Source organism: Acetobacteraceae bacterium (assembly GCA_039613835.1).
Lineage (GTDB): Bacteria > Pseudomonadota > Alphaproteobacteria > Acetobacterales > Acetobacteraceae > Sorlinia.
Genome location: CP154827.1, coordinates 171,635 through 227,424, shown reverse-complemented (window position 1 = coordinate 227,424; position 55,790 = coordinate 171,635). Strand labels below are relative to the sequence as shown.

General features: G+C 57.4%; 61 protein-coding genes and 8 pseudogenes (1 of these 69 cut by a window edge). 27 read left to right on the top strand and 42 right to left on the bottom strand.

Features of this window, described 5'->3' with window-relative positions:
- Positions 1–254: 254 nt before the first annotated feature.
- The 3 genes and pseudogenes from AAYR33_01350 to AAYR33_01340 form a co-directional block, all read right to left on the bottom strand.
- Positions 255–1,723, bottom strand: a pseudogene (locus tag AAYR33_01350) (DUF87 domain-containing protein).
- Positions 1,611–1,850, bottom strand: coding sequence for a hypothetical protein (locus tag AAYR33_01345; protein ID XAO71643.1), 240 nt, complete (start codon positions 1,848–1,850; stop codon positions 1,611–1,613). The pseudogene AAYR33_01350 and the gene AAYR33_01345 overlap by 113 nt, the downstream one beginning before the upstream one ends.
- A complete protein-coding gene (locus tag AAYR33_01340) occupies positions 1,739–2,434 on the bottom strand; it encodes an NAD(P)/FAD-dependent oxidoreductase (GenBank protein XAO72330.1) in 696 nt (231 codons plus the stop codon). The genes AAYR33_01345 and AAYR33_01340 overlap by 112 nt, the downstream gene beginning before the upstream one ends.
- Positions 2,435–2,725: 291 nt before the next feature.
- On the opposite strand from AAYR33_01340, the gene AAYR33_01335 reads away from it, so the two are divergent.
- Both AAYR33_01335 and AAYR33_01330 read left to right on the top strand, forming a co-directional pair.
- The gene (locus AAYR33_01335; protein ID XAO71642.1) at positions 2,726–3,223 is read left to right on the top strand and encodes a hypothetical protein; all 498 of its coding nucleotides are present in this window, start codon (positions 2,726–2,728) and stop codon (positions 3,221–3,223) included.
- Positions 3,210–4,112 carry a mannitol dehydrogenase family protein gene (locus tag AAYR33_01330; GenBank protein XAO71641.1) on the top strand — a complete coding sequence of 301 codons (903 nt, stop codon included), beginning with the start codon at positions 3,210–3,212 and terminating at the stop codon, positions 4,110–4,112. Before AAYR33_01335 ends, AAYR33_01330 begins: the two co-directional genes overlap by 14 nt.
- A gap of 27 nt (positions 4,113–4,139) precedes the next feature.
- Here AAYR33_01330 and nadC read toward each other — a convergent pair whose 3' ends face one another.
- The 5 genes from nadC to AAYR33_01305 all read right to left on the bottom strand — a co-directional run bounded on the left by nadC (position 4,140) and on the right by AAYR33_01305 (position 8,921).
- Positions 4,140–5,000 carry a carboxylating nicotinate-nucleotide diphosphorylase gene (gene nadC / locus AAYR33_01325; GenBank protein ID XAO71640.1) on the bottom strand — a complete coding sequence of 287 codons (861 nt, stop codon included), beginning with the start codon at positions 4,998–5,000 and terminating at the stop codon, positions 4,140–4,142.
- Positions 5,001–5,018: 18 nt separating this feature from the next.
- On the bottom strand, positions 5,019–6,488 hold the full coding sequence (locus tag AAYR33_01320; GenBank protein XAO71639.1) for an FAD-binding protein: 1,470 nt from the start codon (positions 6,486–6,488) through the stop codon (positions 5,019–5,021).
- Positions 6,489–6,494: 6 nt separating this feature from the next.
- A complete protein-coding gene (gene nadA, locus AAYR33_01315) occupies positions 6,495–7,481 on the bottom strand; it encodes a quinolinate synthase NadA (protein ID XAO71638.1) in 987 nt (328 codons plus the stop codon).
- 149 nt (positions 7,482–7,630) lie between these two features.
- The gene (locus AAYR33_01310; GenBank protein ID XAO71637.1) at positions 7,631–8,494 is read right to left on the bottom strand and encodes a hypothetical protein; all 864 of its coding nucleotides are present in this window, start codon (positions 8,492–8,494) and stop codon (positions 7,631–7,633) included.
- A complete protein-coding gene (locus AAYR33_01305) occupies positions 8,484–8,921 on the bottom strand; it encodes a hypothetical protein (GenBank protein XAO71636.1) in 438 nt (145 codons plus the stop codon). The genes AAYR33_01310 and AAYR33_01305 overlap by 11 nt, the downstream gene beginning before the upstream one ends.
- Positions 8,922–9,232: 311 nt before the next feature.
- Here AAYR33_01305 and AAYR33_01300 point away from each other — a divergent pair, with 311 nt between their 5' ends.
- From AAYR33_01300 to AAYR33_01290, 3 genes are read left to right on the top strand one after another with little or no spacing between them, the layout of a single operon-like run.
- Positions 9,233–10,033, top strand: a complete 801-nt coding sequence (locus tag AAYR33_01300) for a 3'(2'),5'-bisphosphate nucleotidase CysQ (GenBank protein XAO71635.1) — start codon at positions 9,233–9,235, stop codon at positions 10,031–10,033.
- The gene (locus AAYR33_01295) at positions 10,033–11,025 is read left to right on the top strand and encodes an L-threonylcarbamoyladenylate synthase (protein ID XAO71634.1); all 993 of its coding nucleotides are present in this window, start codon (positions 10,033–10,035) and stop codon (positions 11,023–11,025) included. Before AAYR33_01300 ends, AAYR33_01295 begins: the two co-directional genes overlap by 1 nt.
- 24 nt (positions 11,026–11,049) lie before the next feature.
- On the top strand, positions 11,050–11,607 hold the full coding sequence (locus AAYR33_01290) for a hypothetical protein (GenBank protein ID XAO71633.1): 558 nt from the start codon (positions 11,050–11,052) through the stop codon (positions 11,605–11,607).
- An 11-nt stretch (positions 11,608–11,618) separates the two neighbouring features.
- Here the strand turns inward: AAYR33_01290 and AAYR33_01285 are convergent, their stop codons facing one another.
- Positions 11,619–12,128 (bottom strand): hypothetical protein, encoded by a 510-nt coding sequence (locus AAYR33_01285; protein ID XAO71632.1) that lies wholly within the window; start codon positions 12,126–12,128, stop codon positions 11,619–11,621.
- A gap of 187 nt (positions 12,129–12,315) precedes the next feature.
- Here AAYR33_01285 and AAYR33_01280 point away from each other — a divergent pair, with 187 nt between their 5' ends.
- Positions 12,316–15,090: a pitrilysin family protein gene (locus tag AAYR33_01280; protein ID XAO71631.1), complete on the top strand. Its 2,775-nt coding sequence runs from the start codon at positions 12,316–12,318 to the stop codon at positions 15,088–15,090.
- Here AAYR33_01280 and msrB read toward each other — a convergent pair.
- The gene (gene msrB / locus AAYR33_01275) at positions 15,068–15,457 is read right to left on the bottom strand and encodes a peptide-methionine (R)-S-oxide reductase MsrB (protein XAO71630.1); all 390 of its coding nucleotides are present in this window, start codon (positions 15,455–15,457) and stop codon (positions 15,068–15,070) included. The genes AAYR33_01280 and msrB overlap by 23 nt on opposite strands.
- Before the next feature lie 166 nt (positions 15,458–15,623).
- On the opposite strand from msrB, the gene gpmI reads away from it, so the two are divergent.
- The 3 genes from gpmI (at position 15,624) to AAYR33_01260 (ending at position 19,453) form a co-directional block, all read left to right on the top strand.
- Positions 15,624–17,162, top strand: coding sequence for a 2,3-bisphosphoglycerate-independent phosphoglycerate mutase (gene gpmI, locus AAYR33_01270; protein XAO71629.1), 1,539 nt, complete (start codon positions 15,624–15,626; stop codon positions 17,160–17,162).
- A gap of 198 nt (positions 17,163–17,360) precedes the next feature.
- Positions 17,361–18,968: a S41 family peptidase gene (locus AAYR33_01265; GenBank protein ID XAO71628.1), complete on the top strand. Its 1,608-nt coding sequence runs from the start codon at positions 17,361–17,363 to the stop codon at positions 18,966–18,968.
- A gap of 5 nt (positions 18,969–18,973) precedes the next feature.
- On the top strand, positions 18,974–19,453 hold the full coding sequence (locus AAYR33_01260) for an RNA pyrophosphohydrolase (GenBank protein ID XAO71627.1): 480 nt from the start codon (positions 18,974–18,976) through the stop codon (positions 19,451–19,453).
- Positions 19,454–19,468: 15 nt separating this feature from the next.
- Here the strand turns inward: AAYR33_01260 and AAYR33_01255 are convergent, their stop codons facing one another.
- The 3 genes from AAYR33_01255 to AAYR33_01245 are packed head-to-tail and all read right to left on the bottom strand — an operon-like array spanning position 19,469 to position 23,078.
- On the bottom strand, positions 19,469–21,250 hold the full coding sequence (locus AAYR33_01255; GenBank protein ID XAO72329.1) for an ABC transporter ATP-binding protein: 1,782 nt from the start codon (positions 21,248–21,250) through the stop codon (positions 19,469–19,471).
- A 25-nt stretch (positions 21,251–21,275) separates the two neighbouring features.
- The gene (locus tag AAYR33_01250; protein XAO71626.1) at positions 21,276–22,478 is read right to left on the bottom strand and encodes a CCA tRNA nucleotidyltransferase; all 1,203 of its coding nucleotides are present in this window, start codon (positions 22,476–22,478) and stop codon (positions 21,276–21,278) included.
- 9 nt (positions 22,479–22,487) lie between these two features.
- Positions 22,488–23,078 carry a DUF1285 domain-containing protein gene (locus AAYR33_01245; GenBank protein ID XAO71625.1) on the bottom strand — a complete coding sequence of 197 codons (591 nt, stop codon included), beginning with the start codon at positions 23,076–23,078 and terminating at the stop codon, positions 22,488–22,490.
- A 92-nt stretch (positions 23,079–23,170) separates the two neighbouring features.
- Between AAYR33_01245 and AAYR33_01240 the strand changes: the two are divergent.
- The 10 genes and pseudogenes from AAYR33_01240 to AAYR33_01195 all read left to right on the top strand — a co-directional run bounded on the left by AAYR33_01240 (position 23,171) and on the right by AAYR33_01195 (position 30,536).
- A pseudogene (locus AAYR33_01240) lies at positions 23,171–24,182 on the top strand (MoxR family ATPase).
- A 1-nt stretch (position 24,183) separates the two neighbouring features.
- Positions 24,184–25,110 (top strand): DUF58 domain-containing protein, encoded by a 927-nt coding sequence (locus AAYR33_01235; protein ID XAO72328.1) that lies wholly within the window; start codon positions 24,184–24,186, stop codon positions 25,108–25,110.
- Complete coding sequence (locus AAYR33_01230; GenBank protein ID XAO71624.1) at positions 25,107–26,018, top strand: BatA domain-containing protein; 912 nt, start codon at positions 25,107–25,109, stop codon at positions 26,016–26,018. The genes AAYR33_01235 and AAYR33_01230 overlap by 4 nt, the downstream gene beginning before the upstream one ends.
- Positions 25,952–26,872 (top strand): hypothetical protein, encoded by a 921-nt coding sequence (locus tag AAYR33_01225; protein XAO71623.1) that lies wholly within the window; start codon positions 25,952–25,954, stop codon positions 26,870–26,872. The genes AAYR33_01230 and AAYR33_01225 overlap by 67 nt, the downstream gene beginning before the upstream one ends.
- Before the next feature lie 104 nt (positions 26,873–26,976).
- Positions 26,977–27,792, top strand: coding sequence for a DUF4159 domain-containing protein (locus AAYR33_01220; GenBank protein ID XAO71622.1), 816 nt, complete (start codon positions 26,977–26,979; stop codon positions 27,790–27,792).
- Entirely contained in the window at positions 27,789–28,061 is a 273-nt protein-coding gene (locus AAYR33_01215; protein ID XAO71621.1) for a hypothetical protein, read from the top strand. The genes AAYR33_01220 and AAYR33_01215 overlap by 4 nt, the downstream gene beginning before the upstream one ends.
- The gene (locus AAYR33_01210; GenBank protein ID XAO71620.1) at positions 28,006–28,317 is read left to right on the top strand and encodes a hypothetical protein; all 312 of its coding nucleotides are present in this window, start codon (positions 28,006–28,008) and stop codon (positions 28,315–28,317) included. The genes AAYR33_01215 and AAYR33_01210 overlap by 56 nt, the downstream gene beginning before the upstream one ends.
- Before the next feature lie 214 nt (positions 28,318–28,531).
- The gene (locus tag AAYR33_01205) at positions 28,532–29,299 is read left to right on the top strand and encodes a glutamine amidotransferase (protein ID XAO71619.1); all 768 of its coding nucleotides are present in this window, start codon (positions 28,532–28,534) and stop codon (positions 29,297–29,299) included.
- An 11-nt stretch (positions 29,300–29,310) separates the two neighbouring features.
- Positions 29,311–29,847, top strand: a complete 537-nt coding sequence (locus AAYR33_01200) for a hypothetical protein (protein XAO71618.1) — start codon at positions 29,311–29,313, stop codon at positions 29,845–29,847.
- Between the two features lie 83 nt (positions 29,848–29,930).
- Positions 29,931–30,536: an ankyrin repeat domain-containing protein gene (locus AAYR33_01195; protein XAO71617.1), complete on the top strand. Its 606-nt coding sequence runs from the start codon at positions 29,931–29,933 to the stop codon at positions 30,534–30,536.
- Positions 30,537–30,573: 37 nt separating this feature from the next.
- Here the strand turns inward: AAYR33_01195 and AAYR33_01190 are convergent, their stop codons facing one another.
- From AAYR33_01190 to AAYR33_01180, 3 genes are all read right to left on the bottom strand, one after another.
- A complete protein-coding gene (locus AAYR33_01190) occupies positions 30,574–31,668 on the bottom strand; it encodes a DNA methyltransferase (protein XAO71616.1) in 1,095 nt (364 codons plus the stop codon).
- A gap of 70 nt (positions 31,669–31,738) precedes the next feature.
- Positions 31,739–32,371: a ribonuclease HII gene (locus AAYR33_01185; protein ID XAO71615.1), complete on the bottom strand. Its 633-nt coding sequence runs from the start codon at positions 32,369–32,371 to the stop codon at positions 31,739–31,741.
- A 263-nt stretch (positions 32,372–32,634) separates the two neighbouring features.
- Entirely contained in the window at positions 32,635–32,928 is a 294-nt protein-coding gene (locus AAYR33_01180) for a CsbD family protein (protein XAO71614.1), read from the bottom strand.
- Positions 32,929–33,374: 446 nt separating this feature from the next.
- Here AAYR33_01180 and AAYR33_01175 point away from each other — a divergent pair.
- The 8 genes and pseudogenes from AAYR33_01175 to AAYR33_01140 all read left to right on the top strand — a co-directional run bounded on the left by AAYR33_01175 (position 33,375) and on the right by AAYR33_01140 (position 42,157).
- Positions 33,375–34,487, top strand: a pseudogene (locus AAYR33_01175) (efflux RND transporter periplasmic adaptor subunit).
- A pseudogene (locus AAYR33_01170) lies at positions 34,462–37,530 on the top strand (efflux RND transporter permease subunit). Before AAYR33_01175 ends, AAYR33_01170 begins: the two co-directional pseudogenes overlap by 26 nt.
- Positions 37,527–37,946, top strand: coding sequence for an efflux RND transporter permease subunit (locus tag AAYR33_01165; protein ID XAO71613.1), 420 nt, complete (start codon positions 37,527–37,529; stop codon positions 37,944–37,946). The pseudogene AAYR33_01170 and the gene AAYR33_01165 overlap by 4 nt, the downstream one beginning before the upstream one ends.
- Positions 37,919–38,293: an efflux RND transporter permease subunit gene (locus tag AAYR33_01160; GenBank protein XAO72327.1), complete on the top strand. Its 375-nt coding sequence runs from the start codon at positions 37,919–37,921 to the stop codon at positions 38,291–38,293. Before AAYR33_01165 ends, AAYR33_01160 begins: the two co-directional genes overlap by 28 nt.
- A pseudogene (locus tag AAYR33_01155) lies at positions 38,200–39,375 on the top strand (efflux RND transporter permease subunit). Before AAYR33_01160 ends, AAYR33_01155 begins: the two are co-directional and overlap by 94 nt.
- 44 nt (positions 39,376–39,419) lie before the next feature.
- On the top strand, positions 39,420–39,890 hold the full coding sequence (locus AAYR33_01150; protein ID XAO71612.1) for an efflux RND transporter permease subunit: 471 nt from the start codon (positions 39,420–39,422) through the stop codon (positions 39,888–39,890).
- A gap of 60 nt (positions 39,891–39,950) precedes the next feature.
- Positions 39,951–41,324: pseudogene (locus AAYR33_01145) on the top strand (efflux RND transporter permease subunit).
- Positions 41,246–42,157: pseudogene (locus AAYR33_01140) on the top strand (efflux transporter outer membrane subunit). Before AAYR33_01145 ends, AAYR33_01140 begins: the two co-directional pseudogenes overlap by 79 nt.
- Positions 42,158–42,364: 207 nt before the next feature.
- Here AAYR33_01140 and AAYR33_01135 read toward each other — a convergent pair.
- From AAYR33_01135 to rplD, 26 genes and pseudogenes are all read right to left on the bottom strand, one after another.
- Positions 42,365–42,539: pseudogene (locus tag AAYR33_01135) on the bottom strand (DUF1328 domain-containing protein).
- Between the two features lie 364 nt (positions 42,540–42,903).
- On the bottom strand, positions 42,904–43,323 hold the full coding sequence (rplQ, locus tag AAYR33_01130; protein ID XAO71611.1) for a 50S ribosomal protein L17: 420 nt from the start codon (positions 43,321–43,323) through the stop codon (positions 42,904–42,906).
- 41 nt (positions 43,324–43,364) lie between these two features.
- Positions 43,365–44,384 carry a DNA-directed RNA polymerase subunit alpha gene (locus AAYR33_01125; protein ID XAO71610.1) on the bottom strand — a complete coding sequence of 340 codons (1,020 nt, stop codon included), beginning with the start codon at positions 44,382–44,384 and terminating at the stop codon, positions 43,365–43,367.
- Between the two features lie 143 nt (positions 44,385–44,527).
- Positions 44,528–44,920: a 30S ribosomal protein S11 gene (gene rpsK / locus AAYR33_01120; GenBank protein XAO71609.1), complete on the bottom strand. Its 393-nt coding sequence runs from the start codon at positions 44,918–44,920 to the stop codon at positions 44,528–44,530.
- Positions 44,921–45,006: 86 nt separating this feature from the next.
- Positions 45,007–45,384: a 30S ribosomal protein S13 gene (gene rpsM, locus AAYR33_01115; protein XAO71608.1), complete on the bottom strand. Its 378-nt coding sequence runs from the start codon at positions 45,382–45,384 to the stop codon at positions 45,007–45,009.
- Positions 45,385–45,580: 196 nt separating this feature from the next.
- Positions 45,581–46,186, bottom strand: a complete 606-nt coding sequence (locus AAYR33_01110; GenBank protein ID XAO71607.1) for an adenylate kinase — start codon at positions 46,184–46,186, stop codon at positions 45,581–45,583.
- The gene (secY, locus tag AAYR33_01105; protein XAO71606.1) at positions 46,186–47,547 is read right to left on the bottom strand and encodes a preprotein translocase subunit SecY; all 1,362 of its coding nucleotides are present in this window, start codon (positions 47,545–47,547) and stop codon (positions 46,186–46,188) included. The genes AAYR33_01110 and secY overlap by 1 nt, the downstream gene beginning before the upstream one ends.
- Positions 47,548–47,649: 102 nt before the next feature.
- Positions 47,650–48,135: a 50S ribosomal protein L15 gene (rplO, locus tag AAYR33_01100; GenBank protein ID XAO71605.1), complete on the bottom strand. Its 486-nt coding sequence runs from the start codon at positions 48,133–48,135 to the stop codon at positions 47,650–47,652.
- A 1-nt stretch (position 48,136) separates the two neighbouring features.
- Positions 48,137–48,325 carry a 50S ribosomal protein L30 gene (rpmD, locus tag AAYR33_01095; GenBank protein ID XAO71604.1) on the bottom strand — a complete coding sequence of 63 codons (189 nt, stop codon included), beginning with the start codon at positions 48,323–48,325 and terminating at the stop codon, positions 48,137–48,139.
- Positions 48,318–48,899: a 30S ribosomal protein S5 gene (gene rpsE, locus AAYR33_01090; GenBank protein ID XAO71603.1), complete on the bottom strand. Its 582-nt coding sequence runs from the start codon at positions 48,897–48,899 to the stop codon at positions 48,318–48,320. The genes rpmD and rpsE overlap by 8 nt, the downstream gene beginning before the upstream one ends.
- Before the next feature lie 13 nt (positions 48,900–48,912).
- Positions 48,913–49,275 (bottom strand): 50S ribosomal protein L18, encoded by a 363-nt coding sequence (gene rplR, locus AAYR33_01085; GenBank protein XAO71602.1) that lies wholly within the window; start codon positions 49,273–49,275, stop codon positions 48,913–48,915.
- Entirely contained in the window at positions 49,275–49,811 is a 537-nt protein-coding gene (rplF, locus tag AAYR33_01080) for a 50S ribosomal protein L6 (protein ID XAO71601.1), read from the bottom strand. Before rplF ends, rplR begins: the two co-directional genes overlap by 1 nt.
- 12 nt (positions 49,812–49,823) lie before the next feature.
- Entirely contained in the window at positions 49,824–50,222 is a 399-nt protein-coding gene (gene rpsH / locus AAYR33_01075) for a 30S ribosomal protein S8 (GenBank protein XAO71600.1), read from the bottom strand.
- Positions 50,223–50,237: 15 nt separating this feature from the next.
- Entirely contained in the window at positions 50,238–50,543 is a 306-nt protein-coding gene (gene rpsN / locus AAYR33_01070; protein ID XAO71599.1) for a 30S ribosomal protein S14, read from the bottom strand.
- Positions 50,544–50,658: 115 nt separating this feature from the next.
- Positions 50,659–51,225 carry a 50S ribosomal protein L5 gene (rplE, locus tag AAYR33_01065; GenBank protein ID XAO71598.1) on the bottom strand — a complete coding sequence of 189 codons (567 nt, stop codon included), beginning with the start codon at positions 51,223–51,225 and terminating at the stop codon, positions 50,659–50,661.
- A 9-nt stretch (positions 51,226–51,234) separates the two neighbouring features.
- Complete coding sequence (rplX, locus tag AAYR33_01060) at positions 51,235–51,555, bottom strand: 50S ribosomal protein L24 (GenBank protein ID XAO71597.1); 321 nt, start codon at positions 51,553–51,555, stop codon at positions 51,235–51,237.
- Positions 51,555–51,923, bottom strand: coding sequence for a 50S ribosomal protein L14 (gene rplN, locus AAYR33_01055; protein ID XAO71596.1), 369 nt, complete (start codon positions 51,921–51,923; stop codon positions 51,555–51,557). Before rplN ends, rplX begins: the two co-directional genes overlap by 1 nt.
- A 14-nt stretch (positions 51,924–51,937) precedes the next feature.
- Positions 51,938–52,219: a 30S ribosomal protein S17 gene (gene rpsQ / locus AAYR33_01050; protein XAO71595.1), complete on the bottom strand. Its 282-nt coding sequence runs from the start codon at positions 52,217–52,219 to the stop codon at positions 51,938–51,940.
- Between the two features lie 13 nt (positions 52,220–52,232).
- Positions 52,233–52,466, bottom strand: a complete 234-nt coding sequence (rpmC, locus tag AAYR33_01045) for a 50S ribosomal protein L29 (protein XAO72326.1) — start codon at positions 52,464–52,466, stop codon at positions 52,233–52,235.
- Position 52,467: 1 nt separating this feature from the next.
- A complete protein-coding gene (gene rplP, locus AAYR33_01040) occupies positions 52,468–52,884 on the bottom strand; it encodes a 50S ribosomal protein L16 (protein XAO71594.1) in 417 nt (138 codons plus the stop codon).
- A 47-nt stretch (positions 52,885–52,931) separates the two neighbouring features.
- Positions 52,932–53,609, bottom strand: a complete 678-nt coding sequence (rpsC, locus tag AAYR33_01035; protein XAO71593.1) for a 30S ribosomal protein S3 — start codon at positions 53,607–53,609, stop codon at positions 52,932–52,934.
- Between the two features lies 1 nt (position 53,610).
- On the bottom strand, positions 53,611–54,048 hold the full coding sequence (gene rplV, locus AAYR33_01030; GenBank protein XAO71592.1) for a 50S ribosomal protein L22: 438 nt from the start codon (positions 54,046–54,048) through the stop codon (positions 53,611–53,613).
- Position 54,049: 1 nt separating this feature from the next.
- On the bottom strand, positions 54,050–54,328 hold the full coding sequence (gene rpsS / locus AAYR33_01025; GenBank protein XAO71591.1) for a 30S ribosomal protein S19: 279 nt from the start codon (positions 54,326–54,328) through the stop codon (positions 54,050–54,052).
- Positions 54,329–54,346: 18 nt separating this feature from the next.
- A complete protein-coding gene (gene rplB / locus AAYR33_01020) occupies positions 54,347–55,177 on the bottom strand; it encodes a 50S ribosomal protein L2 (protein ID XAO71590.1) in 831 nt (276 codons plus the stop codon).
- Positions 55,178–55,193: 16 nt separating this feature from the next.
- Positions 55,194–55,490: a 50S ribosomal protein L23 gene (locus tag AAYR33_01015; protein ID XAO72325.1), complete on the bottom strand. Its 297-nt coding sequence runs from the start codon at positions 55,488–55,490 to the stop codon at positions 55,194–55,196.
- 41 nt (positions 55,491–55,531) lie between these two features.
- Positions 55,532–55,790: the final stretch of a 50S ribosomal protein L4 gene (gene rplD, locus AAYR33_01010; protein XAO71589.1), read on the bottom strand. It continues 359 nt past the right edge of the window; only the last 259 of its 618 coding nucleotides appear in the window; its start codon lies off the right edge, out of view; it ends in the stop codon at positions 55,532–55,534.

Sequence of the window (55,790 nt, the reverse complement as noted above, 5' to 3'; positions counted from 1 at the left end):
CCCAACCTCACGCGGCCTTCACCGTCATATCGATAATAAGCGCCGCGGAGAAGAAAATCTCCTTCATATGGTGCTTAACTGCGCATTGCGCCCCGTCCTGATGAATCTACACCGGCACGATTACGTCGTAACCGGAGAGATGGGCGTCATACACGGCCTCTTCACCATTGATCTGGCGGATCACGGCGAATTTATCATTTGTCATTGAGCGTATCCCCCAGCACACTCTCACATGCCTCCAATCAGCAGGGGGCTCAGGCGGGGGCCCAGTCTGTCTGCCATTCCGTGCCGATAAAAGCGACGCGGCGGCCCCGATTGCTCTCCTGCACCACGATAACGTGCTGCTCCTACAAATAGGTCAATTGCCGCCGGGCACGCCCGAGGGAAAATGTGCCGTAAGCGGCCGCAATCGCGGCGTCACGCGGGCAGGGCGCGGCTTGCTGCGCCGCAAAAGTGAGAAGAAGGCCGACCCCCTGCACATCCTTAGGCAGGCCCGCCGCAATCTGGACAGCCTCGGCCCAAATTGCGCCCTGCGCATAGGCGTAATCCACCCCGACGCGAATACCACCCAGGATGAGGCGAAAGCCCTCCAGCCCGATTGGCGTCACGTCAACCTGGCTGATGCGCGCCCGCAACTAAAAATCCTGAAATAAAGCGGGAAGTGGTCGCGTCGCCGCCTCACGCTCCAGATGGACGGCCTTGACCATCCTCCAAATATCCTCCGGACTGGCCTCCTCCATGAGGGCCGTCGCCTGACGGGGCGCATCCTCCGAGGGTTTCTGCCGCTCCGCCGTATAGGCTTCCAATTGTTTGAGGAGGTCCCGGCGGTGGCGGTCGGGACTCACGCGGTGGCGGGGTGGAGAAGCTGGCCACCGGCTCAAGGATGATATCGCGCAGATCCTCACCCCGCATCGCCTCGAACGGCAATAATTCCGGCCCGGCCGCCATGCTGCGCGTCTCAACCGCGCCGATCATCACCTTCAGAGGGCGGCGGCTCAAAGCAGGCCCCAACGCCATGAACTGCCCGCGCGCAAGGTCGCGAAACCCTTCCGCCAAACGTTTCTCCATCCCCAGCAAATCGGCCGCCCGCACCATATCAATATCCAGAAATGTGCGCCCCATAAGAAAATTTGAGGCTTCCGCCGCGACATTCTTGGCAAGTTTGGCAAGGCGCTGGGTCGCAATGACACCGGCCAGGCCGCGCTTGCGCCCACGGCACATAAGGTTCGTCATGGCATTGAGGGAAAGGTGTCGGGCTTCATCCGTCGTGTCGCCACCAGCGGCCGGGGCAAAAAAACTGCGCCTCATCGACAATGACCAGAACGGGGTACCAGTGACTGCACGCCACCTCGAACATCCCCGTCAGAAAAGTCGCGACAGCGCGAAACTGCCGCTCCGCATCAAGACTTTCCAGCGTCAGAATGACGGAGGCGCGATGGATGCGCGCCCGCTCACCCGCTGCGCGCAAGGTGGTGTCACTCTGATCCGCCGCGTCAACGATGAGGTGGCCATAGCACTCCGCCAAGGCGATAAAGTCACCTTCCGGGTCGATCACGACCTGTTGCGCGGTTGTGGCGGTTTGCTCCAGCAGGCGACGCAGAAGATGGGATTTACCTGAACCGGAATTGCCCTGCACCAGCAGTCGCGTCGCCAGAAGTTCCGGCAGGTTGAGCAGGACATCGCGTCCATCCTGGCCCTGCCCCAGGGAAATTGCCGCATTCATAAACGCATCGATACCTTAGCCCGCATGTCGAGTCATGCCATTTCTCAGCCGATAAAGCGGCGAGATAATCGGTGGAGAAGTAGGCCTGCAAGAGGTAACCCCCGGTGGGTGCCTCCCAATCCAGCATTTCCCCTGCGATGAAAACCCCCGGTCACTGCCGGAGCATAAAGCCGGAATCAACCGCCGCCTGGCGCACGCCCCCCGCCACAGAAATAGTGCGCGCCATGTCTGCCGGCCCTCTTGAAAATGACGCGTCCAATTCCCCGTCTGAGCCGGTGCGTGGCCATGATGCGCCCCCAGGGCGAGGAGGAGGACCGCATCCGATTTCTTCACCGCGATTGCGCCTTCATGCGCGAGTAAAATTGTGTCGCCATCGCCGAAACCGCACCAGCGCGTGCGATATTGCAATGTGACGCCCCGATCACTCAAGCGCTTCAACCAAGCGCGGAGAAGCTGGGTGGCTTTCAGCCCGACGGGAAATATTTTCCCGCTCGTCCCGGTAAAGCACTCCTGACCCAGATTTTCCGCGAAATGAATGACGTCATCGGGCGTGAAACTTTCGAGCGCCGGACGCAACCACGCCGCGCCGTCACCGTATTGCTTCAGGAAGTGGTCAAGCCCCCCTGCATGGGTCAAATTAAGGCCACTCCGACTCGCAAGTAGAAATTTCCGTCCCGCATTGGGCTTCTGCTCATAGACCGTGACATGAATGTTTTTTTTGGGAGAGAACGTCGGCCGCCATTAATCCCGCAGGCCCCGCACCGATGATGGCGATCTCCGGGATGTAACCTTCTGTCATCGGGTTCTGCGCATTGGTAAACTTTCCTGGATCGTCTGAAGTTTCGCTTGCATCCCCCTCACAGGACTGCTCCGATTCAACGGACCGAAAGAAGTGCAGGACAACACATCTGCATGCAAGGACATCGTTCATGATCCCGCTCAATCCGCGCGCTCACGGCGCTTCCTGCCGGTAAAAACCTCTTTAATTATGATCGCAGCCAGGTGCGGGCGGGCATTGTCCATCTCAGTATCGGGAATTTTCATTGCGCCCATCAGGCATGGTATATTGACCAACTCCTCAATCATTCCAGCAATACCCATTGGGGTATTTGCGGCGTCAGCCTGCTGGACGATGAAAATGAACGCCTCAAACGCGATGTTTTTGCGGCGCAGGATAATCTTTACACGCTGACGCGCTATAAAAATGATGGCTCCGAGACGCATCAAATCATCGGGTCCATCGTGTCCTATCTCTTCGCACCCGATGACAGGCGCGCGGTGCTTAAGAGAATGGCCGCGCCGGAAATCAGGATCGTCTCCATGACGATCACGGAAGGCGGTTATAATCAGGAGCCAGGCACGGGCCGTTACCGACTTGATCATCCCGCGACACAGGCCGAACTGGCAGATCCGGACCTCCGCATTCGGCTTTATCGTCGCGGCGCTCAAATTACGCCGTACCCGCGGCATTGCGCCTTTCACGATCATGTCATGCGATAATCTCCGCCATAATGGCCGCATCACCCACCAGGCCGTCGTGGCCCATGCTGAAGCGCTGGACCCGGAACTGGCCGCATGGATTGAGGAAAACGTGACATTCCCCAATGCGATGGTTGACCGCATTACCCCCGCTGTTCTCAAGGAAGATGCTTTGCCGATTGATGAAGCAAGCGGCATCCAGGACGCCCTGCCTGTCATATCAGAGGATTTCGCGCAATGGGTCATTGAAGACCGGTTCGTGAATGGCCGCCCCTATCTGGAGGAGGTCGGCGTGCAATTCGTTGAGGATGTAGGCCCGTTCGAACTCATGAAAGTGCGTATGCTCAATGCCACGCATTCCGTCCTTACCTATCCGGGCCAACTTGCGGGTTTCAATAATGTTCGGGACGCCATAACTAACCCGTTGATCCGGAAGTTGGTCGATATTTTTCTCCGTCGGGACGTCGCGCCCACGCTTCCTGTGCCGAAGGGCATGGATCTCGATATTTATCGGGCCACTATCATCAAGCGTTTCAGCAACCCCCACATTATCGACCGCCTGCCACGCATTACGGGTGATGGGTGGAACAAACTCGCCACTTTTCTCGACCCGACATTTAATCATGTTGTGGAAGAAGATGGTGATGTGACGCGGATGGTCTTCGTCCCGGCATGTTTCACCAGATATCTGCGCGGCGTCACGGATGATGGGCAGGAATTTAAGCCATTTGAGCCGCAAATGCCTGCCGCGGAGCGCGAAGCCAGCCGCCATGACGCCTTGTCACTCTCCGTTTTTCAACATTTCAATCTACATCAGCGCCTTTCCATCATGTCGGAGATCCGCCGATGGGAGGAGCGTATTGAGCGCCACGGCACGTTGAAAGCGCTGGAACGCCTTCTGGATGGCTGAAAGCGGTGAGATATGATCCGCCACTTCTTAAACTGCGCTGCTGATATCGAGACCGATATCGAGCACCGACACGCTATGCGTCAGCCATCCGAGTGAAATCACGTCCACACCTGTTTCCGCCACGGAAGCGGCGGTCTCCGGCGTGATACCGCCAGAAGCTTCCGTGACGGCCTTGCCCGCAACGCGTTCCACCGCGCGGCGCAGCAACTCCGGCGACATATTATCGAGAAGATAAATATTCGCCCCGCCCGCCGTGATCGCCGCCTCTAACTGCGCCAGTGAATCCACCTCAAGAGAGATTTTCATCATATGGCCGATATGGCGACGCGCCATCGTCAGGGCTGGCGCAATACCACCCGCAATCGCGATGTGATTATCCTTGATCATCACCGCATCATCGAGACGGTAGCGATGATTATAGCCGCCCCCCATCAAAACCGCATATTTCTGGAGCGCGCGCAGGCCCGGCAATGTCTTGCGTGTGCAGGTGACGCGTGTCCCGAAGTTGGCGACTTCATCAACGATCTGACGCGTTACGGATGCGATCCCGCTCAGGTGGGAGAGCAGGTTGAGGGCCGTGCGCTCTGCCGCCAATATCGTGCGCGCATTGCCCGCGACCTCCGCAATGACGTCACCGGGGTGCAGCCTGTCCCCCTCCCGCTTCATCGCCATGAAATGTAATTGCGGTTCAAGGCAGGAAAAAGCGAGTCGCGCCGCGGGCAGCCCGGCCAGAATACCCGCTTTCCGGGCGCGGAAAACCGCACGTGCGGAGGCGGTGGGGTCGATCACCAGTTGCGAGGTCACGTCACCGCCAATGCCGAGATCCTCCCGCAACGCCGCCTCGATGATCGGCCTCCATTCCAGATCAGGTAAGTGACGTGGCCACATCGCGCATTCCCTCATTTGTCAGTCAGTTCGTTTCAGATCATCAATTGTCAGGACGCTATGTCGCGGGTCCGTCGCCCGCTGCGCATCGACCCGGTAATGGCTGCCGCGACTTTCCTTCCGGTTATAAGCAGCATGGGCCATGACCGCGCCGATCAAAGCGTGGTCATCATGCGCCATATTGGCTGAAAAAACCCGATAAGCCGTCTCGAGCCCGCAACCATCGCGCAGCAAACCAAGATGCTGCCCCATGACCGCCCTGACATCCGCCGCACATCGCCTGACGGGGGGCGGTTTCAGCGCGCAACGTTTCAACGGGGGCAGCGTCATGTCATGCAAAGCACGCCCGACCCGGGAGGCCATGACACAGGCTTCCAAAAGGGAATTGCTTGCCAGACGATTGGCCCCATGCAGCCCTGTCGCCGCAACTTCCCCGCAGGCCCAGAGTCCGCCAATATTCGTGCGTCCGGCCAGATCCGTCTGCACCCCACCCATGAGATAATGGGAGGCAGGGGTGACGGGAATGCGGCCCCGATCCGGGTCGATCTGATTTTGGCGACAAAGTTGATAAATCGTCGGGTAATGATGCTCGAACCCGTTCGGAAACAGGCCGCGTGCATCCAGATAAACTTTCTGGCCCGCGCCTTCCTGTGCCGCCACCGCCCGAGCCACAATATCTCGCGACTGCAAAGGGTCCGTGAAAGCCACACCTTTTTCATTGACCAGAACGGCCCCCGCACCGCGCACGGCCTCGCTGATAAGAAGGTGGCGGCCCTCAACCGCACCGATCGCAAGAGCTGTCGGGTGAAATTGCGTGAATTCCAGATCCATCACCCGTGCACCGATGCGTAGCGCCATCGCAATCGGCCCGCCATCATGGTCACGCGGATTTGTGGAAACCGGGAATAACCCGCTTGCGCCACCACTCGCCAAAATACATTGGGATGTCGCGATATACGCACCGTCTTCCAGCCACAGCCCCGCGACGTGCCCGTCATGGGTCGCGATATCGGTCAGGCGTAAGCCGTGCAGAAATGTGATATCCGGGCTTTTGGCCGCCGCCATAAGGCCCCCCATCATGGCCCGGCCTGACCCGTCCCCCTGCGCATGCAGGATACGCGCCCGGTTATGCGCGGCCTCCCGATGGAAATGATAGTCCCCGTCATGATGGCGGGTGAAGGACACACCAAAGCGCTCCAGCGCTGCGACGACCTCCTGCGTGTCAGAGAGGATCGCGCGCACGGCTTCCGGGCCACATAATCCGGCCCCGGCGGCGATCGTGTCGGCAATGTGCTGTTCCAGCGTGTCTCCCGGCCCGATCGCCGCGGCCATGCCGCCTTGCGCCAGATAACTGGATGTTGTCTCAGCAGGCGCGCCGGGGGAGAGGATGATGCAGGGCCGCCGCATCGTCAGCGCCGTCATGAGCCCGGCAATGCCACTGCCGATAATGACAGGCTGGCCGTCCAGTCGACTCTCCAGCTTTTTTAACATCAGCGTTTAGACGGCCAGCATCCGCGCCACAGCCTGACGCGCGCGCGCTGCCATCTCGGGCGGGATGGTGACTTCCGTCCCCATCGTCTCAAGAGACTTGCGGATCGACGCTAATGTGATGCGCTTCATATGCGAGCAAAGGTTGCAGGGGCGTACAAACTCGACTTCCGGGTGCATGACGGCGAGATTGTCGCTCATGGAGCATTCCGTCACCAGCAACACCTTGCCCGCGCCGGATCGCCCGACATAATCGATCATGCCCGCTGTTGAACCCGCATAATCCGCCTCAGCCACGACGTCTGGCGGGCATTCCGGGTGGGCCAGAACCGTCACGCCCGGATGCAGGCGGCGATATTGACGGATTTCACCCGGCGTGAAGCGCTCATGCACTTCACAATGTCCCGGCCATGTAACCATGCGGATACCGGTTTCATTCTGGATATTCTGCGCCAGAAATTCATCGGGAATCATGATGACTTCCGGCACGCCGAGACTTTCAACCACGCGCCGCGCATTGCCTGATGTGCAGCAAATATCCGTCTCTGCCTTCACGGCGACAGAACTGTTCACGTAAGTCACCACCGGCACACCGGGATGCGCCGCTTTAAGCGCGCACACATCTGCAGCGGTGATGGACTCAGCGAGAGAACAACCCGCCGCTTCGTCCGGGATCAGGACCGTTTTGTCCATATTCATGAGTTTGGCGGTTTCTGCCATGAAATGCACACCAGCCATGACGATGACGGCGGCATCTGTGCTTTCCGCTTCACGCGCCAAAGCGAGACTGTCGCCCCGAATATCGGAGATGCAATGGAAGATCTCCGGCGTCTGGTAATTATGCGCCAATATCACGGCATTCCGCTCTTTTTTAAGCGCGAGGATGGCCTCAATATCGTCTGCGAAGCGGGCTTCCCAGGTATCGCGCGTCATCAGGCGCGCCACCGGCGCGTAAAGCGCGTCACGCGAGACCGACATTTCCCCACTTATCGCCATCAGCAACATCCCTCGATTTATGCTCGATTTGAGCATAAAGATTGCCAAAAAAAGAAGATGGTCAAAAATATCGGTCGCGCTGCCTGAAAGTCAAGGCAAGTCTCTATGGGTCACGCAACGCGTGCTGTGACACATGCAATTGACGCCCGTCAGGATGATTTAACCAATGGCAGCTTCGACCCCATAAAATGCCGGGATCCAACAAGCTCCCGCCTGAAGCGGAAGAGCTGCGCCGGACGGCCTTTACTTGCTGCGGAAAGTCTGCTCGTTTTCTCGACAAGATTTTGGTGCAGGATCAAACGTCGGAAATTCTGCTTATGCACGGCCCGCCCTGCAATCGCCTCCACCGTGCGTTGAAGCTCCCATAACGTAAAAATTTCGGGCAGAAGCTCAAAAACAAGCGGGCGATATTTAATTTTGGCGCGCACCCGTGCAATGGCGGTGGCGAGGATACGGCGGGAATTACTCGTCATACTTCGCCCGAAATTGATCCCACCCACAAAGTGAGGTGCTTCCGGGACCAGACCCCCCTCCCACATCAGTTCATATCGCTGCAAGACAAGTTCATCGTCCCAGGCCATCCCATTCAGACCAAAATTAAAGGCGCAGCGCTGCTGACGCAGATGATTATTCCCCGCCCAACCCAGCAGCTTTTCCTCCAGCACAGCGACCATTGGCGATGATACTGTGGATTTCCGATCCTCCCAGGGAAGGTAATCGTACCAGCTTTTCCACCTTTCCGTGTCCGCGCCGACGCGTGTCAGCGCCATGTAGGAGATACGCGTCACGCGCGTGCCATCCGTGCAGGGCGGATCAACGAACGTATAAAGCTGTTCAACATGGCCGAGATGGAAGCCCGTCTTTTGCTCAACCCAGTCGCGCACACCTTTTTGCAGGGAGGCATGGATGGTCCTTAACGGACCGGAAGGCAGGCTTCGACCCTCCTCCAATGTGCGCACCATCGGGGTGTCGTCATGCACAGCGAGGACAACCGCAATCAGCTCAGCATTCATGGCGCGGCTTCAGCGGGACGGGCCTGGCGGGGGCCGCATCGCGACACATGTCAGTTAATCCGTCAGCAATCTGATTTAGGGAGGGGGGACAGCCTTTGATGAAACTGCTGAGTTTGACAGGCTGCTTCAGGTGGGGTGCCATGCCGCCTCGGATCACCGCATACAGCCCCGCAAAATCGCTTTCACCCATGGCGCAGTTGCCGATGGAAATGACGCCTTTCGGCGCGGGCATAACCTGCCAGATATTCTGAATGTCTTCAAAGGCCACACGCGTCAGGGAGCCGGTCAGAATCATGATTTCCGCTTCATAAGGTGTCTGGACGAAGCGCAATCCATATGATAGATCCTCCCATGCGGCGGGTTGCAGGCGATTGAGACTGCCGGTGCAAAGGTCACAACCACTACCCTGCGCATGAAACAACGCCAAAGGCGGGACCTACCGCCGTGAGCGTGACCGATTCCGCAAAAAATGAGCCTCGATAATCGCGCGGAGGATTAGCATATGACATCCCTCTGATTGAGGCGGAAGATGAATCTGCCCAAAACGGCCACCACGCGACACGCATTCGGTCCACCCTGCCCGGTGCCATACGTGGCCCACCTGACGACGCGTTCACCTCGATCATTCGTGAACAGTTCCGCTCTCACTATCAATATGCCGCGAAACCGAAAAACATGTTAAGTTGGTGGCCTTTATGGTCCCAAAGACTATTTTTTCCTCAAAAAAGTGTTGATGACGTGCTGACACCCTGCCCCCAGAATAACGCGATTCTCAAGTCAGTGATCGAGATTTCCGCTGAAGCGGCGTTGGATATTATCCAATGTCGTCAGGACGGTTTTACTGTGCATAAAAAGCAGGATCGTTCAACCGTCACAACTGTTGACCGCCGCATTGAGCATTTTATCATTGAAAAGCTGCGCCATATCACGCCCGATATCCCCGTTATTGCGGAGGAAAGCGTTTCGGAGGGCCGTGCACCGTTATATGATAATACTTATTGGCTGGTCGACCCGATTGACGGCACGGACGAATTCGCGGCCGGGGGCGATGATTTCGCGATCCATGTCGGCCTGGTGCATCTCGGTCAGCCCGTTATCGGGGTGGTCACCTTGCCGGGGCATCAAACCCAATATTACGCAGAGCGCGGACACGGCGCCTGGCGGAAAGATGCTGACGGTGAAACACGCATCACCTGCGCCGCGCCCGCGCCGGAACGCCTGCGCGTCGTGACATCACGGCGCTGCATGAACCTCCCGCATTTCATCGCATGGCGTAAAAATTACGAGATCGACTCCACCGTCCCGGCAGGGTCATCCATCAAATTCATGCAGGTTGCGGAAGGCACAGCGGATATTTACCCGCGCTTCACCCCATCCATGGAATGGGACACCGCGGCCCCTCAGGCCATTATTGAAGAAGCGGGCGGCTCCATTCACGATATATCTGGGGACATATTGCGTTATGGCAAGGCGGAGTGGCTTAATTCGAGTTTCATCTGCTGTAGTGATCATGTGCTTGATCGGGTCATCTGGGCGTGATGACGCGGCTATTGCAGGCGCAAACGGCGGATATTTCCGAAGCCGCGCAAATGCTGCGTGACGGGCGCCTTGTGGCATTCGGGACGGAGACGGTTTACGGGCTGGGTGGCATTGCCACTTCCGCCGAAACAGTCGCCCGAATTTTCGCGGCAAAGAACCGGCCCGTCTTCAACCCGTTGATTTCTCACTTCCCCACGATTGAAGCGGCCTTACATGAAGTCATTGCAACGCCGATCTCACAGCGCCTCGCTGAAGCTTTCTGGCCGGGACCGTTGACGCTGATCCTCCCGCGCCACTCGGAAAGCCAAATCTGCGGCCTGGCCTGCGCGGGTCTCGCATCGGTGGCGGTCCGGGTTCCGGCGCATCCCGTCGCGCGTGAGCTTTTGCGGGCGGTCGGGCTGCCGGTTGCCGCCCCATCCGCCAACCCATCCGGCCGGATCAGCCCCACAAATGCCGCGCATGTCGTCGCCGGGTTGGAGGATCGTATTGACGCTGTTCTCGATATGGGCGACTGCCCCGTCGGGCTTGAAAGCACCGTGCTGGACCTGACCGGCGCGCGCCCCGTCATATTGCGCCCTGGCGCGATCACGATCGAGGCGCTTGCGCGTGTTATCGGTCCCTTCGTGCAAAGAGAAGCGGCGCCATCCCCCGGCAAAAATGACGCGGTTCTCCGCAGCCCGGGCATGATGACGTCGCATTACGCACCTACATTGCCCCTGAGACTCAATGCCCAAAATTGTCACGAAAATGAGGCGCTTCTGGCTTTCGGCACGCCCCTCCCTCATGCACCTCTCATTTGGAATTTAAGCGCATCAAGCGACATGGTGGAAGCCGCCGCGCGCCTTTATGCCGGGCTACACTTTCTCGATAAAGCTGGCTGCGCGCAGGGCCTGGAGGGCATTGCGGTCATAAGAATGCCGGATCACGGGCTTGGGCAGGCCATCACGGACCGCCTGCAGCGCGCCGCCGCCCCCCCGGATGACGCACCCTGACGAAACGGCATTCGAGGGCGGGGGATGAGCAATATCGACACGCGGGAGATCAAAATCCTCTCCGACATCCTCGCTTTGGTGTTGGAAGAAGAAGAGGGCCAATCCCATGCCGCTCTTTCCGCGCTGAAAGCACGCGCCCGAAAAAATGGCACGACAGGGGGCGCCCTGAAAAATCTTTTCGCCACGATCATTGTTGACCCACCCAAACCCACCCGCCGCCGCAGTACTGCCGGTAATAAAGCGGATCTTGGTGAGGAAAACGCCAATCTGCGTCGACATGTGCAGGTTCTGACCTCCAATCTACAGACGATGGGTGTGCACCTGCGCAGCGCTGAGGCGCAATCCCTCGCCCCTCAGCGGGAGATGTTTCAGGTCCGGCAATCTCATGCTGAAGTCGGCGCGCTTCTGGAAGTCGAGACTCAAGGGCGATCCCGCTCCATGATGATGGTTTATATCGCTCTTTTCGCGGGCATTGTGCTCGGCGTCGCGGCGGCGCAACTCTACCACGCTTTCAGCTTCGCGCCGGTTATTGACAGTGCATCCTACCTTAACGAACCCTTCAATAATGCAAGGCCGTCATAAAGCGCCGCTTATCAACGTGTAGGACGAAGCAGAACGATTTTTTCGCTGATTTTGACCTGGGGCGGGTTTTGCAGGCAGGAGATGAAGTAAAGCCCGACGGAAAATGCGACATCTGACAGGACTATGAAGCACCATGCGAGGTCAGAAATCTGACCCGGCCCGGCACCGCGCCAAAGCGAGAAAAGCGCAAATGCGATGGAGAGCGGCCGCAGCCCCTGTAACATAATGCGCAAAGGGTTGGCATGTCCCGGACGGACGAGCACGCGCATGCGCATGATCCCGACAAACAGCGCCAACCCCACCGCCCATGAAAGGACGTCAAAAAAAGCGGACGCCAATCCCAACCCATTAACCACCATGATCAGAATGACCGACGTTGCATAAAAAAGCAGCGCGCCGAGCTGAAAGCTCATCCCGACTTCAAATGGTGGCCATTTTTCCGGCAGGCGATCAGCGATCGGCTGGAAAACACGATCCAGAATCCAGAGATCCATCTGATTGACCCGAGAGACGAACGACATAAAGGCACCTTGCTGACTCGACAGGCTTTGACCATACCATCTTGTCGACATTAACAAAACCGAGCGACCCTGATGTAACGTCCTGGCACAGTTCCGTTTTTCAGATTCATAAATAGCGTGACCGTCAAATAGACATTTTCTGCCGCTGTGATAACGTCGCGTCATACTTGAAGGGCCAGCACCTCCCATGATGAATTTTTTCAGACTGATCCCTCACATTTTCCTGCCGGCATTTACCCTTGACGGGGTCTGGAGCACACAGGCTCTGGCAGTTGGACGTTTCGTGCCGGGTATGCAGGCAGGTGCGCAGGATAATGTGCTGCGTCGCACTTTACCAAACGGTTTGACGGTCGTCATCGTGCCCAATCATTTTGCCCCTGTCATCCGCACGCAGATGATCTACCGTGTCGGGTCGGCCATGACGACGGATGATTTCCCCGGCACTGCCCATGCGCTTGAGCATATGATGTTTAACGGCACATCTGAAGTCAGTCGCAGCCAACTCTCCGCCATCAGCGCGCATCTGGGAAATGTCAATAACGCCTCCACGACGGAGGATGTAACCCAATATTATTTCGAGGCACCGGCTGAAAATCTGAACCTCCTGCTGCGTCTCGAAGCTGATCGTATGCAGCACCTCTCTCTGACGAAATCTGACTGGCAGCGTGAGCGTGGCGCGATCGAGCAGGAAGTCTCCCTCAATCTTTCCAAGCCTATCGCGCGCTATCTCATTCAGCAGAACGCCTATCTCTTTGCGGGCACGCCATACGCGCATGACGCGCTGGGCACACGTGACTCATTTGATAAAACCGACACGGCGCGCCTGCGTCATTTTTACCAAACATGGTATCAGCCCAATAACGCCATCCTCCTGATTGTCGGGGATGTTGAGCCGAAAAAGGCTTTCCGACAGGTCGCGGCGCAATTTGGCAAAATACCGTCGCATCCCCTTCCCGCGCGGCCATCCTTCCAGCAATATGATGTAATGGCCCGGACCATCCAGATGCAGAGTGATTACGCCTCAGGCATGTTCGTCATGTCCTTCCCTGCGCCGGGCGCGGCAGATGCCGCCTACCCTGTGATGGGGGTACTGGAGGATACGCTCAACAGTGAAAGGGGTGATCTCGCTGCCCTGCGCGCATCGGGCGAGGTGCTTTACGCGGCGGCCTCATACGCGCCACGGCGTAAGAGCGGCGTGCTGACGGTTTATGTAGCGTTTCCCCAAGGTGGGGACCCGCAACCCCTCCTGAAAAAAGTCCGTCATATCCTTGAGGATGTCCGCCTGCACGGCGTCGCCCCCTCCCTCGTCGCCGCGGCGAAGCGCAAGTCATTGACGGAGTCCGCCGCTTCCGCCAACAGCATAGGCGGCCTGGCATCGAACTGGGCGGACGCCCTCGCCATTGACCCGAAAGCCACGCCCCAGATTTTGGCGGACACCGTGGCACGCGTAACGGATGCGGACGTCAATGCGCTTGCACGAGACGTGCTGAAGTCGGAAAGGGCCCTGACGGGGATCATCCTGCCCAGTCAACATGGTGACGCGCCGGAACCGTCAGGTAAAGTGTCGGAGCAGTTTCTCCCCACCCCCAAAAAAAGCACCTCCCTGCCTAATTGGGCCAGTGACGCGCTTTCACGCTTAAAGCTGCCCAAGCCGCTGCCTCAGCCGGAGGTGTTCCATCTGGATAATGGCTTGACGCTGATGGTCAAGTCCGAGCCGGAAAGCAGGACAATCCAGCTTGCTGGCGGGGTGAAAAATAATCCCTTCATACAGGACCCTCCCGGTAAGGAAGGTCTGCTTAATTTAACGGATCAGCTTTTCCTCTATGGCAGTCCGGCGCATGATCGCGTCAAATTTGCCGAAGCGCTTGATGATCTTGGCGCTGATGCGGATACGGGGCTGGCATTTTCCGTCACGGCACTGACCGATAAATTCGATGCCGCCTTTCACCTCATGGCTGAAGTCGAGCGCCATCCCGCTTTTCCGATGCATCACTTTCAAACAGTGAAGCAGCAAGCCATCGCGGCGCTTCCGGGCGTGATCAATTCGCCGGATTACCGCCTTGGCCGTGACATTTTGAAGAAACTCGATCCACCTAACGACCCCTCTCTGCGAGAAGCAACACCCAGTTCCGTACGCGCAATCACGCATGAGGATGTGATCGAAACCTATCGTAAAGTGTTTCGCCCTGACCGCACCACGATCATCGTCATCGGTAACATCACCTCGAAACACGCTCTCAATCTCGTCAAATCAGCTTTCGGGAACTGGAAGAACCCGGATTCACAAATGGCGCTAGATTACCCACCCCGACCGGAAAACAAGCCGAGCGAGATCTACGTCGCCGACCCCGGTAGAACGCAAAGCGACGTGACGCTGGTCGAGACGATCGACCAGGGCATCCACAACCCAGATCGTTATACGCTTGAATTTGGGAATGAGGTGCTAGGTGGGGGCTTCAATGCGCGACTCCTGCAGAAATTGCGCGTGGAGACCGGCCTCGTTTATTCCGTCGGAAGCAGTTTCACCTGGGCGCGGAATCGGGGTGCATTTTCGATCTCCTATGGTGCAGACCCGGATAAAGCCGACAAAGCGCGTGAACTGGCCGTGCAGGAGCTCAATCAACTCTGCGTAGCGCCCATTTCGGCAGATACATTGCGGACGGTCAAAGCCTCCATGCTGCGCGCGATCCCGATGAGCCGCGCCAGTTTCAGCAGCCTCGTTAACATTTATCTCAGCCTGCATATCATCGGGTTGCCATTGAACGAGCAGGATCGCGAGGCACAGGCTATTTTCGATATGACGCCGCAAAATATCCAAAATGCTTTCTGCGCGCATACATCAACATCGCGGCTTGTCACCGCCGTGCTCGGCCCGGAAAAAACCGTTGCCGCGTCGGTCTCCGAAGCAAAGAAACATCATCCCGACGTGAAAGGCGGATCTAAGGTTTCTCAACGAAATTAAGGGCCGCACCATTGACGCAGTAGCGCAGTCCGGTCGGTTGCGGACCATCCGGGAAGACATGCCCCAAATGCCCCTGACATTTGGCGCAATGGATTTCCGTCCGCTCCATGGCGTGTCGGTGATCCGCCGTTGTGCCGGCAGCGCCCTCCCTGGTGTCCCAGAATGACGGCCAACCGGACCCGCTTTCATATTTCGTCTCTGAGGAAAAGAGTGAGGCTCCACATTTAGCGCACCGATAATCGCCCCGGCGCTTCTCATAAAGGAGCGAGCTGGACCCTGGCGGTTCCGTGCCATGATTTTCGATGACATGGCGCTGTGCCGCCGTTAAATGAGGCTTTTCATCGCGTTGGCCGTCATGCGTGCTCACGTGACTTTCTCCCGACTGAAAATGCCGGTATCCAATTGACCGGCATATAGAGAGATCTTGGCGCTTGTTCTGGCGCTTCAAGGGCTTACATAAATTTTGAGAACGCATAAACTTCGCATTTACGTCAAATTGCGGCATGATGCTGACGGAGAACAGGAGATATTTAATGGTTGCTGACGTCTTCCCGCGACCGCGCCCGGTCATGCTCGTTATCCTGGATGGGTTCGGCTATAGTGAGGCGTATGAAAATAACGCTGTGCGCCAGGCGCGGACGCCGCATTTTGATGCGTTGATGCAGAAAAGCCCGCACGCCTTCCTGCGCACCAGCGGTGAAGATGTGGGTCTCCCCGAGGGGCAGATGGGCAATTCGGAAGTCGGCCATCTGACGATCGGTGCCGGACGCGTCGTCATGCAGGACCTGCCGCGCATCTCGCGCGCGGTCAAAGACGGGTCGCTGAAAGATAATGCGACGCTTCAGGACCTCATCAAAAAACTCAGAAGGTCCGGTGGGACCTGTCACTTCATGGGCCTCGTCTCTCCCGGCGGCGTGCATGGGCATCACCATCACATTGCCGCCCTCGCCCGCATCGTCTCGGAGGAAGGGGTTGATGTGACCCTGCACCTCTTTACCGATGGTCGGGACACGCCCCCGCGTTCCGGGGAGGGGTTCATGGCGGAGATGGTTGATCTTCTGCCGGATGAGGTAAGGCTTGCGACGGTCAGCGGCAGATATTACGCCATGGACCGCGATAAAAGATGGGACCGCGTCAAGCTTGCCTATGATGCTTTGGCTTTTGGTCAGGGCGCGAAGGCCGAGCGCGCGGAGGACGTGTTGCCCTCATCCTATCAGAATGGCGTGAATGATGAATTCGTGCTGCCCCATGTGATTGGCGGCTATCACGGCATGAAGGATGGCGACGCGCTGCTCGCGGCGAATTTCCGTGCCGATCGCATCCGTCAGATCCTCAATGCATTTTTACAGCCCCATTTTGATGGTTTTGATCGCGGGCCGCGCATCACCTTCGTCGCGGCCGCCGGGATGACACCTTATGGGGATGAGCTTGCCCCTCTCATGACAGCGCTTTTCCCGAAGGAAAATCTCTCAGACCTTCTCGGTGAAGTCGTTGCATCGGCCGGGTTGAAACAGTTGCGCATGGCGGAAACGGAGAAATATCCCCACGTCACTTATTTTCTGAATGGCGGCAAGGAGGGCGAATTGGAGGGCGAGGCGCGCATTCTGATCCCCTCCCCGAGAGTCGCGACATATGACCTCCAGCCCGAAATGTCCGCCGTCGAATTGACGAATCGCGCCGTTGAGGCGATCGAAAGCGCGCAATTCGATCTGATCGTGCTGAATTTCGCCAATCCGGATATGGTGGGGCATTCCGGCATTCTTTCCGCCGCCATTAAAGCCTGTGAGGCCGTGGATGAAAATCTCGGCCGCATCGATCAGGCATTGGAGAAAGTCGGGGGCGCTCTGCTTGTGACAGCGGATCATGGCAATTGTGAAACCATGAAAAATGATGAAACCGGTGGGGCCCATACGTCGCACACGCTTAACCATGTTCCGGTTATTCTCAAAGCCCCGGGTGTAACGAAAATCACCGATGGGCGGTTGGCCGATGTCGCCCCGACGCTTCTTGCGCTCCTCAAACTCAAGCAGCCTCTGGTGATGACGGGGACGTCGCTGATTGCGCCGCCGTAACCCTGAAAGCCGGGACGCTTATGGTGCCCGGCAGGGTGAAGCCGCTTGGGCCAAAAGAGATTTGACCCTCATGGCGCAGAATGTTTTAAATCGAAATCACCTGTCAGCGCGTCGCATGGCGTTGGGTGAAACTGTCCCATCATGGCGGCCTCACCGCCCGGTGGCGGGACAGACGTTATTTGTTGTAAGGATTTCGGGATGAAGCTCCGCACAGGTCTGATATTAGGATCAAACTTTTTAGCAGGTTTGGGCGTTGCGTCATTCATCGGCCTCAGTGACCCCTCCCGTTATCAATCTTTGATCGGCGCAAGCGCGCTCGCGCGTGACGCCTCCCAGAAAAGCGACTCTCCGGAAGAGACACTCAAACTCCTGAATCTTTTCGGCTCTGTCCTTGACCTCGTCAAAAATGATTATGTTGAGCCGGTCACGGATAAGAAACTGATTGAGAACGCCCTTGATGGCCTGGTCGGCAATCTCGACCCGCACAGCTCTTTCATGACCGAAAAACAATATAAGGAGATGATGACCCAGATCAGCGGCAAGTTCGGGGGGCTGGGGACAAAAGTCATTTACGAGAACGGACATGTCCGCGTCGTTTCGCCAATTGAGGGCACACCGGCTTTCCGCGTCGGAATGAAGCCCGGCGATTACATTACGGAAGTCGATGGCAAATCCCTCAATGGGGTATCACTTGACCAGGCCGTCATGAAAATGCGCGGTGATCCCGGCACGAAAGTGACATTGACAATCATCCGGCCGAAAGCACCGAAACCGATCAAACTGACCCTAACGCGTGAAATCATCCATATCCAGGTCGTGCGTTCCGCGGTTTACGGGCCGGTCGCCTATCTCCGTATCTCTGAATTTGACGATAATACGGATGCTGAGCTGCGCAAGACATGGAGCACGATTTTAAAGCAGCATAAAAAGAACATCAGAGCCGTCATCATCGACCTTCGCTTGAACCCGGGCGGCAAGCTGGATCAGGCTGTCGCGGTCAGTGGCGATTTTATCAATACGGGTGAGATTGTCTCGACACGGGGCCGTCACCCGGCGGATAATTATCGCTGGGACGCTTCGGGAAAGGACATGACACATGGATTGCCGATTGTCGTCCTGATTGACGGGGGCTCTGCTTCCGCAAGTGAAATCGTCGCCGGTGCCTTGCAGGATCATCGTCGCGCCGTGCTGGTTGGTCAGAAGTCCTTCGGTAAAGGCTCAGTGCAATCACTCTTTCCGCTGCCGGATGGCGGGGCTGTGCGGCTGACAACGGCGCGTTATTACACGCCCTCCGGGCGGTCGATCCAGGCGAAAGGTATTTTGCCGGATATCAGCGTCAAGCAGAGTGAGGATGATGACGGCTATGGTTATCATGAGGCTGACCTGAACCACGTTCTGAGCAACTCCGGCGGCGTCAGCAAGGAAGTTTCCAAACGCGCTGATCTCCCGGCCATAATGAAATCCATCCCGGACCAGCCGCCCAAAGACTGGCCCGCTTTTAAGCTTGAGAAACCGGCAACCGATTTCCAGCTCCAGGAGGGCGTGCGTGTCGCGCGGGCTTTGGCGGGATTGGCCGATGACGCCTATCCCCTCTCGAACCCCATTCCTCCGGCAGGACTGAAAAAATCTGGCGAGGATAAAAGCCAAGCTTTACCCCGTAAAAGCGATCATGATGGGAAAGGGAAATCTGCCCCCTCAGTAAAGCGAAATGACTTTCGCGGAGGGCCACGTCTCCGGCATTCTGTTCCGAGCAGTCATGCCGGTGGATGTTCGAACAAAGAAGGGCGCAGGGATGAGGGAGGGTGACTTACGTGACGCATAAATCTGACCTTCCCTACCGGCCCAATGTCGGGATCGCCCTTTTCAACCAGACGGGACAGATCTTCCTCGGGCGGCGCGCCGATATGCGGCGCGAGATCTGGCAGTGCCCTCAAGGCGGTATTGACGAGGATGAGTCGGTCAGAGATGCCGCCATGCGTGAGCTCAGTGAGGAGATCGGCACGCGCGCAGCGGTCATCGTCGGGGAACATCCGGATTGGCTATCCTATGATCTGCCATCCCATCTTATCGGCGTCGCCTTGGGCGGCGCCTTTCGTGGACAGACACAGAAATGGGTCGCGATGCGCTTTACCGGGCAGGATCACGACATCCGCCTCGATCGTCATCTTCCCGTCGAATTTAAGGATTGGCGCTGGGTCGATCTCGCCGAGGTGTTTTCTTACGAACTGGGCTTCAAGCGGCCTCTATACCGTAAGATCCTGCCCATGCTCGCGCGCATGGCGCAGAGCTGAGCTCACTGAAAAGCGTCAAGCTTCGGTGAGCACACCGAGAGACTGATTTTCAACGAAACGCGCATAAAGCCCGCCCCGGGCCAGCAACTCCTGATGCGTGCCGGATTCCACAGCCTGGCCATCGGCAAGGATGATAATCAGGTCAGCGCTCTGGATCGTCGCCAGACGGTGTGCCACGACGATTATTGTGCGTCCTTGACGCAATTTCGCCAGCGTCTCCTGCACCTTGGCCTCATTCTCCGCATCCAGCGCGCTGGTTGCCTCATCAAGAAGCAGAAGACGCGGGTCACGCAGCAAGGCCCGCGCCAGAGCAACGCGTTGCCGTTGCCCGCCGGAAAGCCGCCCCCCGCCCGGTCCGACAAGCGTGCGCAGGCCACGCGGCAATTCATGCGCGAAATCGACCGCAGCAGCTTCCGCGGCCGCGACAACCTCCGCTTCCGTCGCGTCGCGCCGACCGATATGGATGTTCTCAGCGACAGAAAGATCGAACAACGTCGTGTCCTGGCTGACATAGGCGATGGCGCTGCGCAGCATTTTCAAATCGAGATCACGCAAGTCAACGCCGTCAAGCGTGATGCCGCCTGAAGTGACATCATGCAAACGGGGGATCAAGCTCAACGCCGTTGATTTACCCGCGCCGGAAGGCCCCACCAGCGCCACAGTCTGGCCAGGCGCGGCACGGAAACTCAGGTCGCGCAGCCCCACGCGCCCATCCGGATAGGAGAATTGAACGTGGCTGAAAATCAGATCGCCCTGCCCTTCCGGTAAATTCCGTGCGTTTGGGCTTTGCGTGACAGCGGGCGGCTCATCAATGACGGTGAAAACACGTTCAACACCGCCCAGCCCCTCCTGAAGCGCCGCATTGAGGGAGCCGAGTGCACGGAGCGGGCGGGACGCTGCAAAAAGCGCTGCGATAAAGGCGGTGAAGCCCCCGAAATCGGACCCGCCCATCGTGGAGCGCCACCCTGCAAAGCCCAGCACAAGAGCAATCGCGGTGCCGCCGAGAACTTCAAGCACCGGGTCAACACGCGCCCGCCCGCGTGTGATCTTCATGAAAGCAGTGTGCAGAAGTTCAAGCGAGTGGTCGATGCGCCGGGTCTCGACAGGTTCCAGCCCGTAGACTCGCACCTGCCGGGCGAGGGCAAAACTTTCATTGAGGATGGAGGCAGTTTTACCGATCTGCTCCTGCATACTGCCGGACGCACGTCGCACGCGGCGGCCGAGCTTCTGGATCGGCACGGCGGCGGCGGGGTAAAGCAGCAGGGCGATCAGGCTGAGCTCCCAATCCGTGTAGATCATGGAAAGGGCGAGGCCGATCACGGTCACGACATCACCCAGTGCATTGACCGCACGCACCATGGCATCCCGGATCGAGACCGCATCGGTGGTAAAGCGACTGGCCCATTGCGCGGGCGCTTCACGCTCGATCCGCGCAATATCCACCGACAAAGCATGTCCGAACATTCTGAATTGAAGGTTGCGGATCACGAGAAGAACGAGCGCCTGAACGCTCAGTGACTGCCCATATTGACACAAGGCCTTCAACCCGGTCAGCATCACTACTAGCGCCGGCACCTGATAAAGGATGCGCGGGTCGCGCGCCGTAAACATATCGACCGCCCGCTTGATAACGAGCGGGTAAAGCGCTGTCAGCCCTGCCGTCAATAATGTCAGGATAATGACGGCCGTCACACGCCATTTATAATGGCAGATCTCATCACGCCAGATGCGCCAAAGGAGCGCCCTTCCCCGGGCGCCCTGGGGGTCAATTTTATTCGGCGGCGTGCGCGGCGCCATCATCGGCTTTGTCATGGCGTCTCGTTTACGTCGGCGAGGAACTGCGGGAGAAGCCCCGAAGCGTCAATGCGTATGACAGACATGCTGACAGCCCGTCAACGCATCCGCGTGCACGCCACCAATCTTCCGTCGCTTTCAGAACGGTGCCGAGCGACCTACCGGGTGACATGCCTTGATCCAGCAAGTCACGGCCCTGGAGGGGGAATAAGGGCGTTTCGATCGCATTGAAGCGCGTGCGGAATTTTTGCCAGCTCTCAGAGGATGTGCCGCTTCGGTCAGCAGCCTGGTCCATCCAGCTCCGCAAGGTCAGTTGATCCGGCGGTGCTTCCGAGAGTGCGCGACGCAAGGCAGCGTCGTCTGCGGCGGGGTCAAGCAATGGCGGGGGGGCGATGAGAAAATTGATGAGATCTGTATCTTCACGCGATAAGCGAAGACGCTGTACCTCTTCCCGCGATGGAGAAAGCGCGGCCAGGCGGAGACGCGGCTCAGCCGGGGCACCAAGCGAGAGAAGATGGCTGAAAAAACTCAGGTCGGGATGAGACACAATATGTGGCAGCACCCACACTTCCTGCATTAGGCTGAGCACGAAGGGCGCGCGATCAAGCACCATGATGCGCATGATTTCAGCCGCGATGCGCTCCCCTGAAAGCCGATCAATCAGCGCATGAAGATCACGAATGGCGGTAAGCGCCGCCTGATCCGGCTTCGCCACGTCAAATCGTGCCAGAAAACGAAAAAATCGCAGGATGCGCAGCGCATCTTCCCGGATCCGCGTCTCCGCATCCCCGACAAAGCGAAGTTGCCGGGCGGCAAGGTCGGCCTGGCCATTGAAATAATCATGCACCTGCCCCGCACGGTCGCAGGACATGGCATTGATGGTGAAATCGCGCCGCGCCGCGTCTTCCCGCCAGTCATCCGTCCAGGCGACAACAGCATGGCGACCATCCGTGGTGACATCTCGCCGCAATGTCGTGATTTCGAAAGCGCGTCCATCAATGACAGATGTCACAGTGCCATGGCGCAGCCCGGTTGCGTAAACCTTGAAGCCCGCCGCCTCAAGGATCTGTGCCACGACCTCCGGCGTCTGGGGGGTGGCGAGGTCAACATCATGGACGGGCAGGTTCATTAAAAGATCCCGGACGCACCCCCCGACGAGGCGCGCCTGCGGCAGGTGCTGCCAGAGCTTTTTCAGCGCTGTGTCGTGAGAGACAAGCTGTCCCAGAGACATTAAGAACCTTTAGTCAAGGTGGGGTGCAAGGGGGAAGAAGCAATTATCGCTCCAGACACCCATACATTTTTCGCAACCAACCTGACCGGGGACGGCAAGTGCTGCAAGTTCAAAATAAACCGCACGCGTCAGCCGCGCAAGGATCGGAAAGTCCCCGTCACCGGGGCGGACCTGAACATAAGGCACAGGCGCGGCATCCGGCGTGACTATCTGACGCCACCGCATGATCAAAGGATGCATCGCGTTGACGGAAATGATTTCATCAATGTTCGTGCGGAGGGAGAGCGTCTGATGGCGGCCGCAACTCCCCTCGAAATTGAGTTCAACCGCTGTAAAAGGCGCGTCCTCAACCTGTATCACCCCTTCTTCCCGCGGGGTTTTGAGCCAGAAATGTCCCTCCTCGTCGCGTCGCAACATTGGCGCGAACATGCAGACCATTTCTTTACGCTTGATGGGAGAGCCCTGATACAGCCATGTGCCCTGACGCTTTATCAGGAAAGGAAGCGAACGGCGCGCCGTCTTTTTCGGCGTGGTCGGCGGTTCTGCCACGACGTCCGACAGGACGCCTGCCCCATTTTGGGTTGTGCTACCATCTGACATCTGCGTCTCCAAACCTTTTATCCTCCTCCATCCCGCTTATGTGGTAACGGAAGTCTCGCGATAAAACCCCCTCAGCGATAAGAGTGATAACTATGACCGATCACAGCGTCGAAACACAATCCGGGAAAGGTGACGCCCTTCTCGCGCAGGCCGATCGGTTGGTGGCGCGCCTCTCTGACGCGCGGGGTGCGATCGGGCGCATTATCTTTGGGTAGGAAGCGGTGGTCGAGCATCTGCTCACGTCCGTCCTGTCAGGCGGACATGCGCTTTTGCTTGGCGCGCCGGAGCTGGAGAAGACATTGCTGGTTTCTACCGCCGCGCACGTTCTGGGACTTGATACGAAGCGCATCCAGTTCACGCCCGACCTCATGCCGTCCGGATATTACCGGCAGCGAGATATTGGAGGAGACGAAATCCGGACAACGTGGCTTTCGCTTCATCCTCGGGCCGATCTTTACCCAGATGCTCCTTGCCGACGAGATCAATCGCGCCAGCCCCCGCACGCAATCCGCGCTGCTTCAGGCGATGCAGGAATATCGGGTAACGCAATCCGGGGAGGAGCACGTATTGCCCCGACCTTTTCACGTCCTTGCCACTCAGAACCCGCTGGATATGGAAGGTGCTTATCCCCTTCCGGAAGCGCAGCTCGATCGCTTCATGCTGTGCATCAAGCTAACATATCCCCATGCCGATGCGGAAAAACGCATGCTTGTCGCCACGACGGGCGTAAAAAACCGAGATTGCACCGCTCTTCTCCGCCGAGACCCTCCTCGCCGCGCAACATCTTATCCGTAGCCTGCCTGTGGGAGAGAAAATCACGGATGCGATCATTCATCTGGTGCGTGACCTGAGACTGGAAACCTCCCACCTGCCTGATGCGCAACATCTCGCTTACGGTCCCGGGCCGCGCGCTGCCCAATCATTGATGCTCGCCTGTGTCGCGCGCGTGCCCTCCTGACGGGACGCCTCTCCCCCAATAACGCCGATATTGAAGCCCTGGCGCAGGTGACGCTGACCCACCGCATGGGGCTCAAATTCACCGCAGAATCGACAGGGATCACCATTGACGCCGTCATCGCCAGCGCTGTCCGACGACTTGCCTGACGTGTGGGATTTCTCAAGAATCTCATCATTTTTCGCTGGAGGCCGCAAGGCGGAAGAGTATTTATCAGCGCCTCCCGACGGGGCTGCGGATTTACCGGCCCTGCTTCTGCAGGCGCAGAATGTGGTCAGCCGCCTTGAGTCCGGCACGCATCGTCGCAGGCGCGCGGGGATGGGGCAGGATTTCTGGCAATTTCGGCTGGCGCAACCACATGAGCCGTCGCATCATATAGACTGGCGTCAGTCAGCGCGCTCTCGACAATTATGGGTACGGCAGAAGGAAGTTGAAACGCAGCGAAGCCTCACCTTATGGTGCGATGTTGGCGCCTCCATGCGATGGCGCTCCAGGGCACGTCTCCCGACAAAACGCGACGTGGCGTTTATCGCGGCACTTGCATTGGGCGGCGCGGCTTTGAAGGGCGGTGAAAATGTCGCCCTCATTGCACATGGCATAAAAGCGCATCCTTTCCGCACGGCACGCGCCCTCACCGCCCTTGGCAAGAGATTGATCGCCTGCCAGCAGGCGCAGATACCCGACGCAGGCGATGTGCCGCCTTCTTCTGAGATCGTGTTGATCAGCGATTTCTTCTGGTCGGTTGACCAGATTGAAGAGGCGCTTGCAGCTTTGAGCCCCCTGGCGCGGCATCTCCATTTGATCTGTGTGCTCGACCCCGCCGAAATCTCATTGCCTTTTCGAGGTTTTACGGCCCTTTCCGACAGCTCAAGCGCGATACGCCATCGCATGTCCATCGATGATGACGTCGCCCAAATTTATGAGAAATCTCTGCGCCATCATCTGGATGCGTTGCGCGATTTCGTCGTGAAGCGCGACGGGAGCTTCACGCTGATGCCGACAAACGATGATGTCGCGTCAATATTGCAGCCGCTCCACGCCAGATTATCAGCGCGGACGCATAGAGAGGCGCGATGACATTTTTACATCCGCTTCTGCTTCTGGCCCTGCTGGTTTTGCCGCTCGCTTTTTGGGTGACGCGGATGACGCCGCCACCTGCGAAACAATATATTTTTCCACCGCTGAAAATCCTGCAATCCATCCAGATCCGGCGTTCGACGCCAGCGCGGGCGTCGATCTGGCTTTTTATTTTGCGGTTCGCTGCACTCGCGTTGATCATTCTCGGCCTCGCCCACCCCATTTGGTCACCGAAAATGGTGCAGGACGGGTGGAGAAATAACGATATCACCATAATTATCGATAATGGCTGGGCGGCGTATCCCAATCGGTCGCTGATCCGGGAAACGATTTTGCGCCTGGGGAAGAACAGCTTCGCTCACGGCCATGCCGTGACGTTGGTCGCCACTGCGCGTCAGGATGATGGCAGCTTTACCGGCCCGATGGTCTCACATGATCTGAGCCTTTTGCGCGAGCATCTCCAACGCGTCCGGCCCCACCCCTGGACGACGGAGCGCGCCAAGGCGCTCAAGGATGTCGCGCTGGGTGGTCGCACATTATTGTTGCTTTCGGACGGTGTCGCGACGGATGAAGACGCATCCTTCCGCAAGCAGCTTCAGGCTGCGTCGCGACGCTTCACCTTGGCGCTTCCGGATCGCGACATTTTGACGCTCAACAAAGTCAGTGAGGGCAACAGTCCCGCGCGCTTCATGATCTCACGTCTGGGGACGGCGCCGACTGAATTTGAGATTGTGGCTGAGACGGCGGGCCTCTCACTTTCCGGCGTGATCATATTACCCTGGCCGCAAGCCAGAAAAGCCTCGAATGGCAGAGCAACCTCCCGGCGCCCGTACAGCGGAAAATGGCGCGCGTGTCGCTCCACTTTTCTGACGGGCATCAGGCTGGCCCCGCCAGTATCTTTCTGCTGAACGATTCTCGCCAGCTTCACCCTGTGGGGTTGCTCCTGACACCGATGCAGGGCGATGACATCAACACGCCCTCTTTTTATCTGCGTCACGCCCTGTCTCAAATTTCAGACATGCTGCGGCAGGGGCGGTTGGATAATCTCCTTGCGCAGAAATTATCCGTTATCATCCGGCCTTCCCAGACGGCGTTGCGTGCAGAGGAACAGCGCCGCCTGAAGGATTTCGTGACGCATGGGGGGGGGTGGCTGATCCGGTTCGTCAGCACGGCAGACGCTGCAACGGAGGAAAATCAAGACGGATCGCCCGAAAATATGCTCCTGCCCGTGTGCCTTGTCGGAAATCTACGGGATCTCGACAGCGTCATGTCGTGGGAAAAACCACAGACCCTTGCCACTTTTCCACCCTCCTCACCTTTTGCCGGACTTTTCCCGCCGGGCGATCTCGTCATTCGTAAGACGGTCATCGCCCAGCCGGACCCGGAATTGCCCGGCAGGATATGGGCCCGGTTGACGGACGGCACACCTCTCGTCACCGCCAGAAATCTCGGACGCGACGAAATTGTCCTGTTTCACGCGGATAGTGGCCCGGAATGGGGCAACCTGCCCCTGACCGGCCTTTTCCCCGATATGCTGGATCGCATCGTGCGGCGCTCAACAGGCGTGACGGCTGAATCCATAGCGGAAAAATTGCCGCCTCTTCAGCTTTTAGGTGATGCGGGAGATTTGCGAAAACCCATGGATGTCGTTAAACCTCTCACAGCGTTAACCCTTGCCGCAACGCAACCAGGCCCGACCCACCACCGGGCATGTATGGCGTTCAGGGCGCGGCGCACGCCTATAATCTTGGCCCTTTCGTGACGCCTTTGCAGCGTGAAACAGTGACTGGGAGCGTGATATCGGCAGGAAAATTCACACCGGCACATGATGCAAGCGCTGCGCTTGTTCTTATCGGCATGCTTTGCTTGCTTGCTAACATCGTTTTACGCGCGCGGCATTTGGGCCTGATGATTTTCGGGGTGGTCATTTTTCTCGGTTGCTCTCCACTCCCCACCGTAACCGTGGCGCACGCCACCTCAGTTGCGGAGGCGGCGTGCGCCACGCGCCTCGCCTATATATTGACCGGGCAGGAAACGCTGGACGCCGTGTCGCGCCAGGGCATGAAAGGAATTTTCGATTATGCATCTGACCGCACTTCCGCCAAACTAGCGGCACCGGATGGTGTGCGACCGGGGCAGGATGATCTCGCGCCCTATCCCCTCCTTTATTGGCCCATTGACGCGCAGACAACATTCGAGGCCAAACGCAATGCAGCGCTTGAGAACTTCATCGCCCATGGGGGCATGCTTCTGATCGACACGGTTGATGCGGGGGAAGATGATGATGACGCTTCAGCAGGGCAGCGCCACCTTGCTGAGGTCACGCGCGGCATTCACCTCCCCGCTTTGGCGAAACTGGATGAGCGGCATATTCTTGCCCACTGTTTCTACATTCTGCGCAGCTTTCCCGGACGTTATGCGGGGAGGGCCGTCTGGGTGGCGAGGAATGCCGACCCGAATAATGACAGTGTCAGCCCGGTCATCATCGGGCAGGCTGACTGGGCGCGAGCCTGGGCGGTAGATGATCAGGGCAATCACCCTTATGCCGTCATCCCCGGTCATGATCGCCAGCGCACCCTTGCGGAACGTTTTGGCGTCAACATCATCATCTACGCCCTGACCGGCAATTATAAGCAGGATCAGATGAAAGTCCCGGCTCTGCTTAAACGGCTTCAGCCATGACGACGCTTTCTTTCTCCCCGCTCCTACCATGGCTCGTCGTGATCCCGCTTCTGGTGATCTGCCTCGGGTTTTCCGCCTATGCCGTGTTTCACCACATGCGCGGTGCCGTACCGCGCTCATTGGCCTTCCTGATCGGCGGAATATGGCTTCTCGATCCCATTTCATACCGGATCGCCTATAAGCCGGCTGCGTCAGATGTGTATCTCGTGCTCGATGAATCGCCCTCCATGCAGACGGCGCGCCGCCAGACAGGAGCGCGCGGCCCTTGAGACAATAAGGATCGCGGCAGGACAGGAAAGCGGCCTCAACCTTAAAATCATCCATGCGACCGATTCAGGGATGGAAGGCACGACGCTTTTTACCGACCTACAAAATGCAGTGACCGACACACGACGTTTTGCCGGGGCCATTTTTATCACGGATGGCATGGTGCATGACGCGCCGGCCAGATTGCCGAAAATTTTCGCCTCCGATACGGGGCGCGGTCCGCGGCCTCTTGATGTCATCCTGACCGGAAAAAAATGAGGAGACGGACCGGCAGATTGAGGTTCTGGAAGCACCGACATACGGCATTGTCGGCAAAGACGCATCAATCGTCATCAAAGTTATTGATCACGGGAGCGCGAAGAAGCGCATAGCGCAGGTAAGTTTTCAGGCGGGCCGCGCCGCACCTCAGCATGTCACCGTTAAAACAGGGCGCGCTGAGACGCTTAAAGTGCCGGTGAGAGCTGCCGGGGATATGCCGGTCGCCATCCAGGTTTCGCCCCTGCAGGGTGAGGTGACCACCGCAAATAATCTTGAGACGCTTCATATTAACGGCATTCGGGAGCGGCTCAAGATGCTTCTCGTCTCCAGAGCTCCTAATCCGGGGGAGCGCGTGTGGCGGCGTCTCCTGCGATCCGACCCGGCAGTTGATCTTGTGCATTTCACGATCCTGCGTGCGCCGGAGCAGGATGATGGCACATCAACGGATGAAATGGCGCTGGTCGTCTTCCCCACGCAGGCGCTTTTTGAGAAGAAGATCGACCAGTTCGATCTCATTATTCTGGATGGCTTCAAGACCATGGGGCTGTTGCCGGACGCCTATGTGGAGAATATTGCGCGCTTCGTGCAGGGCGGCGGCGGACTATTATTGCTGACGGGACCGGAATTTCTTGAAGATGACTCCCTGAAAGACACGCCGCTCGCGCAGATCCTGCCGGCAACGGCGGAGGCTCATGGCGTTATGGACCGCAAATTTGTCCCGCAACTGACGCCATTGGGTCAGCGCCACCCTGTTGTCAATGGCTTACCCCCGATTCGGGGCCCCTGGTATCGCGCTTTGAAAGTCGCGCCCGCCTCCGTCAAGGGCGATGTTGTCATGAAAGGACCGGATGAGAACCCCCTTCTCGTCCTCGGCCAGGCGGGAGAGGGCCGTGTCGCCATGCTGTTTTCCGACCAGATCTGGCTCTGGTCCCGCGGGAAGGCGGGCGGCGGCCCTCAGGCGCAGCTCTCCTGCGCCGACTAGCGCATTGGTTGATGAAGGAGCCAGCCCTCGAAGCGGAACAACTTTCGGGCCGTATTTCCGGAAATCGGCTCGACATTACCCGTCACAGTCTGCAACCCCGAATGGACAGACACGTCGAGGTGATGCGGCCTGATTCAAGTCATTTCATGCTGCCTCTCAATCCTGTCGGCAAGGGCGCATTCACAAACCATGCTGTGATTCATCCGAGCCCTGGTATCTGGCGCCTCAAGCAAGGTGATCTCGAATCGTTCGTCCTGCCGGAACATACTGAAACGCTTGAAGGTCAGGATCTGCGCGCGACGTCATCGCGGCTGGGCCCTTTAGTGCAGCAATCATCCGGACATCTCGTCTGGTCAGACAGGTTTGACGCCGTGACAAGGCTTTCGCTTCGCCCCGCCCATCACGGGCGTCACGTCTGGGCCTTCCCGCCCGGGCGCGAGGTTGACCCGTCCCGCATGAAAACCCGTCAAATCCTGCCGGCCTGGTTGAGCGTGCTTTCCATCATTTTCTGCATCTTCTTCGCTTGGTGGCGGGAACGAAAAATCTGAACGGCATGTTTATAGGCTGTGCGTCACGCATTAAGTTGGTGATGGGTATCGATTTATATCCGCTTCAAGGCTAAGAGAGTAGAATGTCTGCCAATCCACCTGCATTTCCGTTGAGCCCCCTGCCGCGCTTGTTGCTCATCGCCATATTGGGACTTAGCGCCTGGGTAACACTGCCCGCCACCTCTGTCTTCGGGCAGACGGCGGATGAGGCGGAGGCGGAGCAGGAAGCGGCAGAAGCCCGTCGCGCCGCCAAAGCGGCGGCCCCGCCCTCCGCCCTCCCCGGCGCGGACACGCAAGAGCAGGATGCCGGTCACGCGAATCGCGACCTTAATCCGACCGACGCTTTATATGATGCGGTCAATCGTGGCAGCCTCAACGCCGCAAAAGAAGCGTTGGGACGCGGGGCCAATATTTACGCGCGCAATATCCTCGATCAGACACCGCTTGACCTGGCAATCGACCTTAATCGTAGAGATATTATCTTCCTGCTTCTGTCGATGCGCGGCTCCGATTCAACGGGTCGGCTCGCCAATTTCGATAATGATGTTTCCGACGCAAATACCGCCAAAGGCCATCGCCTTTCCGTCAAGGCTGAGATGCGGCAGAAGGCCAAGCCGGTGCATCAATATGACATTTCGGGCGGTCAGGCAGCGCCGGAAGTCGGCTTCCTGGGTTTTGGGTCAAAATAGTAGGGCAGCCCCTTGATGAGGCCGCTTGATTTTGCCGTCAGCCAGCATTCCGTAATTTGGTCAGCGATGATTCGGTGCGCAGGATATCCAGCGGAAGCAATTCGCCATTGCGCTCAAAATACCAGAACGTCCAGCCATTACAGGAAGGCGCGCCCGTCAATTGCGCCCCCATTTTATGGATGGAGCCGCGCTGGCCGTCACTGACAAGACTGCCGTCAGGACTGACGACCGCACGCAGACGCCGCTGTCGGTCGAATAATTCGGTCCCGGCGGGCAGCATTCCCTGTTCAACGAAAGTTCCGAACGGAATACGTGGCATTTCCCGCTTCGCAGGCGTCACGGCAGCATGTTCCTCCGAGAGAGGTTGCTCAGCTTCGACGCGAAGGCGGGAAGCCTCAACATAATCGGGGTGACGCTCAATCCCGACAAAATGCCGCCCCAAACGTTTGGCGACAGCGGCGGTCGTACCCGTCCCGGAAAATGGGTCGAGCACCACATCACCGGAGCGCGTTGAGGCAATCAGGACGCGATGCAGGAGGCTCTCCGGCTTTTGGGTGGGATGGAGCTTCAGGCCATGCACGTTTTTGACGCGTTCATTACCCGTGCAGAGCGGCAGATACCAGTCACTGCGCATCTGCACATCGTCATTCAGGGTCTTCATGGCCTGATAATTGAAACAATATTTGCTGTCCGGCCCGCGCGCAGCCCAGATCATGGTTTCATGCGCATTGGTGAACCGCCTGCCACGGAAATTCGGCATCGGGTTGGCTTTACGCCACACAATGTCATTGAGGATCCAGAAGCCGAGCTCCTGCATGATTGCACCGAGACGAAAGACGTTATGATAGGACCCGATGGCCCAGATCGTGCCATCATGCGTCAAGAGACGCCGGACTTCCGCAAGCCAATCCCGCGTGAAGCGGTCATAGGCGCTGTAATCCGTAAATTTGTCCCAATCATCATCCACGCCATCGACAATGGTTTCATCCGGTCGACGCAGTTCCCCACGTAACTGTAGGTTGTAAGGCGGGTCCGCGAAGATACAGTCGATGCTGGAAGAAGGCAGGCTCCGCATCGTCGACACGCATTCACCACAAAGAATCTGGTCGATCGGAAGGTCCTGATGAGTCATACGTAATATCCCCCTAAATCAGAGCGTGGAGCATTAATGGGATGAAGGCGACGTATTGCAGTCGGATATGTCACGCGCCGAGACGTTCAGCTTGCGCCAGCATGGCGCTTACCGGCGCAAAGTCACGCCGATGATGGCGACACACGCCGACAGATTTTAAAGCCTGTAAATGGGTTGCCGTACCGTAACCGGCATTTCTTTCCCAACCGTAAGCGTCATACCGGCGGGCGAGCTTCTCCATCAGCTGGTCACGCGTCACTTTGGCAATGATGGACGCCGTAGCGATGGACAGACTTAATTGGTCACCTTTTATGATCATCCTGACCTCACAAGGCAGATCGACCCGTGCTTTACCATCCACCAATGCGACATGCGGTAAAAAGGGGAGGCGTTTCAGGGCGCGGCGCATGGCGAGGTGACTGGCCTTGCCAACATTGAGGGTTTCAATCTCATTGACGGACGCAGCACCGACCCCGAAATGACACACGCCCCCCGTAAGGGCCTGAAAGGCGCTGAGGCGACGCATCGGCGATAATTTTTTGGAATCATCGATCATGGATTGCAGAGATAAGGGCAAGTCATGGGGAAAGACGACGCATGCTGCAACGACAGGTCCCGCGATCGGGCCGCGCCCGACCTCATCCAGCCCCGCAACGAAGCGTTCAGGGGCACCGTTTTCATATTCATATCTGAAATCCGGCATTACACGGTCGCTGACCTCTCCCCTTCCACACCCACTTCGAATCGGGTTTGAATCAGATGGCACACAAAAAGTAAAGCGCCGTTTTGTCCCGCACCTATCGGCACCGCCGATCACCATGAGATCCATGCGGCACGACACCCGACAGGAATATGAGACACCCCACCCCTTCTCGGTGCCCGCCCTCAAAGTGTGCGGCGGGTGACCGGGTGAGGTGGGGGCGTCATCAGGGCTTCACATTTGCGAAAGTGCCGTGTCGGAAAAGCTCATTTCGCCTTGCAGCAACTTTTCATCAACATGCCGACGAATAACCCGATGAGCATGGCCCCAATGACGGAGACAACCGGACGGTCCTGCACAAATACTGTCGCGCGCTCGAGCATTGTTTCCGCCTCATCGTAAAGATCAGCGAATTCCTGCTGCGCCATGCCGGACATCTGGTCAATTTTGCCACTGGCCTGCGTCTTGGCATCGCCCGTCAGGCCGCCAACGGCGTCCTTCACGCGGCCCTTCGCCTCATTCATCATACCTTCTGCCTTGTCTTCGATATTCTTTGTCATAAAAGTCTCCTTTAAGGATGGACCAGCATAAGCGACAATTCCTGCAGCGAACAGAGCCATCGCGGGAACAATTGTCATCCATTAACGAAATGCCGGCGCCAAACTGTTGCCTGCGGGACAAGTTTAACGCGGAAGCGTTACATATTGTTGCTTTCCTTTCCTGGCTTATGGGGCCGTTTTAACGGCATGGCAATAAAAGCAACGGTGATAAATTTTAAGGGCTTGTGTTACCAATTTCGTCACAAGCGATTAATAGGGAAAATCGCTGCATCGCGCAACGCGTCTCACCCGCACACGCGCCAGGATCAACGCATTCATGACCAGGAAAACCGCGTGACTAGCATGGACGCCACCTCCGCCCAGAAATGGATGAAAAATCCGCGCCGACGCCGTCAAATCATCGTGACCGCCATCGCCGCCGTGATCTGCCTCTTTTTCCTCCGCATGTGCCTGCATGGGGCAAAAAACTTGATTATACGGCGGAGGGCGCTTTTGCCCAACCCGTGACCGTTGCGACGGCCCTGAAGACGGATCTGCCCATCATCATGACGGAGTTGGGAACGGTCGTGCCCGTGACCAACGTCACGGTGCAGTCGCGTGTCAGCGGCTACATTATGGAGGTCGATTTCTCAGAAGGACAGCACGTCAAATTAGGTGATGAACTGGTTCTGATCGACCCTCGCCCCTATGAAATCGCGCTGCAACAGGCGCTGGGCACATTGCAGCAGGACGAGGCCCAGCTTGCGGATGCGCGCATTAATTCCGGCCGGTATGAGAAGCTCATCCGCCAGAAATCCATTGCCGCCATGACCGCGAAAGACGCGCAATATAAGGTTCAGCAATTAGAGGGGGCGGTTAAGCTTGACCGTGCCAATGTCGATAATGCGCGCCTCAACCTTAAATATTGCCACATCCGCGCCCCTGTCGATGGACGCATCGGCATACGCGCCGTTGATCGCGGCAATTATTTCACCGCCGGGCAATCGAGTGGCCTGGCGGTGCTGACGCAGATGCAGCCGATTTCCGTCATCATGACGGTCCCGCAAAATTAACTGACCGCCATGAATGCGAGCGGCGCGCTGACGGTGGAGGCGTGGGACAGCAACAACATGGTGAAGATCGCGGAAGGGTCTGTTCAGGCCGTGGATAGCCAGATCGACACGGCCACAGGCACCGTCAGAATGCGCGCTATTTTCCCCAATCTTGATGAGCGCCTCTTCCCCAATGAATTCGTCAATGCGCGGCTCAATATCAGGACGTTGCATGATGCTATCCTCCTCCCCGCCGATGCCGTCCAAACCGGGCCGGACGGCGCTTTCGTCTATCTTGTATAAAGGGATGATACCGTGACCCTTCGGGCCGTCTCGACGGGGCACAGCGATTCCGTCCGCACTGAAATTCTTCAAGGTATCGCGGTGGGCGACAGGGTTGTGCTTCAAGGCACAAATCACCTGAGAGAATGGTCAAAAATTCGCGTTGAAATTCAGGCAAGAGTCAGGCCACGCAACCAGATATGGCGGCGCCGAAAAAATGATGAATCCGTCTCGGATTTTTATTGAGAGGCTGGTCGCGACCAGCCTGCTGATGATCGCGATCTTCCTGACAGGGCTGCTCAGCTACCGTTTTCTGCCGGTGGCCGCCCTGCCGGATGTGGAATATCCGACGATCACCGTCACAACGATCTATCCCGGTGCCAATCCGGACGTGGTCGAGAGCAGCATTAGTGAGCCGCTTGAGATGCAATTGGGCGAGATGCCGGGCCTTGATCAGATGATTTCCCAATCATCCGGCGGCGCGTCCCTCATCACGTTGCGCTTCGGCCTCAATATGTCGATGGATGTTGCCGAGCAGCAGGTACAGGCCGCGATTAATGAAGCCGGGACCCTCCTGCCCTCCGACCTACCCGCGCCGCCCATTTATGCCAATGTCAATCCGGCCAACACACCGATATTATTGTTGGCCGTCACCTCCGACACGCTCAAACTGACCAGCGTGCAGGATTATGTGACGACACGTTTGTTGCAGCATATCAGCTAGGTGTCGGGGGGTTGGGGCTGGTCTCACTCGCGGGCGGCCAGCGCAAAGCCTATCGCATCCAGATCAACATCCCGAAATTAACGTCTTACGGTATCGCCCTGGACACGGTGCGGACGATCCTCGGCACAGTCAATGTGAATGCCCCCTCCGGCGCGTTTGAAGGGCCGCTCCGTGCCACGACATTGCATATTGACGGGCAGATTAAATCGCTTGAAGAGCTGATGAATCAAATTATCGGCTACCAGAATAATGGCGCCATACGCCTGCGCGACGTGGGGCAGGTCATTGAAGGCCCTGAAACACGCAACTCGCCGCATGGTCCGGCAAGGTCCCGGCGCTGATTCTGAGTGTGCAGCGTCAACCGGGGGCCAATGTTGTTGCTGTCGTTGATAAGATCAAATCCCTCCTGCCGCGCCTGCAATCAACCATGCCACCCGGCATCACCATCACGGAACTGACGGATTGCACAACCACCATTCGGGCTTCGTCGCTGATGTGGAGTTTGAGCTGGCCCTCGCCATCTTGCTGGTGGTCGGCGTCATCTTCGTGTTCCTGAGCAATGTCCCCGCGACACTAATCCCCAGCCTGAGCGTGCCGATTTCGATCGTTGGCAGTCTCGGCGTGGTGTATTTGCTGGGTTATTCGCTCGATACTCTCTCCCTGATGGCGATGACGATCGCAACCGGCTTCGTCGTGGATGATGCCATCGTCGTCATCGAAAATATTTCCCGCTATATTGAAAAGGGCGAGGGCCGTTACGCAGCCGCCATTAAAGGCTCGCAGGAGATCGGGTTTACGATCATCTTCCTCACCGTGTCCCTCATCGCTGTCCTTATTCCGCTTCTTTTCATGGGGGATCTGGTCGGACGGCTTTTCCATGAATTCGCGGTAACGCTGGCGGTGACAATCGCCCTCTCCGCCGTGGTCGCGGTGACGCTCATACCGTCAATGTGCGCCCGCCTCCTCACGGAAAGGCCCCACAGCTCCCGAAGTCCCGGACGGTGGGGGCAGATTGCACGCGGGATTGAAAGCGGGATCAATCGCCTTATCGCTTTCTATGCGTGGCTTCTGGACATCGTGCTGGCGCATCGGCGCCTCACCGCCCTGACGGCTCTCCTCACCCTTGTCTTGACCTTATGGTTGGCGGTGATCATCCTTAAAGGTTTCTTCCCCATGCAGGATACGGGGCTGATACAGGGCATCACGCAAATGCCGGATACAATCTCCTTCGAAGGGATGAAGGACCGGCAGAGCCAGGTGATCGCAGCGCTTATGAACGTGCCGGAGTCGAGAATATTTCCGGCTTTATCGGCGTCGATGGTGAAAATATGACGCTGAATACGGGTCGCCTGATGATCAGCCTGAAACCGCGGAAAGCCCGCACGGCGTCGCAATATAAATTCGTGCTTGAAAATGCGAATCGTGACGCGTTCAAACTCTGGGTGCCGCGTCTTATCAAGGCGCTTCAGCAGCAGCCCGCCCTTAAAGGCGTGACATCTGATCTGTAATCTAACGGCCTGATGGCCTATCTGACGCTGGATCGCGCGACGGCGGCGCGCTACGCTATCACCCCCCCAGACGGTTGATAACCTGCTTTATGACAGTTTCGGGCAGCGTCAGGTGTCCACAGTTTACACCCAATCCAATCAATATCGCCTGATTTTGGAGGCGGAACCCCGGTTTCAGGACTCTCTCGAACAGCTCAGGCAACTCTACCTTCCCGGCGCACCTGATAAAATGGGGGAAAGTGCGTCAGGCCCGCAGAGGCGGCCCAGTTCCGGCCTTGTGCCGCTCAGCCAGGTCACGACGCAGGAAGTGCGCCTAGCGCCTCTTCTCATCACGCATTACGGCCATTTCCCCGCCACGACCATCTCATTTAATATCGCTGACGGTTATTCCCTTAGCGATGCGACGTCCGCGATCTCCCGGGCTCAGGAGGAAGTTCATCTTCCTCCGAATTTTGAGACCCGCTTTCAGGGCACGGCGGCGGCGTTCCAGGCTTCGCTCGGCCATGAGTTTTTCCTCATTATCGCGGCCTTGGCGGCTGTCTACATCGTTCTCGGCATCTTATATGAAAGCTTCATCCATCCCCTCGCCATTCTCTCCACGCTGCCCTCAGCCGGGGTGGGCGCGTTGATCACGCTGATCATTTGCGGGAAAGATCTTGATGTGATGGGGATCATCGGCATCGTCCTGCTAATCGGGATCGTCAAGAAAAATGCGATCGTGATGATCGATTTCGCCCTTGAGGCGGAGCGACGCGGCGGGCAGAAACCCCTTGAGGCCATCAAAAATGGCGCCATCATGCGGTTCCGGCCTATTCTGATGACAACTCTGACGGCTTTTTTCGGCGCGCTGCCGCTCGCGATCAATACGGGCGTCGGCGCCGAACTCCGGCGTCCCCTCGGCATTGCGATTATTGGCGGGCTGGTTATCTCACAATTACTGACGCTTTTCACGACACCTGTCATTTATCTGTATCTCGACCACGTCGCCGCCACGATACGTCGGCGTTTCGGCATGAAGACCTATGCTGAACGCATCGCGGAGCATGGTGACGCGTGAATATCAGCCGCCCCTTCATCCTGCGGCCGGTCGCGACGATATTAATGTCTCTGGCCCTTTTGGTTGCCGGGACCATCGCTTACCGGCTTTTACCGGTTGCGGATTCCCCGAATATCGACCTGCCGGTCATCCTCGTCATGGCGCAGCAACCCGGCGGCTCCCCGTCGGAGGTCGCCGCCACCGTCGCGACACCGCTTGAGCGTCATTTAGGGGCGATTTCCGGCGTGACGGAAATGACATCCACGTCCACCAGTGGCCAGACGCGGATTATCCTGCAATTCGACCTATCACGTGACATTGACGGTGCAGCACGTGATGTCTCAGCGGCGATTCAGGCAGCGCGGCGTGATCTGCCGACGACAATGCGCGACAATCCGACCTACTTTAAATCCAATCCAACGGGTCTCCGGCCCTGATCCTCGCGCTGACGTCGGACAGCCGGGCACCCGCGCAGCTCTTCGACACCGCGACAAAAACACTCCAGCAGCAGCTCAGCCAGGTTGAAGGCGTGGGTGAGGTTGAGATCGGCGGAAGTGCCATGCCTGCCGTGCGGGTCGAGATCAACCCCCTCTCACTTTATAAATATGGCATTGGTTTTGAAGATGTGCGGCCGCCCTTGCCTCGGCAAATGCGCATACACCTAAAGGCTTCCTCGATGTTGGTGACAGGCGCTACATGCTTAACACGAACGATCAGGCGCGCAAAGCCGCCGATTACGACGATCTCGTCATTGCCTACCGGAATAATCGCCCGCTCCGGCTGAATAGCGTCACGTCGATCAAAGATGACAAAGAGAATCTCTATACTTACGGCAGTTTCGACAGGAAGCGTGCGGCCGTGGGGATCGTCTATGCTCAGGCCGGGGCAAACATCGTCAAGATGGTTGACGGGCTGAAAGCGCGCCTGCCTTTCATAAAATCCGCTCTGCCCGCTGATGTCGATGTTCATACGATGGCGGACAGCTCCCGAACCATTCGGTCATCTCTCGCAGATACGCGTCTGACACTTTTTATCGCCGTTATCCTGGTCATCGGAATTGTGCTCGTCTTTTTGCACAGTGTCGCGGCGGTCATGATCCCGGCCATTGTGGTGCCGGTCTCCATCATCGGCAGTTTTGCTGCTTTATATCTCTTCGACTATCAGCTCGATAATCTCTCCCTGATGGCCCTGACCATCTCCACCGGTTTCATCGTCGATGACGCTATCGTTGTGCTGGAAAACATTACCCGCCACCTTGAGCGCAGCCTGACGCCCATGCGCGCAGCGCTGGTTAGCGCCAGGGAAGTTGTTTTCACGGTCGTTTCAATGACGTCCTCCCTGATTGCCGTTTTCATCCCGATCATTCTTCTTGATGACCTTGTCGGCCGCTTCTTCCGCGAATTTGCGATGACGATTTCCATTTCCCTCGTCATCTCCATGGTCCTTTCTCTGACATTGACACGATGATCTGCGCGCTTCTTCTGCGCCCCTCCAATGGTCGGGAGAGCCCCCGTTCCGTCGCGCTCAAACTTCAAAATGGCTTTGCGCGGATAGAGCGGGTTTATGCGCGCATGCTCGATTTCTCGCTTCGCCATTAATGAATGGTGGATGATTTTGACCTTACCGGGGACGCTGATTCTTGCCGGTGTGCTTTTAATCAACATGCCGAAGGGATTTTTTCCCGATCAGGGTGTCGGTATGATTTTGGGGCGTGTGATGGGCGATGAATCCGCGTCCTTCGATTACATGCATGAGAAGACCATGCGCGTCGAGGAAGGGCTGAAAAAATTTCCTGAGATCGATCATTACATCGCTTTTTTTTGGCGGGAGGCAGGCCAATCAGACAAGCTTTGTCTCCCTCAATGAGAAATTGAAACGCAAGCGTTCAGCGGGCCAGCTTGTCGCCACGCTTGACCGTTCCTTCGCAGATTTGCCGGGCGCTGAAGTTTATTTCCTATCGATGGGCGGCGTGCGAACGGGCGCACGCCGGGGGGAACGGCGCTTATCAATATTCGCTTCTCAGCCCCGATGCCGAGGCTTTGGCAGCCTGGACACCACGTCTCGTCAAGGCACCCTCAACCCTGCCGGAAATTTCCGACCCGAATTCTGATCTCCAGCAAGGCGGGGCTTCGGCTGATATCGCCATCAAGCGCGACCTCGCTGCGCGTTATGGGCTGACGGCGCAACTCATCAGCAACACATTATTCGATGCCTACGGCCAGCGCGCAGCATCTGTCATCTACACATCGTCCAACCAGTATCGCGTGATTATGGAAGCGGATCCGCGATTTTCCAGAAGCCCCGGAAGCCTCTTGCAAAGCTGGGTCAGCACGACAGGCGGCACCCCAGTGGGAGCGTCGCCTCCAACAATATCCGTGTGAGGTCAGCAGACGCGTCGTCAGTCCCGCTCAACCCGGCTGAGGCCGCCTATCAAAACCAAAATGGCAAACAGCCTTGCGGGTGGGGCGAATACGTCAAGCGGCGCCGCTGTCACGACAGAAGTCGCGACGATGGTCCCCCTGACCATGACATCGGACATCGTCCCCACCACCAATCCCCTGGCGGTTAATCACGAGGCTCAGGCTGTTTCCTCCACCATCTCATTTAACTTACGCCCGGGAGACTCCCTGGGGCAGGCGATTGCCGCGATCAAGGCGGCGACCGTCAAGATCCACCTTCCGCCGGAAATTCGCGTTGATTTCGCCGGGAATGCGGCATTATTCCAGAAGACCATCCAAAAAGAACCTTATCTGATCCTCGCCGCGCTGGTCGCTGTCTATGTTGTTCTGGGCATTCTTTATGAAAGCCTTGTCCACCCCATCACCATCCTCTCCACGCTTCCTTCAGCAGGGGCCGACGCAATTATCGCTTTGTGACTTGCCGGGGAGGAATTTTCTCTCATGGCGATGATCGGGGTGATCCTCCTCATCGGCATCGTCAAGAAAAACGCCATCATCCTGATCGATTTTGCTATCAGGGAGGACCGCGCCGGACTATCGCCCGTTGCCTCCATCCGACGTGCAAGCCTGGCACGGTTCCGCCCGATCATCATGACCTCCCTGGCCGCAGCTTTCGACGCCATCCCGCTGATCATCACGGGCGGTTACGGGGAAGAACTCCGCCGCCCGCTCGGCATTTCCATTCTGAGCGGGCTGATTTTCAGTCAGGCCCTGACTCTCTTCACCGTGCCTGCCGTTTTCCTCATCCTTGATCGCCTCGGCGCGCATCCGGACGCTTTGTGCGCGCCACCTGCCTGTCACTTCAACGCCTTATCCACGGACCAGAAACCTGATGCGCCCTGTCCTGCCCCCTTCCCCTTTGCTATCAGCCCTTGTGCTGACGCCTTTCCTGTCAGGATGCTGGATGGTGGGACCGAATTACAAGCGTCCGCAAGCCATTATCTCACCCGTTTTCAAAGAGCCCCCAAGTCACCGCCGGGCTGGACCGTCGCACAGCCAGAGATGGCGGAAGCAAATAAGGGCCCATGGTGGCGCATTTACGGTGACCCCACGCTTGACGGACTGGAAGATCAGGTCAACATCACCAACCAGAACGTCAAGCAATATGAGGCGCAGTATCGTAAGGCCAGGGCCATGATTGACAGCGTGCGCGCGCAATTATTCCCGACGCTTAACGGCAATTTCTCCTTCAGCCGCAATGCGCAGGGTGGCAGTCGCGAAGTGCCTCTGCGAGGTCCTTCGTTAATTATAGCCACACGACCACGGTCAATACATGGTCCACCAGTCCCAGCGCCAGTTGGACGATCGATATCTGGGGTAAAATTCGCCGCCAGGTGGAGCAGCAGGTTGATGTGACCCAGGCCAGCGCCGCTGATCTCGCCAATGCGCAGCTTTCTTACCAGGCGCAACTCGCGACGAATTATTTCAATATGCGCTATCAGGACAGTCTCCGCCGCCTTTATGCGCGTAACGTATCCTACTTCCGCGAAGCGCTACGCATTGTACAGAATCAGGCGGAGACTGGAGTGGCTGAACCCTCCGCTCTCCTTCAGGCGCGCTATCAGTTGCAGCAGACGATCGCACAGGAGACACAGGCGGGTGTCGCGCGCGCCCAGTATGAGCACGCCATTGCCGTTTTGATGGGCAAGGCGCCAACCGAAGTGACCATCCCTGAGGCTGACCTTCCCCCCAAACTACCCGCCTTGCCCGTTGCGGTGCCATCCACGCTTCTGCAAAGGCGGCCGGATGTTGCCGCGGCGAAGCGCAGGCTGGCCGGATATAACGCGGCCATCGCCGCTTATTACCCGCAATTCACTTTATCGGCGCAATATGGCTATAGTGGTGACCCGCTTGATGAGCTGATCCGTGCCGCATCGCGCTTCTGGTCATTAGGGGCCGCGGCATCGGAGACGATTTTCTCTGGCGGCGCGCGGCGCGCGGCCGTGAGGGGCGCGAAGGCGGATTATGATGCGGCCGTCGCCAATTACCGCCAAACCGTGCTGACAGCCCTTCAGAATGTTGAAGATAATTTCTCCAACCTGCGCATTCTCGAAAAACAATATGCAGAGCAGGAAGCAGCTGTGACTTCCGCCAAAGAGGCTGTCCACGTTTCCATGAACGCCTTCATGGGCGGGCACGGAAATCTATACGACAGTCATCACAAGCCAGCAGAACGCTTTGAATTATGAGGTGCGGGCCTTGGGCGTGCGTTAATCACAATGGACCTCACATGTTGCGCTGATAACCGCGCTTGGGGGCGGGTGGGATGCCGTGTCACTTCCCGCACGAAAATCACTGACGTCAAATAATCCGTTTATTGACGGGTATTTCCGCAAAGCGAAGGAATAAGCCGGCGCGTGACCGGCTTTTCCCGAAATGCCGCTTTTATTGGGGCGTCAGGTGATGCTTTTACCGGCGAAGACCGCCATCGCGAGAAAAATAAGGAAAAGCACCACGAAGATGGTGAAGAGGATTTTTGGCGATCCCCGCTGATGCGGCCGAAATACCGGTAAACCCGAATAGTCCCGCAATCAGGGAAATGACGAGAAACGACAAGGCGAGCTTAAGCATGGAAATCTCCTGGAGGTCACGCCCTCATCAACGCGGGAGCTCTGATTTTATTCCACAACAGCGTACTCATTATATACTCAAAAAATATCGGTATTTCAGCAATAGACTTTTTGGCGATAAATATTTATACTTATTTTTGCGGCGGCGCGACAAATATCACTGGTATTATCTTTAGTCGAGCGATGAAACGCAAGCACGGAGCCGGCAGTTGAAGAGGGTGAATGCTGATTAAGGCCCCTCCTTTTAGGTTGTTTCCCTGCCTCTGCAGGCTATGTGTGGCGTGACGGTGATTGCCCGCGATCGCATAAAAAACCCGCCTGGTTTGACCAGACGAGTTTGATCGACGCTTATCCGTGGAGGCTTTTTATTCAGCCTCAAGCTCGGGCGCGGACTGAACGGGACCGCTATCTTTGCCCTTCGCCTCAATATCGCGCTCAACCAGCTCAACCACGGCTATATCCGCATTGTCGCCATAACGGACGCCTGCCTTAAGCACGCGGGTATAGCCGCCTGCGCGCGCCTTGTAACGCTCCGCAACAGTTGAGAAAAGCTTCGCGACAATAGCTTCATCACGCAGACGGGCAAAAGCCTGACGACGTGCATGCAACGTGCCCTGCTTGCCGAGTGTGATCAGCTTCTCCACAACAGGGCGGATTTCCTTCGCCTTGGGGAGCGTGGTGGTGATTTGCTCATGCTTGATGAGAGACACGGCCATGTTACGGAACATCGCCGCACGGTGGGATGAGGTGACGTTGAGTTTACGCCCGGCAACACCATGACGCATGATATGAATTCCTTACTCTATTAAAAGATGCCAGGATTGTCTCAGAAGACCTCGTCGAGACGTTTGGCGAGATCCTCAATGTTTTCCGGCGGCCAGGCGGGAACATTCATACCGAGAGACAGCCCCATTGAGGTCAAGACTTCCTTGATCTCATTGAGCGACTTACGGCCGAAATTCGGGGTGCGCAGCATCTCCTGCTCGGATTTCTGAACGAGGTCACCGATATAGACGATGTTATCGTTTTTCAGGCAGTTCGCACTGCGGACAGAAAGCTCAAGCTCATCCACCTTACGGAGGAGATTGCGGTTGAACGGCAGCTCATCACGTGGCTCTTCCTGACGGACGGGGCGCGGCTCCTCAAAATTGATGAAGAGCCGAAACTGGTCCTGAAGGATACGCGCCGCCAATGCGAGGCTATCCTCAGGCGTCAACGAACCATCCGTTTCCACCGTCAGAAGCAGCTTGTCATAATCCGTCACCTGTCCGACGCGGGTCTGCTCAACCTTGTAGGAAACCTGGCGGATCGGCGAATAGATCGCATCGACAGGGATTAGGCCGATCGGCGCATCTTCCGGCCGGTTGGCGGCGGCGGGGACGTAACCCTTACCGGAATTTACCGTGAATTCGATACCCAGCTTCACACCATGATCAAGCGTGCAGATCACAAGGTCGGGATTCATGATTTCAATGTCGTGACCGGCCTGGATCTGGCCCGCTGTCACTTCACCCGGGCCTGTGGCGGACAGAATCATGCGTTTGGGGCCATCCCCATGCATACGCAGCGCAAGCTGCTTCACATTGAGGACGATATCGGTCACATCCTCTCGCACACCCGGCACGGAGGAAAATTCATGGAGAACTCCGTCAATCTGAATGGCCGTCACCGCAGCTCCCTGCAGGGAGGAAAGCAGGACGCGCCGAATGGCGTTGCCCAGCGTCATGCCGAAGCCCCGCTCAAGCGGCTCGGCAACCACGGTCGCCTTATGAGACGGCATCACGCCGGGGGAAACTTCAAGTTTCTCCGGCTTAATAAGAGACTGCCAGTTCTTTTGGAGGACCAAGGTCGTGGCCTTTCAAAAAACTTTTTCGCTGCAACTCAGCGAAGTATCAACCTCGCAATGCGGGGTCAGGACAACGCGACACATAATAAGGGCCGCGCAAACTTGGCGAAACCGCACTTTTTGACGGGTGCGGCGCGCAACCATCAGACGCGGCGACGCTTCCGAGGACGGCAACCATTATGTGGCACCGGAGTCATATCACGAATTGAGGTGATGGAAAAACCGACACTCTGCAACGCACGCAGAGCACTCTCACGACCCGAACCCGGGCCGGAGACCTCAATCTCAAGCGTTTCCATGCCATGCTCACGCGCTTTGCGCCCTGCATCCTCAGCAGCGACCTGAGCCGCATATGGCGTCGATTTGCGAGAACCCTTAAAGCCCTGCGCGCCAGAAGATGACCAGGCAATCGCATTGCCCTGGGCGTCCGAAATCGTGATCAGTGTGTTGTTGAACGTGGAAAGCACGTGTGCAACACCCGAGATAATATTTTTGCGTTCCTTCTTGCGGATACGCGGAGCCGCCGCCTTCGCCATATTGGCCCTGTCCCAAAATCAGTTTTTACGCAAATCGGGCAGTGAATACGACACCCACCACCCGCTTCACCATTAAATGAACGCGATTAACGCGTGACTTTCTTTTTACCGGCAATCGCCACCGCCTTACCCTTGCGGGTACGTGCGTTGGTGTGGGTGCGCTGGCCCCGAACAGGAAGTCCGCGACGGTGACGCAGGCCACGATAACAGCCGAGATCCATCAGGCGTTTGATATTCATCGCTGTCTCACGACGAAGGTCACCCTCAACACGATACTCGGAATCAATCAACTCACGGACCTTGAGGATTTTATCATCACTCAGCTCATTGACGCGCTTTGCGTCAGCAATGCCGAGCCTGGAGCAGATCTTCCGCGCTGTCGACGGCCCGATGCCATAGACATAGCTGAGACCGATGACGACGCGTCTTGTCGTCGGAATATTTACGCCGGCAATACGTGCCACGCTTCACTCTCCCTGTCGGCCCGGAAGCCGCACTCTGTTTTTATGCCTCAGCCCTCATCGGGCTTGCTTGATTTCTACCGCGCTTCACCAAACGAGGAATCGCAGGTCCCTGAACGAGGAAAACGACAATCCTGGCAGCTCGTGTGATAAGGGGGCCGAATATAACGACCGGCCCCGCTGAGTCAAATGAATATTATCACTTTTGCGTGATACCGTCCATTTCGCGCGGCGCGGTCAGGCCAAGCGCCCGCAAAATGGCGCGATAAACAGCATCGACATCCTGCATCCCATCAACGCGTTTCAGGCATTTCGCATGCTCATAATAAGGTAGAATCACGGCTGTCTGCTGAGCATAAACCTCAAGACGCTTGCGCACCGTTTCCGGCGCATCATCCGCGCGCTTGGTGCCATCCGCGTTGGTGCGCTGGGCCAGGCGATCCACAATAACATCCGGCACAACTTCAAGAAGGACCACCGCGTCAATCCGTGCTTCACACGCGTGCAACATCTCATCCAGGGCGACAGCCTGGCTTTCCGTCCGGGGGAAGCCGTCAAGGATGAAGCCTGACTTGCAATCAGGCCGCACGATACACCCCTGGATCATCTCAATCATGATCGGATCAGGGATGTAGAGACCCCTTTCCATAAGCGATTGGGCCTGGATACCAAGCGGTGTTGCGGCCTTCACCTCGGCACGCAACATGTCGCCTGTCGAAATCTGCTTGAGGCCGAAATCACGCTCCAGACGCTGCGCCTGCGTGCCCTTCCCCGCGCCGGGCGGGCCGAGAAGAATGATATTCATCAACGCCGCACCCCAACCCGATTGGCGGATCGACCACGCTGCTTGCGTATCAGCCCCTGATAGCGATGGGCCACGAGATGCGACTGCACCTGCGTCATCGTATCGATGGTAACGGACACGATGATGATGAGGCTCGTCCCACCAAAATAGAAGGGCACACTATAACGACTGATGAGCACCTGTGGCAGTAAGCACACAGCGACAAGATAAATGCCGCCGATCGTCGTCAGACGCGTCAGGATACGGTCAAAATACCGCGTGGTGTTGCTTCCCGGCCGGATGCCCGGCACGAACCCGCCCTGCTTCCGCAGATTCTCCGCCGTTTCCTCCGGGTTGAAACTGACCGCGGCGTAGAAATAGGAAAAGAAGAGGATCATGGCGGCGTAAGTCACCATGTAAAGCGGCTGCCCCTGACTGAGCGCCTGCCCGATGGAAGCCAGCCACCCCTCCGACTTGCCGCCTGAGAAGCCGACAAGTGTCACGGGAATCAGCAGAACGGAGGAAGCGAAGATCGGTGGGATCACGCCCGCCGTATTGACCTTGAGCGGCATATGGGTGGAATCACCCCCATACATCCGGCTGCCGACCTGACGTTTAGGATATTGAATGACGACGCGGCGTTGCGCCTGCTCCATGAAAACAATGAAGGCAATCGTCACCGCCGCAAGGACGAGGAATAGAAGCACGAAAAACGGCGAGAGCGCGCCCGTGTAACCCAGCTGGAAGAGGCTTGCCAAAGCATGGGGCAGGTTCGCCACAATACCGGCGAAAATGATCAGGGAGATGCCATTACCGACACCACGCGCCGTGATCTGCTCACCAAGCCACATCAAAAACATCGTCCCGCCAACGAGAGTGAGAACGGCGGTGAAAATAAACGGGTAACCCGGATTGACGACGGCGCTGACACCGCCATTTCCTGTCATATGCTGCAACGTCATCGCAATGCCGTAGGCCTGGAAAAGCGCAATCAGCACAGTGAGGTAACGCGTATATTGGTTAAGTTTTTTCCGCCCCTGATCCCCTTCCTTTTTCAGAGCCTCCAGAGATGGGAGCGCCGTTGAAAGAAGCTGCACGATAATGGACGCGCTGATATAGGGCATAATATTGAGGGCAAAGACCGTCATACGGCCTAGTGCACCTCCCGAGAACATGTCAAACATGCCGAGAATGCCACGACTATGTCCGGCAAGTATCTGGCCGAGAATCGTTGCATCAACACCCGGGACCGGGATGTAACTTCCAAGGCGGTAAATAATAAGCGCACCAAGCGTAAACCAGATTCGCTTTTTAAGCTCCGTCGCTTTGGAAAAGGAGCTGAGGTTCAGATTGGCTGCGAGCTGATCTGCTGCAGAAGCCATTGTGCTAACCTTTCAACGAAAACAGCGCCGCCGCCACAGCGGGACGCTGTTCTGTTTATCCATGAAGACAGCATGCATTGCAATGCTATGGCTGAGCCGGGATCACGCCTCGGCCGTAACTTCCGCCTTTTGCATAACGGCGAGAGAACCGCCTGCCTTCTCGACAGCCTGAACAGCCGCCGCAGAGGCACCAGCGACTTCAAGCTTGATGGGTTTTGTGACTTCCCCACCCGCAAGTATGCGCACGCCTGCAATCTTCCCACCATTGACGAGCCCGGCACCCCGAAGCAACTCCTCAGTGATGAGGTTTGCTGCGTCCAGTTTGCCCGCATCAATCGCCTTCTGGATCCGGCCAAGATTGACCGCAACATATTCCTTGCGGAAAATATTGGTGAACCCACGTTTGGGCATACGACGATAGAGAGGGAGCTGACCACCCTCAAAACCATTCAGTGATACGCCCTCGCGCGCCTTCTGGCCTTTAACGCCGCGCCCGGAGGTTTTACCCTTACCGGAGCCGATGCCGCGACCAAGGCGCTTCTTGCGATAACGCGAGCCCTCATTGTCACGAAGTTCGTTGAGTTTCATTTTATCCCTCCACCTGCAGAAGGTGGGCAACTTTACGGATCATACCGCGAACGGCCGGCGTATCCTCAAGCTCACGCTGGCTGCCAATGCCGCGCAGACCGAGACCGACGAGGGTCTCTTTCTGGCCTGGCTTGCGGCCAATTGCAGAGGCAATCTGCCGGATGCGGACTGTCGCATTTTTTTTAGCCATTTGCAGCCTCCGCCGTACCCTCAGCGGCCTGGCCCCGCTTAGGGAAGAGATCCGAGGCTTTTTTGCCACGGCGCGCAGCGACAGCACGTGGGCTGCTGCAACGCTCAAGCGCGGCAAATGTCGCCTTGACCATGTTATGCGGGTTGCGGGTGCCAAGGGACTTGGCAACAACGTCATTAACGCCCAGCGATTCAAAGACAGCGCGCATCGGGCCACCGGCGATGATGCCCGTTCCCGCTTCAGCTGCGCGCACCACGACTTTACCCGCACCGAAATGCCCGTAACTGTCATGATGCAGCGTGCGACCTTCCTTCATCGGGACGCGGATCATGCCGCGCTTCGCACGTTCCGTCGCTTTACGGATCGCCTCAGGGACTTCACGTGCTTTACCGGCGCCGTAACCGACGCGCCCCTTCTGGTCACCAACGACCACGAGGGCGGCAAATGCAAAGCGACGTCCACCTTTGACAACCTTGGCGACACGGTTGATCATTACGAGCTTGTCAACAAGATCGTCGCCCTCACGCTCCCGCTCGCGACCACCGCGGCCGCCTTCTCTTGGCTCTCGTGCCATGTGTGATCCTTTCCTAGAACGAGAGTCCGCCCTCACGGGCAGCCTCAGCAAGGGCCCTGACACGGCCGTGATAGAGATAAGCGCCGCGATCGAAAACAACCGTGGAAACACCGGCGGCGACGCCACGCTCCGCGATGAGCTTACCGATCACACCGGCGGCCTCGACATTCGCACCGCTTTTGCCAGCATCGCGGACGGCTTTCTCAAGCGTGCTCGCACTGGCGAGCGTCCGACCTGCGGCGTCATCGATGATCTGCGCGTAAATATTTTTGCCAGAGCGGAAAACCGACAGACGCGGCCGGCCACCGCTCTTGCGGCGAAGCTGGAAACGCAACCGCTTGCGACGGCGCTCCTGCATACCATGCTGCGTAGCCATTATTTCTTCTTGCCTTCCTTGCGACGAAGAACTTCAGTTTCATAACGCACACCCTTGCCCTTATAAGGCTCCGGCTTGCGGAAACTACGAATATCCAGCGCGACCTGTCCGACACGCTGCTTGTCATTCCCCTCGACGGTAATCGCCGTCGGGCGCGGCGTCGTGATTTTGACGTCGGCCGGGATGGGATAGACCACATCATGCGAGAAACCGAGATTCATGACCAGTTTCGAGCCCTGGACACTGGCGCGAAAACCCGTCCCGGTGATTTCGAGCGTTTTGGAGAAACCCTCAGAGACACCCTTGACGATATTCGCGGCGATGGCGCGGGTTGTGCCCCACATCGTCCATGTCTCGCGCGAGCGGTTGCCGACAGGCTGAATGGCGATCTTGCCATCCTCGACCTTCGCCTCAACAAAGCGGGACAGAGGCATGCTGAGCTGGCCGCGTTTACCCTTTGCGGTAAGGATACCCCTGGCAATGGTGACATCCACGCCTGAAGGGATCGGAATCGGATATTTGCCAATACGTGACATTGCGTCCCTCCCTTAGAACACGCGGAAGAGGACCTCGCCGCCAACATTGGCAGCGCGGGCCTCAACGTCCGAAAGGACGCCGCGGGGTGTGGACAGGATGGAAACGCCGAGACCAGCATAGACGCGCTGCAATTCCTTGATTTTGGAATAGACGCGACGCCCCGGCTTGGAAACGCGGTGAATCTCTTTGATAACCGGCTGGCCATCAGCGTATTTCAGCTCGACCCGCAACTGGGAGACACCCTTGCGGAGTTCCTCAGTCGTGTAACCACGAATGTAACCTTCGCGGCGCAGGGCCTCAAGCACATTGGCACGCAGTTTGGACGCCGGCGCAACGCAGGATGCGTGACGTGCACGCTGCGCGTTACGTATACGGGTGATCATATCACCCAAAGGATCGGAGAGGGACATTGTCGTCTTAAACCCTTACCAGCTCGATTTAACCATACCGGGAATCTGGCCCGTTGATGCCAGATCGCGGAGCGCGATACGGCTGAGCTGGAATTTCCGATAATTGGCGCGCGGACGGCCAGAGACCTTGCACAGCAGGCGCACACGCGTGCGTGAGCCATTGCGCGGCATCTCAGCGAGTTTCAGCGACGCGTCGAACCGCTCTTCCACAGGAAGAGAACGATCCTTGATGATTTCCTTAAGCGCGGTCCGCTTCGCACGATCGCGCTGCGCCATTTGCGCGCGCTTCGCGTTGCGATTCACGGCGGAGACTTTTGCCATGCTAAACTTTCTCCCGGAACCTGTCGGGCCAATCCCGACGGTTTTCCAAACAGCGTGTCTATAAAGGCACCCTTCGCCTCTTTGCAATCAAAAAACAAAGGGCACCACGAAACTTTCAGGCCGCGAACGGTAGGTCAAAGGCTTTCAGCAATGCTTTGGCTTCATCATCGCTCCGTGCATTTGTCACGAAAATGATGTCCATGCCGCGCACTGAATCAACCTTGTCGTACTGGATTTCAGGGAACACAATCTGCTCCTTGATGCCCATCGCAAAGTTGCCGCGACCATCAAAGCCCTTATTCGCCGGAAGCCCACGGAAGTCACGAATGCGCGGCATCGCGATTGTCACAAGACGATCGAGAAACTCATACATACGTGCGCGACGCAGCGTGACTTTACAGCCGATCGGCAGGCCTTCACGGATCTTGAAACCGGCAATCGCCTTGCGTGCCAGCGTCTTGACGGGCTTCTGACCTGCGATCAGCGCCATCTCCGCAACGGCGGCATCCAGTTTTTTCTGATCGCCTGCCGCTTCACCGACGCCCATATTAAGGACGATCTTCTCAAGCTTCGGCACTTGCAGGATGTTTTTATAGCCAAACTGCTGACGAAGCTGCTCACGGATCTCCTGCTGGTAACGTTCCTGCAGACGCGGCAGAGCGTGTGCGTGTTTGTCGCTCATATCGCCCCCTTAGCCTCCGATAATCTCGCCGGTCGCCTTGGCGACGCGCGCTTTGCGGCCGTCATCAAGAACGCGGAAACCAACACGGGTCGGCTTGCCACTCTTCGGATCGATAAGTTTAAGATTTGAGAGATGCACAGGCATCTCCTTCGCAATGATGCCGCCCTCTTCATTCTGGCGGCTCGGCTTCGTGTGACGTTTCGCTATAGCAACGCCACGGACGACAGCCTTCTCAACCTTAGGAAGGATGGACATCGCCTCACCCCGCACGCCTTTGGACGCACCGGAAATGACCACAACCTGATCACCCTTTTTTATACGCGCGGCCATTACAGGACCTCCGGAGAAAGGGAGATGATTTTCATGAACTTGCGGGCACGCAGCTCACGCACGACGGGACCAAAGATACGCGTACCAATGGGCTCCATCGACTTGTTGATCAGCACTGCTGCGTTTTTGTCAAAACGAATGGCGCTGCCATCCGCCCGACGCACCGGGTAAGAGGTGCGGACGATGACAGCCTGATGGACATCACCTTTTTTGACTTTACCGCGCGGAATCGCCTCCTTGACGGAAACGACGATCACGTCGCCGACCGAAGCGGTTTTACGCTTGGAACCGCCCAGCACCTTGATGCACTGCACCCGACGCGCGCCGGAATTATCCGCAACGCCAAGGTTGGTCTCAGGATGGATCATTTTTAGCCCCCTATTTAAGCCGAAACAGGGCTGGCGTCAGCCGCGGGGGCACCAAGTGCCGCACCGTTGCGCGTAACAACCATCCACGTCTTGCGTTTTGAAATCGGCGCACATTCTTCGATACGGACGGTATCGCCGATTTTGCACTCATTCAGCTCATCATGCGCCGCGTATTTCTTGGAGCGGCGAATAAACTTTTTATAAAGCGGGTGCATAACGCGACGATGCACGAGGACGGTCACCGTCTTGTCCATCTTATCACTAGTCACTCGCCCAGTCAGGACACGCCTTGGCATTGTCCGTCTCCTCTCAGGACTTTACGGCGGACGTTTTTGCGCCCGCACTCTTCTTCGATTGATGCAAAACTGTCTTGATCCGCGCGACAGCACGACGCAGCAGCCGCACCCGGCCCGCACCTTCAGACTGCCCGGTCGCGGCCTGGAAACGCAGATTCAGCTGCTCTTTTTTCAGATTAAGCAGAAGAGCCTCAAGCTCATCAGACGTCTTGCCCCGCAGATCGGCGACTTTAAACGCGTCGGCCATCTCAGGCATCTCCAATGCGTGTAATGAACTTGGTCTTGATCGGCAGTTTCGCCGCGCCTAATTCGAGCGCGTGGCGCGCGACATCAGGCGGCACGCCTTCAATTTCGAAAAGGACGCGACCCGGCTTGACGCGTGCGACCCAATATTCAGGCGAGCCCTTACCCGAGCCCATCCGCACCTCAGCCGGCTTGGTGGAAACCGGAAGATCCGGGAAAATGCGGATCCAGACACGACCTGCGCGCTTCATCGCACGCGTAATCGCACGACGAGACGCCTCGATCTGGCGCGCCGTGATCCTCTCGGGCTCAAGCGCTTTCAGGCCGAACGCGCCGAAATTCAGCGTCGTTCCACCTTTTGCGAGGCCGTGAATACGGCCTTTATGGGCTTTGCGAAACTTCGTCCGCTTGGGGGAAAGCATGATCAGTTATCCTCACGCGCCTCACGACGCTTGTTTTGAACTTCGACTCAACGCTGCGGCGCTTGCTCAGCGGCACGACGGTCCTGAGCAAGGGAGTCATGCGCCATGACATCGCCTTTAAAGATCCAGACCTTCACACCACAAGTGCCATAGGTCGTCTTCGCCGTTGCCACGCCGTAATCAATATCCGCACGAAGCGTATGAAGCGGAACGCGACCTTCACGATACCATTCAATACGCGCGATCTCAGCACCGCCAAGCCGACCGGAGCAGTTGATCCGAATCCCCTCCGCCCCGAGGCGCATCGCGGATTGCACGGCACGCTTCATCGCCCGGCGGAATGCCACGCGGCGCTCTAGCTGCTGCGCGATATTTTCCGCGACAAGTGTCGAGTCAATTTCAGGCTTGCGGATTTCCACGATGTTGAGCGCGACGTCAGCCTTCGCCATACGGCTTAGATCTTTACGAAGCGCGTCAATATCCTGACCTTTTTTACCGATCACGACACCCGGACGGGCTGCATAGATCGTGACGCGGGGCTTTTTAGCCGGACGTTCGATCACAACGCGGGAAACACCAGCACCTGCGAGCTTGCGACGAAGATATGCCCGAAGCTTGAGGTCCTCATGAAGAAGATTCGCGTAATCCTGGCCCGCATACCAGCGGCTGTCCCAGGTGCGATTTACACCGAGCCGAAGCCCGATCGGATTGACTTTATGTCCCATATCAGGCCGCCTTCTGTTCTGCTACGTCTTTGCGCTTGCGAGTCTTCTTCGCAGGGGCATCTTCTGTCGCAGCCCGCTCAGCGACCACGATCTTGATGTGGCTGAAGAACTTTTCAATCCGGGCGGAGCGACCACGACCACGCGCATGAAAGCGCTTCATGACGATTGATTTACCGACCTCAGCCGACTTCACCACCAGCTGATCCACATCAAGCTGATGATTATTTTCAGCGTTTGCGATCGCGCTCTCAAGTGTCTTACGCACCTGCTGCGCAATGCGACGGCGGGAAAAAGTCAGCGCCGCAATGGCTTTGTCAGCCGGCAGATTGCGGATCATGGCCGCAACCAGGTCGAGCTTGCGCGGGCTGACACGGACATTGCGTGCAACGGCCTGCGTCTCATTATCGGCAAGTGCGCGAATATGCTTTGGCTTGCTCATCTCAGCCCCGCTTCGACTTTTTATCGGACGCATGACCCGTGAATGTGCGCGTCGGGGAAAACTCGCCGAACTTATGTCCGACCATATTTTCCGTCACTTGCACAGGCAGGAATTTGCGCCCGTTATACACACCAAATGTTAGGCCCACAAATTGTGGCAGGATCGTTGAACGACGTGACCAGATTTTGATCACCTCATTGCGACCCGACGCACGTAAAGCTTCTGCCTTACCAAACAAGTACCCGTCGACGAACGGGCCTTTCCAGACGGAACGTGCCATCTCTCTAATACCCCTCTCTTACTTACCGGTCTTGCGGCGGCGGATAATCAAGCTATCCGTGCGCTTGTTTCTACGCGTTTTGTAACCTTTTGTCGGCTTACCCCACGGCGTAACGGGATGACGCCCGCCAGAGGTACGGCCCTCACCACCACCATGCGGGTGATCAACAGGGTTCATGACGACACCACGATTATGTGGGCGGCGCCCGAGCCAACGATTGCGACCGGCCTTACCAATATGTTGGTTCATATTATCCGGGTTGGAGACAGCACCGACTGCCGCCATGCATTCCCCGCGGACAAGACGCAACTCACCGGATTGCAGCTTGATCTGAGCGTAACCGGCATCCTTGCCGACAAGCTGGGCGTAAGTCCCGGCTGAACGCGCGACCTTGCCACCCGCACCGATCTTGAGCTCAATATTATGGACGATCGTGCCCACCGGCATCGCCGCCAGCGGCATTGCATTGCCGGGCTTAACGTCAACCCGCGCACCAGCAACGACACGATCCCCTGATTTCACGCGTTGTGGCGCGAGGATGTAAGCAAGCTCACCATCATCATATTTGACCAGCGCGATGAAAGACGTGCGGTTCGGGTCATATTCCAGCCGCTCAATCGTGCCCGCAACATCGAATTTGCGACGCTTGAAATCGACATAACGGTAGGACTGCTTGTGCCCGCCGCCACGGAAGCGCGACGTTGTACGCCCATGATTATTGCGACCGCCGGATTTGTTCTTACCTTCCGTCAGCTGCTTGACGGGTTTCCACTTATGCAGCTCGCTCCGGTCGATAAGGACGGTGCCACGAAGGCTGGGCGTCGTCGGATTAAAGTGTTTTAGTGCCATGATTCCCTACCCCGCGTCAGCTCAGCTTCGCTGTGAGGTCGATCGACTGACCATCTGCGAGCTTAACATATGCTTTCTTGGTGTCAGAGCGACGACCTGGCCGCCCCTTGAACATTTTGCTCTTGCCCTTCTGCACCAGGGTGTTCACCGAAAGCACCTTCACGTTAAACAGCGTCTCGACCGTAATTTTGATCTCGGGCTTGGACGCCTTAAGTGCGACGCGGAAAACGACGTGGTTATTCTCTGAAAGAGCTGTCGCTTTCTCAGTGATGACGGGCCCGCGGATGATGTCAAACATCGCCTCACGGCTCATGCGGGCGGCCTTTTCACGGCGCGCCAGAACGGTTGTCGTGCTCATGCCAGGCGCTCCTTCAGGCCATCAAGCCCGGCGCGCGTCACGATAAGCGCCTCATGATTGAGGATATCGTAAACATTGGCACCGATTGACGGCATCACATCAATCTTATGCAGGTTGCGGATGGCACGCCCAAACCCGACATCCGGATTGACACCATCAACGATCAAAGCCGAAGTCAGGCCCAGAGCCTTCATTTTGGCTTCGGCATCACGTGTTTTCTGCACACCGGCAACAGCCTCAAGGATAACGACCTTC

Excerpts from the sequence above, each read along its gene's own strand:
- AAYR33_01320 (XAO71639.1), bottom strand. The coding sequence starts at position 6,488 with ATGTTAAAAAAGCTGGAGAGTCGACTGGACGGCCAGCCTGTCATTATC.
- rpsE (XAO71603.1), bottom strand. The coding sequence starts at position 48,899 with ATGGCACGAGAGCCAAGAGAAGGCGGCCGCGGTGGTCGCGAGCGGGAG.
- rplP (XAO71594.1), bottom strand. The coding sequence starts at position 52,884 with ATGCTTTCCCCCAAGCGGACGAAGTTTCGCAAAGCCCATAAAGGCCGT.
- AAYR33_01200 (XAO71618.1), top strand. The coding sequence starts at position 29,311 with ATGAAGGAGCCAGCCCTCGAAGCGGAACAACTTTCGGGCCGTATTTCC.
- AAYR33_01205 (XAO71619.1), top strand. The coding sequence starts at position 28,532 with ATGCCGGTCGCCATCCAGGTTTCGCCCCTGCAGGGTGAGGTGACCACC.
- rpsK (XAO71609.1), bottom strand. The coding sequence starts at position 44,920 with ATGGCGAAGGCGGCGGCTCCGCGTATCCGCAAGAAGGAACGCAAAAAT.
- rpsS (XAO71591.1), bottom strand. The coding sequence starts at position 54,328 with ATGGCACGTTCCGTCTGGAAAGGCCCGTTCGTCGACGGGTACTTGTTT.
- rplQ (XAO71611.1), bottom strand. The coding sequence starts at position 43,323 with ATGCGTCATGGTGTTGCCGGGCGTAAACTCAACGTCACCTCATCCCAC.
- AAYR33_01265 (XAO71628.1), top strand. The coding sequence starts at position 17,361 with ATGAAGCTCCGCACAGGTCTGATATTAGGATCAAACTTTTTAGCAGGT.
- AAYR33_01310 (XAO71637.1), bottom strand. The coding sequence starts at position 8,494 with ATGAATGCTGAGCTGATTGCGGTTGTCCTCGCTGTGCATGACGACACC.
- AAYR33_01250 (XAO71626.1), bottom strand. The coding sequence starts at position 22,478 with ATGTCTCTGGGACAGCTTGTCTCTCACGACACAGCGCTGAAAAAGCTC.
- rplN (XAO71596.1), bottom strand. The coding sequence starts at position 51,923 with ATGATCCATCCTGAGACCAACCTTGGCGTTGCGGATAATTCCGGCGCG.
- secY (XAO71606.1), bottom strand. The coding sequence starts at position 47,547 with ATGGCTTCTGCAGCAGATCAGCTCGCAGCCAATCTGAACCTCAGCTCC.
- gpmI (XAO71629.1), top strand. The coding sequence starts at position 15,624 with ATGGTTGCTGACGTCTTCCCGCGACCGCGCCCGGTCATGCTCGTTATC.
- rplX (XAO71597.1), bottom strand. The coding sequence starts at position 51,555 with ATGGCCGCGCGTATAAAAAAGGGTGATCAGGTTGTGGTCATTTCCGGT.
- rpsN (XAO71599.1), bottom strand. The coding sequence starts at position 50,543 with ATGGCAAAAGTCTCCGCCGTGAATCGCAACGCGAAGCGCGCGCAAATG.
- AAYR33_01285 (XAO71632.1), bottom strand. The coding sequence starts at position 12,128 with ATGTCGTTCGTCTCTCGGGTCAATCAGATGGATCTCTGGATTCTGGAT.
- rplO (XAO71605.1), bottom strand. The coding sequence starts at position 48,135 with ATGAAACTCAACGAACTTCGTGACAATGAGGGCTCGCGTTATCGCAAG.
- AAYR33_01245 (XAO71625.1), bottom strand. The coding sequence starts at position 23,078 with ATGTCAGATGGTAGCACAACCCAAAATGGGGCAGGCGTCCTGTCGGAC.
- AAYR33_01180 (XAO71614.1), bottom strand. The coding sequence starts at position 32,928 with ATGACAAAGAATATCGAAGACAAGGCAGAAGGTATGATGAATGAGGCG.
- AAYR33_01195 (XAO71617.1), top strand. The coding sequence starts at position 29,931 with ATGTCTGCCAATCCACCTGCATTTCCGTTGAGCCCCCTGCCGCGCTTG.
- rpsH (XAO71600.1), bottom strand. The coding sequence starts at position 50,222 with ATGTCCCTCTCCGATCCTTTGGGTGATATGATCACCCGTATACGTAAC.
- rplF (XAO71601.1), bottom strand. The coding sequence starts at position 49,811 with ATGTCACGTATTGGCAAATATCCGATTCCGATCCCTTCAGGCGTGGAT.
- AAYR33_01110 (XAO71607.1), bottom strand. The coding sequence starts at position 46,186 with ATGAATATCATTCTTCTCGGCCCGCCCGGCGCGGGGAAGGGCACGCAG.
- nadA (XAO71638.1), bottom strand. The coding sequence starts at position 7,481 with ATGGCGATAAGTGGGGAAATGTCGGTCTCGCGTGACGCGCTTTACGCG.
- rpsQ (XAO71595.1), bottom strand. The coding sequence starts at position 52,219 with ATGCCAAGGCGTGTCCTGACTGGGCGAGTGACTAGTGATAAGATGGAC.
- rpsC (XAO71593.1), bottom strand. The coding sequence starts at position 53,609 with ATGGGACATAAAGTCAATCCGATCGGGCTTCGGCTCGGTGTAAATCGC.
- AAYR33_01210 (XAO71620.1), top strand. The coding sequence starts at position 28,006 with ATGAATCGCCCTCCATGCAGACGGCGCGCCGCCAGACAGGAGCGCGCG.
- rpmC (XAO72326.1), bottom strand. The coding sequence starts at position 52,466 with ATGGCCGACGCGTTTAAAGTCGCCGATCTGCGGGGCAAGACGTCTGAT.
- AAYR33_01230 (XAO71624.1), top strand. The coding sequence starts at position 25,107 with ATGACATTTTTACATCCGCTTCTGCTTCTGGCCCTGCTGGTTTTGCCG.
- rpmD (XAO71604.1), bottom strand. The coding sequence starts at position 48,325 with ATGGCTAAAAAAAATGCGACAGTCCGCATCCGGCAGATTGCCTCTGCA.
- AAYR33_01185 (XAO71615.1), bottom strand. The coding sequence starts at position 32,371 with ATGCCGGATTTCAGATATGAATATGAAAACGGTGCCCCTGAACGCTTC.
- AAYR33_01225 (XAO71623.1), top strand. The coding sequence starts at position 25,952 with ATGGCGCGCGTGTCGCTCCACTTTTCTGACGGGCATCAGGCTGGCCCC.
- AAYR33_01015 (XAO72325.1), bottom strand. The coding sequence starts at position 55,490 with ATGAGCCGTGAGGCGATGTTTGACATCATCCGCGGGCCCGTCATCACT.
- AAYR33_01280 (XAO71631.1), top strand. The coding sequence starts at position 12,316 with ATGATGAATTTTTTCAGACTGATCCCTCACATTTTCCTGCCGGCATTT.
- AAYR33_01295 (XAO71634.1), top strand. The coding sequence starts at position 10,033 with ATGACGCGGCTATTGCAGGCGCAAACGGCGGATATTTCCGAAGCCGCG.
- nadC (XAO71640.1), bottom strand. The coding sequence starts at position 5,000 with ATGTGGCCACGTCACTTACCTGATCTGGAATGGAGGCCGATCATCGAG.
- rplV (XAO71592.1), bottom strand. The coding sequence starts at position 54,048 with ATGAGCAAGCCAAAGCATATTCGCGCACTTGCCGATAATGAGACGCAG.
- AAYR33_01330 (XAO71641.1), top strand. The coding sequence starts at position 3,210 with ATGTCATGCGATAATCTCCGCCATAATGGCCGCATCACCCACCAGGCC.
- rplE (XAO71598.1), bottom strand. The coding sequence starts at position 51,225 with ATGAGCGACAAACACGCACACGCTCTGCCGCGTCTGCAGGAACGTTAC.
- rplB (XAO71590.1), bottom strand. The coding sequence starts at position 55,177 with ATGGCACTAAAACACTTTAATCCGACGACGCCCAGCCTTCGTGGCACC.
- AAYR33_01190 (XAO71616.1), bottom strand. The coding sequence starts at position 31,668 with ATGACTCATCAGGACCTTCCGATCGACCAGATTCTTTGTGGTGAATGC.
- rplR (XAO71602.1), bottom strand. The coding sequence starts at position 49,275 with ATGGCTACGCAGCATGGTATGCAGGAGCGCCGTCGCAAGCGGTTGCGT.
- AAYR33_01290 (XAO71633.1), top strand. The coding sequence starts at position 11,050 with ATGAGCAATATCGACACGCGGGAGATCAAAATCCTCTCCGACATCCTC.
- AAYR33_01345 (XAO71643.1), bottom strand. The coding sequence starts at position 1,850 with ATGCTGGATTGGGAGGCACCCACCGGGGGTTACCTCTTGCAGGCCTAC.
- AAYR33_01255 (XAO72329.1), bottom strand. The coding sequence starts at position 21,250 with ATGGCGCCGCGCACGCCGCCGAATAAAATTGACCCCCAGGGCGCCCGG.
- AAYR33_01215 (XAO71621.1), top strand. The coding sequence starts at position 27,789 with ATGACGACGCTTTCTTTCTCCCCGCTCCTACCATGGCTCGTCGTGATC.